Annotated in this window: 48 protein-coding genes and 1 riboswitch (2 of these 49 cut by a window edge); of the genes, 13 read left to right on the forward strand and 35 right to left on the reverse strand. The window is 71.3% G+C overall.

Annotated features, from left to right (window positions below; all coding sequences use genetic code 11):
* Window positions 1–927: the 5' portion of a ferrochelatase gene (locus tag AB0L33_RS23705; RefSeq protein WP_365684484.1), read on the reverse strand. Its footprint begins 201 nt before the window's first position; only the first 927 of its 1128 coding nucleotides appear in the window; it begins with the start codon at window positions 925–927; its stop codon lies beyond the left edge, outside the window.
* A 208-nt stretch (window positions 928–1135) separates the two neighbouring features.
* Here AB0L33_RS23705 and AB0L33_RS23710 point away from each other — a divergent pair, with 208 nt between their 5' ends.
* The gene (locus tag AB0L33_RS23710; RefSeq protein ID WP_365684486.1) at window positions 1136–2458 is read left to right on the forward strand and encodes a D-arabinono-1,4-lactone oxidase; all 1323 of its coding nucleotides are present in this window, start codon (window positions 1136–1138) and stop codon (window positions 2456–2458) included.
* A gap of 7 nt (window positions 2459–2465) precedes the next feature.
* Here AB0L33_RS23710 and AB0L33_RS23715 read toward each other — a convergent pair whose 3' ends face one another.
* Window positions 2466–3503 carry a hypothetical protein gene (locus AB0L33_RS23715; protein WP_365684488.1) on the reverse strand — a complete coding sequence of 346 codons (1038 nt, stop codon included), beginning with the start codon at window positions 3501–3503 and terminating at the stop codon, window positions 2466–2468.
* A 495-nt stretch (window positions 3504–3998) separates the two neighbouring features.
* Between AB0L33_RS23715 and sepH the strand changes: the two genes are divergently transcribed.
* Window positions 3999–5057: a septation protein SepH gene (gene sepH, locus AB0L33_RS23720; protein WP_018105380.1), complete on the forward strand. Its 1059-nt coding sequence runs from the start codon at window positions 3999–4001 to the stop codon at window positions 5055–5057.
* A 71-nt stretch (window positions 5058–5128) separates the two neighbouring features.
* Here sepH and AB0L33_RS23725 read toward each other — a convergent pair whose 3' ends face one another.
* Window positions 5129–5959 carry a sulfurtransferase gene (locus AB0L33_RS23725; protein ID WP_365684490.1) on the reverse strand — a complete coding sequence of 277 codons (831 nt, stop codon included), beginning with the start codon at window positions 5957–5959 and terminating at the stop codon, window positions 5129–5131.
* A gap of 230 nt (window positions 5960–6189) precedes the next feature.
* On the opposite strand from AB0L33_RS23725, the gene AB0L33_RS23730 reads away from it, so the two are divergent.
* The gene (locus tag AB0L33_RS23730; RefSeq protein ID WP_365684492.1) at window positions 6190–6966 is read left to right on the forward strand and encodes a VOC family protein; all 777 of its coding nucleotides are present in this window, start codon (window positions 6190–6192) and stop codon (window positions 6964–6966) included.
* Here AB0L33_RS23730 and AB0L33_RS23735 read toward each other — a convergent pair.
* Window positions 6938–7384 carry a hypothetical protein gene (locus AB0L33_RS23735; RefSeq protein ID WP_365684494.1) on the reverse strand — a complete coding sequence of 149 codons (447 nt, stop codon included), beginning with the start codon at window positions 7382–7384 and terminating at the stop codon, window positions 6938–6940. The two genes, AB0L33_RS23730 and AB0L33_RS23735, sit on opposite strands and share 29 nt — an antisense overlap.
* A 98-nt stretch (window positions 7385–7482) precedes the next feature.
* On the opposite strand from AB0L33_RS23735, the gene AB0L33_RS23740 reads away from it, so the two are divergent.
* Window positions 7483–7839, forward strand: a complete 357-nt coding sequence (locus AB0L33_RS23740) for a MerR family transcriptional regulator (RefSeq protein ID WP_365684496.1) — start codon at window positions 7483–7485, stop codon at window positions 7837–7839.
* Window positions 7840–7852: 13 nt separating this feature from the next.
* Here the strand turns inward: AB0L33_RS23740 and AB0L33_RS23745 are convergent, their stop codons facing one another.
* The 4 genes from AB0L33_RS23745 to AB0L33_RS23760 all read right to left on the reverse strand — a co-directional run bounded on the left by AB0L33_RS23745 (window position 7853) and on the right by AB0L33_RS23760 (window position 13416).
* The gene (locus AB0L33_RS23745) at window positions 7853–8503 is read right to left on the reverse strand and encodes a thymidine kinase (RefSeq protein WP_365684498.1); all 651 of its coding nucleotides are present in this window, start codon (window positions 8501–8503) and stop codon (window positions 7853–7855) included.
* A 47-nt stretch (window positions 8504–8550) separates the two neighbouring features.
* Entirely contained in the window at window positions 8551–9741 is a 1191-nt protein-coding gene (locus AB0L33_RS23750; RefSeq protein WP_365684500.1) for a nucleotide pyrophosphatase/phosphodiesterase family protein, read from the reverse strand.
* The gene (locus tag AB0L33_RS23755) at window positions 9741–10337 is read right to left on the reverse strand and encodes a DUF5998 family protein (RefSeq protein WP_018105373.1); all 597 of its coding nucleotides are present in this window, start codon (window positions 10335–10337) and stop codon (window positions 9741–9743) included. Before AB0L33_RS23755 ends, AB0L33_RS23750 begins: the two co-directional genes overlap by 1 nt.
* An 88-nt stretch (window positions 10338–10425) precedes the next feature.
* A complete protein-coding gene (locus AB0L33_RS23760; protein ID WP_365684502.1) occupies window positions 10426–13416 on the reverse strand; it encodes a GNAT family N-acetyltransferase in 2991 nt (996 codons plus the stop codon).
* Between the two features lie 173 nt (window positions 13417–13589).
* Here AB0L33_RS23760 and AB0L33_RS23765 point away from each other — a divergent pair, with 173 nt between their 5' ends.
* Window positions 13590–13871, forward strand: a complete 282-nt coding sequence (locus AB0L33_RS23765; RefSeq protein WP_018105371.1) for an HPr family phosphocarrier protein — start codon at window positions 13590–13592, stop codon at window positions 13869–13871.
* A gap of 170 nt (window positions 13872–14041) precedes the next feature.
* Here AB0L33_RS23765 and AB0L33_RS23770 read toward each other — a convergent pair whose 3' ends face one another.
* From AB0L33_RS23770 to AB0L33_RS23785, 4 genes are all read right to left on the reverse strand, one after another.
* Window positions 14042–14746 (reverse strand): GntR family transcriptional regulator, encoded by a 705-nt coding sequence (locus tag AB0L33_RS23770; protein ID WP_365684504.1) that lies wholly within the window; start codon window positions 14744–14746, stop codon window positions 14042–14044.
* Between the two features lie 220 nt (window positions 14747–14966).
* On the reverse strand, window positions 14967–15806 hold the full coding sequence (locus AB0L33_RS23775; RefSeq protein WP_365684506.1) for a M23 family metallopeptidase: 840 nt from the start codon (window positions 15804–15806) through the stop codon (window positions 14967–14969).
* Between the two features lie 12 nt (window positions 15807–15818).
* A riboswitch (cyclic di-AMP (ydaO/yuaA leader) is annotated at window positions 15819–15986 on the reverse strand.
* Window positions 15987–16241: 255 nt separating this feature from the next.
* Complete coding sequence (locus AB0L33_RS23780; protein ID WP_365684657.1) at window positions 16242–17624, reverse strand: pitrilysin family protein; 1383 nt, start codon at window positions 17622–17624, stop codon at window positions 16242–16244.
* A 26-nt stretch (window positions 17625–17650) separates the two neighbouring features.
* A complete protein-coding gene (locus AB0L33_RS23785) occupies window positions 17651–19015 on the reverse strand; it encodes a pitrilysin family protein (protein WP_365684508.1) in 1365 nt (454 codons plus the stop codon).
* A 311-nt stretch (window positions 19016–19326) separates the two neighbouring features.
* Here AB0L33_RS23785 and AB0L33_RS23790 point away from each other — a divergent pair, with 311 nt between their 5' ends.
* The gene (locus AB0L33_RS23790) at window positions 19327–21777 is read left to right on the forward strand and encodes a DNA topoisomerase IV subunit A (protein WP_365684510.1); all 2451 of its coding nucleotides are present in this window, start codon (window positions 19327–19329) and stop codon (window positions 21775–21777) included.
* A 29-nt stretch (window positions 21778–21806) separates the two neighbouring features.
* On the opposite strand, the gene AB0L33_RS23795 is transcribed toward AB0L33_RS23790, so the two are convergent.
* Together AB0L33_RS23795 and AB0L33_RS23800 are read right to left on the reverse strand one after the other, a co-directional pair.
* On the reverse strand, window positions 21807–22907 hold the full coding sequence (locus AB0L33_RS23795) for a GTP-binding protein (protein ID WP_365684512.1): 1101 nt from the start codon (window positions 22905–22907) through the stop codon (window positions 21807–21809).
* Window positions 22908–22926: 19 nt separating this feature from the next.
* Entirely contained in the window at window positions 22927–24087 is a 1161-nt protein-coding gene (locus AB0L33_RS23800; RefSeq protein WP_365684514.1) for a citrate synthase/methylcitrate synthase, read from the reverse strand.
* A 135-nt stretch (window positions 24088–24222) separates the two neighbouring features.
* On the opposite strand from AB0L33_RS23800, the gene AB0L33_RS23805 reads away from it, so the two are divergent.
* Window positions 24223–25494 carry a citrate synthase gene (locus AB0L33_RS23805; protein WP_365684516.1) on the forward strand — a complete coding sequence of 424 codons (1272 nt, stop codon included), beginning with the start codon at window positions 24223–24225 and terminating at the stop codon, window positions 25492–25494.
* Between the two features lie 40 nt (window positions 25495–25534).
* On the opposite strand, the gene AB0L33_RS23810 is transcribed toward AB0L33_RS23805, so the two are convergent.
* Window positions 25535–26554: a LacI family DNA-binding transcriptional regulator gene (locus AB0L33_RS23810; protein ID WP_365684518.1), complete on the reverse strand. Its 1020-nt coding sequence runs from the start codon at window positions 26552–26554 to the stop codon at window positions 25535–25537.
* Between the two features lie 178 nt (window positions 26555–26732).
* On the opposite strand from AB0L33_RS23810, the gene AB0L33_RS23815 reads away from it, so the two are divergent.
* Window positions 26733–27227 (forward strand): hypothetical protein, encoded by a 495-nt coding sequence (locus AB0L33_RS23815; protein ID WP_365684520.1) that lies wholly within the window; start codon window positions 26733–26735, stop codon window positions 27225–27227.
* A 50-nt stretch (window positions 27228–27277) separates the two neighbouring features.
* On the opposite strand, the gene AB0L33_RS23820 is transcribed toward AB0L33_RS23815, so the two are convergent.
* From AB0L33_RS23820 to AB0L33_RS23845, 6 genes are all read right to left on the reverse strand, one after another.
* Entirely contained in the window at window positions 27278–28870 is a 1593-nt protein-coding gene (locus tag AB0L33_RS23820; protein ID WP_365684522.1) for a cation acetate symporter, read from the reverse strand.
* A complete protein-coding gene (locus tag AB0L33_RS23825) occupies window positions 28867–29310 on the reverse strand; it encodes a DUF485 domain-containing protein (RefSeq protein WP_365684658.1) in 444 nt (147 codons plus the stop codon). Before AB0L33_RS23825 ends, AB0L33_RS23820 begins: the two co-directional genes overlap by 4 nt.
* A 131-nt stretch (window positions 29311–29441) precedes the next feature.
* A complete protein-coding gene (locus AB0L33_RS23830) occupies window positions 29442–30119 on the reverse strand; it encodes a response regulator transcription factor (RefSeq protein WP_365684524.1) in 678 nt (225 codons plus the stop codon).
* Window positions 30116–31279 carry a histidine kinase gene (locus AB0L33_RS23835; protein WP_365684526.1) on the reverse strand — a complete coding sequence of 388 codons (1164 nt, stop codon included), beginning with the start codon at window positions 31277–31279 and terminating at the stop codon, window positions 30116–30118. Before AB0L33_RS23835 ends, AB0L33_RS23830 begins: the two co-directional genes overlap by 4 nt.
* Window positions 31276–31794, reverse strand: a complete 519-nt coding sequence (locus tag AB0L33_RS23840; RefSeq protein WP_365684528.1) for a DUF1453 domain-containing protein — start codon at window positions 31792–31794, stop codon at window positions 31276–31278. Before AB0L33_RS23840 ends, AB0L33_RS23835 begins: the two co-directional genes overlap by 4 nt.
* A gap of 163 nt (window positions 31795–31957) precedes the next feature.
* On the reverse strand, window positions 31958–34078 hold the full coding sequence (locus AB0L33_RS23845) for a DNA topoisomerase IV subunit B (RefSeq protein WP_365684530.1): 2121 nt from the start codon (window positions 34076–34078) through the stop codon (window positions 31958–31960).
* A gap of 435 nt (window positions 34079–34513) precedes the next feature.
* Between AB0L33_RS23845 and AB0L33_RS23850 the strand changes: the two genes are divergently transcribed.
* On the forward strand, window positions 34514–34744 hold the full coding sequence (locus AB0L33_RS23850; RefSeq protein WP_018105354.1) for a hypothetical protein: 231 nt from the start codon (window positions 34514–34516) through the stop codon (window positions 34742–34744).
* A gap of 103 nt (window positions 34745–34847) precedes the next feature.
* Here AB0L33_RS23850 and AB0L33_RS23855 read toward each other — a convergent pair whose 3' ends face one another.
* From AB0L33_RS23855 to AB0L33_RS23880, 6 genes are all read right to left on the reverse strand, one after another.
* Window positions 34848–35678, reverse strand: coding sequence for a serine protease (locus tag AB0L33_RS23855; protein WP_365684532.1), 831 nt, complete (start codon window positions 35676–35678; stop codon window positions 34848–34850).
* 162 nt (window positions 35679–35840) lie between these two features.
* Window positions 35841–37388: an RNA polymerase sigma factor gene (locus AB0L33_RS23860; RefSeq protein WP_026171823.1), complete on the reverse strand. Its 1548-nt coding sequence runs from the start codon at window positions 37386–37388 to the stop codon at window positions 35841–35843.
* A gap of 321 nt (window positions 37389–37709) precedes the next feature.
* On the reverse strand, window positions 37710–38621 hold the full coding sequence (locus AB0L33_RS23865) for a FadR/GntR family transcriptional regulator (protein WP_365684660.1): 912 nt from the start codon (window positions 38619–38621) through the stop codon (window positions 37710–37712).
* 137 nt (window positions 38622–38758) lie between these two features.
* Window positions 38759–40531 carry an ATP-binding cassette domain-containing protein gene (locus tag AB0L33_RS23870; protein ID WP_365684534.1) on the reverse strand — a complete coding sequence of 591 codons (1773 nt, stop codon included), beginning with the start codon at window positions 40529–40531 and terminating at the stop codon, window positions 38759–38761.
* A gap of 198 nt (window positions 40532–40729) precedes the next feature.
* Window positions 40730–41494, reverse strand: coding sequence for an NUDIX domain-containing protein (locus AB0L33_RS23875; RefSeq protein ID WP_018105349.1), 765 nt, complete (start codon window positions 41492–41494; stop codon window positions 40730–40732).
* Window positions 41495–41669: 175 nt separating this feature from the next.
* Entirely contained in the window at window positions 41670–42977 is a 1308-nt protein-coding gene (locus tag AB0L33_RS23880; RefSeq protein ID WP_365684537.1) for a DUF4192 domain-containing protein, read from the reverse strand.
* Between the two features lie 111 nt (window positions 42978–43088).
* Here AB0L33_RS23880 and AB0L33_RS23885 point away from each other — a divergent pair, with 111 nt between their 5' ends.
* Both AB0L33_RS23885 and AB0L33_RS23890 read left to right on the forward strand, forming a co-directional pair.
* A complete protein-coding gene (locus AB0L33_RS23885; protein WP_365684539.1) occupies window positions 43089–45260 on the forward strand; it encodes a RecQ family ATP-dependent DNA helicase in 2172 nt (723 codons plus the stop codon).
* A 218-nt stretch (window positions 45261–45478) separates the two neighbouring features.
* Window positions 45479–46108: a hypothetical protein gene (locus AB0L33_RS23890; protein ID WP_365684541.1), complete on the forward strand. Its 630-nt coding sequence runs from the start codon at window positions 45479–45481 to the stop codon at window positions 46106–46108.
* Between the two features lie 105 nt (window positions 46109–46213).
* Here AB0L33_RS23890 and AB0L33_RS23895 read toward each other — a convergent pair whose 3' ends face one another.
* The 6 genes from AB0L33_RS23895 to AB0L33_RS23920 all read right to left on the reverse strand — a co-directional run bounded on the left by AB0L33_RS23895 (window position 46214) and on the right by AB0L33_RS23920 (window position 52144).
* Complete coding sequence (locus tag AB0L33_RS23895; RefSeq protein ID WP_365684543.1) at window positions 46214–46831, reverse strand: hypothetical protein; 618 nt, start codon at window positions 46829–46831, stop codon at window positions 46214–46216.
* A 60-nt stretch (window positions 46832–46891) separates the two neighbouring features.
* Window positions 46892–47602, reverse strand: a complete 711-nt coding sequence (locus AB0L33_RS23900; protein WP_365684545.1) for a ribonuclease HII — start codon at window positions 47600–47602, stop codon at window positions 46892–46894.
* Window positions 47603–47788: 186 nt separating this feature from the next.
* Window positions 47789–49306 (reverse strand): DUF4173 domain-containing protein, encoded by a 1518-nt coding sequence (locus AB0L33_RS23905; protein ID WP_365684661.1) that lies wholly within the window; start codon window positions 49304–49306, stop codon window positions 47789–47791.
* Between the two features lie 576 nt (window positions 49307–49882).
* Window positions 49883–50779: an ADP-ribosylglycohydrolase family protein gene (locus tag AB0L33_RS23910; protein ID WP_365684547.1), complete on the reverse strand. Its 897-nt coding sequence runs from the start codon at window positions 50777–50779 to the stop codon at window positions 49883–49885.
* A gap of 10 nt (window positions 50780–50789) precedes the next feature.
* Entirely contained in the window at window positions 50790–51449 is a 660-nt protein-coding gene (locus AB0L33_RS23915; protein ID WP_365684549.1) for a histidine phosphatase family protein, read from the reverse strand.
* A gap of 89 nt (window positions 51450–51538) precedes the next feature.
* Window positions 51539–52144, reverse strand: coding sequence for a DUF4937 domain-containing protein (locus AB0L33_RS23920; RefSeq protein ID WP_365684551.1), 606 nt, complete (start codon window positions 52142–52144; stop codon window positions 51539–51541).
* 191 nt (window positions 52145–52335) lie between these two features.
* Here AB0L33_RS23920 and AB0L33_RS23925 point away from each other — a divergent pair, with 191 nt between their 5' ends.
* Complete coding sequence (locus AB0L33_RS23925; RefSeq protein ID WP_365684553.1) at window positions 52336–52872, forward strand: TerD family protein; 537 nt, start codon at window positions 52336–52338, stop codon at window positions 52870–52872.
* A gap of 66 nt (window positions 52873–52938) precedes the next feature.
* On the opposite strand, the gene AB0L33_RS23930 is transcribed toward AB0L33_RS23925, so the two are convergent.
* A complete protein-coding gene (locus tag AB0L33_RS23930; RefSeq protein WP_365684555.1) occupies window positions 52939–55842 on the reverse strand; it encodes a vitamin B12-dependent ribonucleotide reductase in 2904 nt (967 codons plus the stop codon).
* Window positions 55843–56005: 163 nt separating this feature from the next.
* Window positions 56006–56518: a transcriptional regulator NrdR gene (nrdR, locus tag AB0L33_RS23935; protein ID WP_328902755.1), complete on the reverse strand. Its 513-nt coding sequence runs from the start codon at window positions 56516–56518 to the stop codon at window positions 56006–56008.
* Window positions 56519–57036: 518 nt separating this feature from the next.
* On the opposite strand from nrdR, the gene lexA reads away from it, so the two are divergent.
* Window positions 57037–57440, forward strand: partial view of a transcriptional repressor LexA gene (gene lexA, locus AB0L33_RS23940; protein ID WP_365684557.1) — the 5' portion only. The gene runs 391 nt beyond the window's last position; 404 of the gene's 795 nt are visible here — the first part of the coding sequence; its start codon is at window positions 57037–57039; its stop codon lies beyond the right edge, outside the window.

A 57440-nucleotide genomic window follows, 5' to 3' on the forward strand; every position in this document is an offset into this window, starting at 1 on the left:
GGAGCGGCGTACCGGCAGACCCAGCTCGGCGGCCTTGGCGGTGGCCTCGGTGTCGAGGTCGTACAGGACCTCCATGTGGTCCGAGACGAAGCCGATGGGCGCCATCACGACGGCGGGGACCCCTTCGCCGTGGAGCGCTTCGAGGTGGTCGCAGATGTCGGGCTCCAGCCACGGGATGTGCGGCGCGCCGCTGCGCGACTGGTAGACGAGCCGCCAGGGGTGGGCCGTGCCGGTCCGCTCGCGCACCGCGTCCACGATCAGCCGGGCCACGTCGACGTGCTCGGCGACATAGGCGCCGCCGTCCCCGTGCGCCTCCGCGGGACCCGAGCTGTTGGCCGCCGAAGTCGGGATGGAGTGCGTGGTGAAGGCCAGGTGCGCGCCGGCGCGCACCTCCTCGGGCAGGTCCGCCAGCGAGGCCAGGACGCCCTCGACCATGGGCTCCACGAAGCCGGGGTGATTGAAGTAGTGCCGGAGTTTGTCCACGCGCGGCACGGGAAGGCCCTCGGCCTCCAGGGCGGCCAGCGACTCGGCGAGGTTCTCGCGGTACTGCCGGCAGCCGGAGTACGAGGCGTAGGCGCTGGTCGCCAGGACCGCGATGCGACGGTGGCCGTCCTCGACCATCTCGCGCAGCGTGTCGGTGAGGTACGGGGCCCAGTTGCGGTTGCCCCAGTACACGGGCAGCTCCAGCCCGTGCGCGGAGAAGTCCTCGCGCAGCGCGTCGAGCAGGGCCCTGTTCTGGGCGTTGATCGGACTCACGCCCCCGAACAGGAAGTAGTGCTTGCCGACCTCCTTGAGCCGTTCCTCGGGGATGCCCCGGCCGCGGGTCACGTTCGCGAGGAACGGAACCACGTCGTCCGGGCCTTCGGGGCCACCGAAGGAGAGCAGCAGCAGGGCGTCGTAGGGGGCTGGATCGCGCAGATCGGACATGCCGTCGATCCTGCCACCCGCGCCCGGGCGGGGTGGCACCGACGTCCGGAGCGGGCGCTTCCGGGCCCCGCGCGGGGCGGCGGGAGGGGTGGATGAATGTGCGGGAACCGTGAGTATGATCCCCCTCCAACCGGCCGGTAACCCGTGGTTTCCGGCCGTCGGAAGCGCCGGCTGGGTGGGCCGGTTCCTAGGGAAGGGTGCGGGGAAGATGACCGAGACCTACGCACGGACGGCGGCGGGCCCGTGGCGCAACTGGGCGGGGACCGTCACCGCACGGCCGGCCCGGACCGTGTCCCCCGCGTCGGTGGACGAACTCGCCGAGGCGCTGCGCAGGGCCGCCGAGGACGGGCTGCGGGTGAAGCCGGTCGGCACCGGGCACTCGTTCACCTCGACCGCGGCCACCGACGGGCTGCTGATCCGGCCCGATCTACTGACCGGCATCCGCGAGATCGACCGCAAGGCGATGACGGTGACCGTCGAGGCGGGCACCCCGCTGAAGCGCCTGAACACTGCGCTGGCCCGCGAGGGCCTCTCGCTCACCAACATGGGCGACATCATGGAGCAGACGGTCGCCGGAGCCACCTCCACGGGCACGCACGGCACCGGCCGCGACTCGGCGTCCATATCCGCGCAGATACGCGCCCTGGAGCTGGTGACCGCGGACGGCACGGTGCTGACCTGTTCGGAGACCGAGAACGCCGACGTGTTCGCGGTGGCGCGGATCGGGCTCGGCGCTCTGGGCGTCATCACCGCGATCACCTTCGCCGTGGAGCCGGTCTTCCTGCTGACCGCCCGCGAGGAGCCGATGGGCTTCGACCAGGTGACGACCGACTTCGATCAGCTCGTGGCCGAGAACGAGCACTTCGAGTTCTATTGGTTCCCGCACACCGGGAACTGCAACACCAAGCGCAACAACCGCAGCGCCGGTCCCGCCGCCCCGCCCGGCAAGGTCAGCGGCTGGGTCGAGGACGAACTGCTGTCCAACGGCGTCTTCCAGGTCGCCTGCGCGCTCGGCCGGGCCGTCCCCGCCACGATCCCCTCGATCGCCAGGATCTCCAGCCGGGCCCTGTCGGCGCGCACGTACACCGACATCCCGTACAAGGTGTTCACCAGCCCGCGACGGGTGCGGTTCGTGGAGATGGAGTACGCGCTGCCGCGCGAGGCCGCCGTCGAGGCGCTGCGCGAGGTCCGGGCGATGGTGGACCGCTCGCCGCTGCGGATCAGCTTCCCGGTGGAGGTGCGCACCGCACCGGCCGACGACATCGCGCTCTCCACGGCGTCGGGCCGGGAGAGCGCGTACATCGCCGTCCACATGTACCGGGGCACGCCCTACCAGGCGTACTTCACGGCGGTGGAGCGGATCATGACCGCGCACGACGGCCGCCCGCACTGGGGCAAGATCAACACCAGGGACGCCGCGTACCTCTCCGGGGTGTATCCGCGTTTCGGCGAGTTCACGGCCGTCCGGGACCGGCTGGACCCGGACCGGCTGTTCGGCAACGACTATCTGCGCCGGGTGCTGGGCGACTGACCCGGGCTCACTCCCCCGCTTCGGTGGCCTCGGGCGCCGGGGCGCCGTCCGTGGCCGCCGGTTCTGGCGTCGCGCTCCCGCCGCCGTCGGTGGCGCTCGGGGTCGGCGTGGCCGAGGGCTCGACGCCGCCGCCCGCCGGGTCCGAGGGGGTCGGCGAGGGCGTCGCCCCTTCGGTGGGAGCGCCGCTCCGGTCCGGCTGCGGGGCGGTCCCCTCCCCGTCCTGGCCGCCGGTGCCGGGCGTCGCCGTGCCGTTCCCGTCCTGTCGGCCGGGGTTCGTCCCGCCCTGGCCGGGACCGCCGGTTTCGGTGGGCTCGGGCGTGGCGGGCCCGCCGCCGTGCCCACCGCGCACGACGGACCCCACGGTCGTGCCGTGCCCGCCGCTCAGGTCGTCCCCGGAGATCAGTTCGTACGTGGTGATGCCGGCCATCGAGACCGCGAACACCACGGCCGCGCCGATGGCCGAACGCTTCCAGCCCCGCAGCCGGGTGCCGTGCGTGGTGGCCTCGGAGAACTCCTCGTCCGGCCCGGCGCCGACGGCGGGGCCGGGCAGAACGGTCGTGGCGTCGGGCTCCACACGACGCAGGAGCGTCGTCTCGTCCGGGGCCGCACTGCGCAGGAGCACGGTCTCGTCCGGGGCCGCACTGCGCAGGAGCATCGTCTCGTCCGGCTGCGGGTCCGTCCGGCGCAGCACCGTCGTGGCGTCGTCCACCGCTCCCAGCAGGGCGGTCTCCCGCGGCGAGGGCTCCGACCGCCGCACACCGGTCTCGCGGGTGCGGACGGTCACCTCGCGGTCCGGGTGCTTCACCTGGACCGTGACCTCGCGGATCTGCTCACCCGTACGACGGAAGAAGTGCTGGAAGACCGAGCCACCACAGGTCGCCACGACGCTCATGACCCCGGCGCCCGCGATGGTTCCGTACACACCGAGCTGGGAAGCCGCCACGGCCGCCGCCACCGCGGCCACCGCGCTGCCCGCCACCTGGGGCAGGCTCAGATCGATCCGCCTCTCCTTGGGTTCTATGTCGCTTTCCGGCTTCTGCACCATTTCCAGCCCTTGATTGACATCTCTCCCACCATGCACCAACTAGGGACACACGAGCGAAGCCGAAAGTTCCGGTTGCGTGGATTGTGTGAAGCACGACACGGATCATGAGCGGGAGGCGTCCGGAGGGGTAGGTCAACCCCCGCACCTCAGGAGAAGTTCGGCGGCGCGGCGGTCCACCCACATGGCCCGAATGGAGTACTGTGGCGAGCCCTGGGGCCGGACACCCGCGCGGGCGTCCGGAACCTTCGGGAGGGGGCCGAAGGAGGCACTCGATCCGGCGGCGCACGGCATCGCACGGCGGCCAGTGACACGGAGTGACCATCGGTCACTTTGCGTTGCGCGTAGGCTACCGTGGCATACCGGCGATCAAGGGCTCACGCCCGACACGCCGGGCAACACGGCAATGTTGTGGCAGGCTGCACCCGGGCAGGCCACACTCGACTAGCGGAAGCAGCGACGCACGTGACGTCGGCAGGCACCACCCGGGAGGTCCCCATGCCCGAACTGCGTGTCGTGGCCGTCTCCAACGACGGCACACGACTGGTGCTCAAAGCTGCGGACAGTACGGAGTACACGCTTCCGATCGACGAGCGGCTGCGAGCCGCCGTGCGCAACGACCGCGCCCGGCTCGGCCAGATCGAGATCGAGGTGGAGAGCCACCTCCGCCCCCGCGACATCCAGGCACGGATACGAGCCGGCGCCTCCGCCGAGGAGGTCGCCCAGTTCGCCGGGATTCCCGTCGACCGTGTCCGCCGCTTCGAGGGCCCCGTGCTCGCGGAGCGCGCCTTCATGGCCGAGCGGGCCCGGAAGACTCCCGTGCGCCGTCCCGGCGAGAACACCGGACCCCAGCTCGGCGAGGCGGTGCAGGAGCGGCTGCTGCTGCGCGGCGCCGACAAGGAAACCGTCCAGTGGGACTCCTGGCGCCGCGACGACGGCACCTGGGAGGTCCTTCTCGTCTACCGGGTCGCCGGTGAGCCGCACTCGGCGAGCTGGACGTACGACCCGCCGCGCAGGCTGGTCCAGGCCGTGGACGACGAGGCCCGTTCGCTGATCGGCGAGACGGACGAGGTCGCCGCGCCCGAGCCCAGCTTCCCGTTCGTGCCCCGGATCGCCCGGCTGCCGCGCGACCGGCCACTGGACCGCGCGCTCGACCGGCAGATCGAGCGTCCGGCCCCGCCGCCGCCCCCGGAGCCGGAGGAGCGGATCGCCGGGGTGACAGCGAGCGAGCGGGATTCCCTCACCAGCCTGCTGGAGGCGGTGCCCAGCTTCCGCGGTGACATGGTCGTACCGGAACGCCCCGCGCCGCCCGAGCCCCCCGCGATCGAGCCGCCGGAGCGGGAGCCGGAGGCCGAGGAGCCGCCGGCCGCCTCGGCCGGAGCGGGCTCCGCCTACGCGGACGTCCTGATGCCGCGTGCGGTCGCCGGTCACCGCGACCGGCTGACGGGCACGACGGACCGGCAGGCCGAGGCGGACGGGGTCCGGCCCGGGCGCAGAGCCGCGGTGCCCAGCTGGGACGAGATCGTCTTCGGCACCCGCCGCAAGAAGCAGGACTAGACGGCATGCCAAGGGCCCGTACGCGAGCGCGTACGGGCCCTTGTGCGTCGTCCTCGCGCGACGGCGTTCCGTTACCCGGGCTGGGGCCCCGTGGCGACCGGGCGCGACTCGTCGGCGGACCACTGCGACCAGGAGCCCGCGTAGAGCGCGGCCCGGTGCCCGGCGAGCTCCAGCGCCAGCACCTGCTGGGCCCCGGAGACGCCCGAGCCGCAGTAGACACCGACCTCCGCCGCCTCCCCTTCGACGCCCAGCCCGGCGAACCGGGCGGCCAGGCGCTCGGGGCTCAGGAAGCGCCCGTCGGCGGCCACGTTCTCGCCGGTCGGTGCGGAGAGCGCGCCGGGGATATGGCCGCCGACCCGGTCGATGGGTTCCACGTCGCCCCGATAGCGCTCGGCCGCCCGCGCGTCGAGCAGGACACCCGAGCGGGCCAGCGCCGCGGCGCCGTCCGCGTCGAGCAGCGGCAGCGCTCCCGGGACGGGCACGAAATCGCCCTCGGCCGGGTCCGGGGTCTCCTTCGACAGCTCCCCCGCCCAGGCCGCGAGGCCGCCGTCCAGCACGCGTACGTCGGAATGCCCCGCCCAGCGCAGCAGCCACCAGGCTCGGGCAGCCGCCCAGCCCTGACCACCGTCGTAGACGACGACCGGGCCGTCCTGGCGGACCCCGGCCCGGCGCATCGCGGCGCCGAACTCAGCCGGGTCGGGCAGCGGGTGGCGGCCGCCGGTGCCCGCGGGACCGGCGAGCTCCGCGTCGAGGTCCACGAAGACCGCGCCGGGGATGTGCCCGGCCTCGTAGTCGGGCCGGCCGTGCGGGCCGCCCAGCTGCCAACGTACGTCCAGGAGCACCGGCGGACGCGGGCCCGCCAGTTCGCTCGCGCATTCGGATGCGGAGATGATGGGCTTCATGCGTGCCATCCTCGCGCACCCGCCCGCCTGCCCGTAACAACGGCCAAGCGGGTATACCGGGGCAAAACGGTCCGGCTGGGACGAGATCCCGGACATGACGGCGCGGCCGGAGCGCATCCCGCGCCCGGTGGTGCAAGCATCTGCACGGGGCGTACACGACTCGCACCGCACCACGGCGCGCCGGCCCCGTTTTCCCGTACGGCCACCACGATGGTCCGAGGAGAGTGACGATGACCGAGGCTGCCGCTCGGCGTACACCCGGAACACCTTGCTGGGTGAGCCTGATCGTGCACGGCCTGCGCACGACCCAGAACTTCTACGCCGAGCTGTTCGGCTGGGAGTTCGGCCCCGGCCCCGAGCAGCTCGGCCCGTACGTACGGGCGCTGATCGACGGGAAGGAGGTCGCGGGCATCGGCCAGTTGCCGCCGGACCGGCATCTCCCGATCGCCTGGACGACCTACCTGGCCACCGACGACGCGGATCAGACGGCGGAGGCCATCCGGGCCTGCGGCGGCACGGTCGGCGTCGGGCCGCTCGACGCGGGCGAGGCGGGCCGGATGGCCATCGCCTCCGACCCGGGCGGCGCCGTCTTCGGCATCTGGCAGGCCGCCGCGCACGTCGGCACCACGCTGGCCGGGGCGCCCGGCACCCCGGTCTGGAACGAGCTGGTGACCAGGGAGACGTCGACGGTCGCCAAGTTCTACCAGGCGGTCTTCGGCTACGAGACCAAGGCCGTCGTCTCGGCGGACTTCGACTACCAGACGCTGCACCTCCACGGCCGCCCGGTCGCCTCGCTGCACGGCGTCGGCCACGCCCTGCTGCGCGACCGGGGACCGCACTGGATGACGTACTTCGAGGTGGCCGACACGGACGAGGCCGCGCAGCAGGTGGCGGAGCTCGGCGGGCAGGTCCTGAGCCCGCCGAGGGAGGGCCCGAGCGGCAGGGTGGCGACGGTCGCGGACCCGGAGGGCGCGGTCTTCACGATCCAGCGCTCGGCGGCGCGCTGACCGCACCGCGCACCAGCCGCCAGGGCGCGAGCTGAACGACGCCGAACGCCACCTCGGCCACCAGGAACAGCCAGAGCCAGTACGGTGCGCCGTGGGCGAGCGCGTACGCCTGCCACAGGGCGAACAGCGTGCGCGCGAGGCCGTCGTACAGACCGTGCGCCGGCAGCGGGCGGACGAGGCGCAGGAGCGCCCAGACGACCACCACCGACCCCATGAGGTTGGCGTAGAGGGTTTCGATCGGGTCGAGGGCGGGCAGGGCGCCCGCCCCGATCGCCTCCCCGAGCCGGGACAGCACGTCGTGCGCCGACCGGTATGTCCACGGGGTGGCGAACCCCGCGGTGACGACGAGGTCGTACCACGCGCTCGCGCGTACGAAACGCGGATAGGCGGGGTGGGAGGGCGTGACGGTACGGAACAAGGCGTGGCTCCTGACGGCTTCCTTCACGGACGCCCCCGACCGTAAACACTGGAGTACTGTCCAGGGTCAAGTCCGCGAACCCGGAAGGCGGGAGAGCCGTGCGCATCGGTGAGCTGGCCGCGCAGACGGGGCTGAGCAGGGACACCATCCGCTTCTACGAGAGAACCGGGCTGATCGCCGGGCAGCGGCTGCCCAACGGCTACCGCGACTTTCCGCCGGAGACGGTCCCCTGGCTCGCCTACGTCCGCACCGCCCAGGCGCTGGGCTTCTCGCTGGCCGAGATCGCGCGCACGGGCGAGGAACTGCGCGATGCGCCGGACAGCGCCCAGGCGCTGTCCGCTCTGTTCGAGGAGAAGATCGCGGCGATCGACGCACGCATGGCCCAGCTCACCGCGCTGCGAGCCGACCTCACCGCACGCGCCGGCACGGGCTGCCCGCTGCGGGCGGCGGGCTAGGTGTATTGCCCTGTCAGGCGGAGCTCACCGGCAGGACGTCCGGGGAGAGCGCGGCCGCCTGTGCCGAGGCCGCCGTCGCGCGGCGTCGGTGGTGGCGGCGGCACAGGACCTCGTAACCGACCTCGCCCGCCGGGCGGTTCACATCGCCGACGACGACCTGTGCGCCCTCCACGACCATTTCGCCGTCCACGGTCCGGGCGTTGTGCGTGGCGCGGGCGCCGCACCAGCAGAGGGCTTCGACCTGGAGCTGTTCCATGCGGTCGGCGAGCTCGACCAGCCGTTGCGAGCCGGGGAAGAGCCGGGTGCGGAAGTCCGTCGTGATGCCGAAGGCGAAGACGTCCATCTCCAGGTCGTCCACGACCCGGGCCAGCTGGTCGATCTGAGCCGGGGCCAGGAACTGCGCCTCGTCCACGATCACGTAGTCGGCCCTGCCGCCCTGGGACAGCTGGGCGACGAGATACGCGTAGAGGTCCATGTTCTCGTCGGCCTCGACGGCCTCCGTGACCAGGCCGAGGCGGGACGAGAGCTTTCCCTCCCCCGCCCGGTCGTCCCGGGTGAAGATCACGCCCTGCAAGCCCCTCGCCGATCGGTTGTGGCCGATCTGGAGGGCCAGGGTGCTCTTTCCGCAGTCCATCGTTCCGGAGAAGAACACAAGCTCGGGCATGAGGGGTTGAGCACCTTTCGGAAGGGGAAGAGCGAGCGGCGAAGCGGCTAGGAGCGTACTTCGAGGAGCGGGACGAACTGCTCGACGGGGGTCATGGAGCCGTGCATGCCGACCATGGCCGACTCGTGCGGCTCGTTGCGCGAGGCGGTGATGACCACGTCGTCGTGGGCGGCGGCGACCACGTCGCCGATCCTGCCGTGGACGCGCTCGTCGACGCGGGGGCCGAACCAGCCCGCGGCGACGGCCTCGTCCCGGCTCGCGACCCAGAACTGCTCGCCCAGCACCTCGCGCCAGACGGCCAGCACGTCGGACGCGGCGCCCGGGACGGCGTACACGTGCCGCGCCCGGCCCTCGCCGCCGAGCAGCGCGACGCCGGCGCTCAGCTCCCAGTCCTCGTCGAAGTCGATCCGGGACTGCTCGTCGAAGGGAATGTCGATCATGCCGTGGTCGGCGGTGATGTAGAGCGCCGAGCGCGGCGGAAGCTGCTCCGCCAGGCGACGGGCCAGCCCGTCGACGTACATCAGCTGTCCGCGCCAGGCGTCGGAGTCGGTGCCGAAGCGGTGCCCCTTGCCGTCGACCTCGCTGTAGTACGTGTAGACGAGCGAGCGGTCTCCGGCGGCCAGCCGTTCGGCGGCGGTGTCCATCCGCTCCTCGCCGCTGAGCCGGCCGAGGAAGGAGCCGCCGCTCAGTGCGACCTTGGTCAGCGGGGTCTGCTCGAAGGCGGGGGCGGAGACCTGGGCGGTGCGCACTCCGGCGGCGTCGGCGAGCTGGAAAAGGGTGGGGTGGGGCTGCCACGCCTTCGGCGGGGTCCACGGCTTCCAGCGGAGCTGGTTCATCAGCTCGCCGGTTTCGGGGTTACGAACGGTGTAGCCGGGAAGACCGTGCTCGCCCGGGGGCAGGCCGGTGCCCACGGAGGCCAGTGACGTCGCCGTGGTGGCCGGGAAGCCGGCCGTGATCGGGCGGCCGGAGCCGCCGCGCGAGGTCGGCAGCAGGGAGTGCAGGAACGGGGCCTCGTCGGGGTGGGCCTTTATCTGTTCCCAGCCGAGGCCGTCGATCAGGAAGACGCAGTTCCGGTCGGCGGGAGCGAGTTCGCCGATGGCCGCGTCGAAGCCGGGCACTTCCTGGCCCGCGAGCAGCGTGGGCAGCAGATCGGCGAGCGAGCCACTGCCGTACTCCGGCACGGGCGCGGTGTCGACGGGCAGCGGGACGAAGTCGTCCGGCCAGGCCGGCTGGACCATCAGCGGCCGGCCGCGGGGGTCGCGACCGTGGCCTCGGAGAGCGCCTGGGCGAAGGCGAGGGTCTGGCGCACGGTGTCCGGGCCGTCGCCGGCCTCGCTGACCCGCAGGCTGAGGTCGTCGGCGGTGGTGCTGCCGGTGTAGCCGTGGTCCGCCTCGCAGTTCGGGTCGCCGCAGGCGGCCGGCTCCAGGTCGATCCGGGAGACCGCGCCCCAGCCGATGGTCAGGACGACCTCGCGGGGCAGGGTGCCCGGAACGTACTTCTCCGGGTTGGCGACGACACGGCTGACCACGACCGAGGAGATCCGGTCCAGCTTGACCGACTCCGTCGAGGTGGTGGCGTACGGCGACGGGGAGCTGGTGTCCGCGTTCTGCTCGTCGGTGTGGCTGACGATGAAGCGGGTGTCCGTGAGCACCAGCACCGTGACGTGCCGGCGCACCTCGTTGGAGTCGAAGGTCGTCTCCTGGTGCACCAGGTACGAAGCGACCGGCTCACCGCCCACGGCGGCCTCCACCGCCTCGGCCACGAGGGCCGGGTAGTAGCCGCTGCGCTCGATCGCCGCGCGCAGCCCCTGGGTCGTCGTACCGGTCTTAGCCATGGGAACCATCCTACGGGGGCCGGATGGCTGCCGGGGACGCCGCCGGAGCCCTGCCCCGGCCGGTCCAGGGGGACGCGAGCGGGGCCCGTCAGTAGTTGGACAGGCGGCGCGGGCCGAGGTCGTTCCGGGCCGGGGGCGGCGACAGGCGCACGCTCGCCCCGAGGACCGAGAGGCCCTGCGGGGCGACCACGACCGGTTCCAGGGCGATGGAGACCACCTCGGGATGGTCGTCCACCAGCCGGGAGACCCGCAGCAACAGCTCCTCCAGTGCGGCGGTGTCCACCGGCGCCGCGCCGCGCCAGCCGAACAGGACGGGGGCCGCGCGGATGGACCGGATCAGCTCGGCGGCGTCGCGGTCGGTGGCGGGGACCAAGCGGTGGGCGGTGTCGCCGAGCAGTTCCGAGGGCGCCCCGGCGAGACCGAAGGAGAGCACGGCGCCCGCGGCCGGGTCGATGGCCGCCCGTACGACGGTGTCGACGCCGCGCGGGGCCATGGCCTGGACGACGGGCCGCAGCTCCGCTGGCTTGCCGAGCAGGTCGGTGAGGTCGCCGTACGCCCGGCGCAGGGCCGCCTCGCTGTCGAGGTCCAGGCGTACGCCGCCGAGGTCGGCCCGGTGGCGCAGATGGGGCGCGGTCGTCTTGAGCGCTACCGGATAACCGAGCCGGGCGGCCGCGGCCACCGCCTCCTCCGGGCCGGGGGCGGGCAGCGTGGGGCGGACGGCGATGCCGTAGCAGGCGAGCAGTTCGCGGGCCTCGTCGTGGCCGAGCGGCCGGCCGCGCGGGTCGGGGTCCTCGCCGAGGAGCGCGTCGATGCGGGCGGCGGCGCCCTGGGTGTCGATGGTCTCGTCGAGGAAGTCGGGCACCTTGCCGGGCGTCGCGGCCTGGCGCCGCCACTGCGCGTACCGCACCGCCTCGGCGAGCGCCCGCACGGCGCGCTCGGCGGCGGGGTAGGCCGGGATACGGCCGATGCGGGGGGCGTCCTGGTCGACGCCGTGGGACTCGGGGGCTTGGGGGGCTTGGGGGGTGCCGTCCGCGGCGGCGGGCTGCGCGGCGTTCGGCGCCGCGCCTGCCGCTGCGGCGGATGGTGCGGTGGCCGCCGGGGTGCCGGCCCTGCCGCTCGGCGACGCGGTGGGGGCCCCCGGCGCGACGGCTCCCGGCGCCTCTCGGGCCGCCGCGAACGGCTGGGTGGCCGGGCGCGGCTGGGCCACCGTGCTGGTGGCGGCCGCCAGCGCCTCCGCCAGGCCGCCGATCTCTACGTGCACCACGGCGACCGGCTTGGCCGGTCCGGCGGCGGCCGCCGCGTGCAGGGCGGTGGCCAGGACCTCGCCGTCGCCCGACTCCGCCTCGCCGTTCTCGCCGACCCACGGGATCGCCGTCACGATCACGGCGTCGCACGCCCCGTCGGCCAGCGCCGCCGAGAGCGCGTCCCGGAAGTCCTGCGGAGTGGCGGAGGTGGTGAGGTCGATCGGCGGGCGCGGCCGAAGCCCCTCGGCCAGGCACACGTCGTACGTGAGCAGCCCCAGGGACTCCGAGTTGCCGAGGATCGCGACGCGTCCGCCCGCCGGGAGCGGCTGGTCGGCGAGGAGCAGTCCGGCGTCGACCATCTCCGTGACCGTGTCGACGCGGATGACGCCCGCCTGCCGCATCAGCGCGGAGACCGTGGAGTCGGGGATGCGGCTGACGGGGACGGCGTGGCCGGGCGGGGTGGAGCCGCTGTGCCGGGCGCCCTTGACCACGACGACCGGCTTCACGGCGGCGGTACGGCGGGCGAGGCGGGTGAACTTGCGCGGGTTGCCCAGCGATTCCAGGTAGAGCAGGGCGACATCGGTGTCCGGGTCCTCGTACCAGTACTGGAGGAAGTCGTTGCCGGAGATGTCGGCCCGGTTGCCGGCCGAGATGAAGGTGGAGAGCCCCGCGCCGCGCCGGTAGAGCCCGGAGAGCAGGGCGATGCCGATGGCACCGGACTGGGTGAACAGGCCGATGCGCCCGGAGGCGGGCCGGTCCGGGGCGAGCGAGGCGTTGAGCCGGACCGCCTCGGAGTTGTTGATGATGCCGAACGCGTTGGGCCCGATGATCCGCATGCCGTACGAACGGGCCTGGCGCACCAGTTCCCGCTGGCGCTCGCGGCCCTCGGCGCCCCACTCGGCGTAACCGGCGGAGAGGACCACCAGCCCCTGGACGCCGCGCTCGCCGCAGTCCGCGACGGCTTCCGGGACCCGGTCGGCGGGCACGGCGACCACCGCGAGGTCGACCGGCCGGCCGATCTCCCCCAGGGAGCGGTGCGCGGGGACCCCGTCGATGGTGTCCTGGTCCGCGGGGAACGCGCTGTTCACCGCGTGGACGCGGCCGGTGAAGCCCGCGCCGAGCAGGTTGCGCAGGACCGTGCGGCCGACGCCGCCGGGGGTGCGGCCGACGCCGATGACGGCGACGGAGCCGGGGGCGAGCAGCCGCTGTACGGACTTGGCTTCGGCGCGCTGTTCGCGGGCGCGCTGGACGGCGAGGGATTCCGCGGTCGGTTCGAGGTCCAGGGTGAGGTGGACGGAGCCGTCCTCGAAGCTGCGCTGCTGGGTGTAGCCGGCGTCCCGGAACACCTTGATCATCTTGGTGTTGGCGGGCAGCACTTCGGCAGCGAAGCGCCGGATGCCCCGCTCGCGGGCGACGGCCGCGATGTGTTCGAGCAGGGTCGAGGCCACGCCCCGGCCCTGGTGGGCGTCCTGGACGAGGAAGGCGACCTCGGCCTCGTCGGCGGGGGCGGAGGCGGGGCGGCCGGTCGCGTCGATCCGGTCGTAGCGGACGGTGGCGATGAACTCGCCGCCCACCGTGACGGCCAGCCCCACCCTGTCGACGTAGTCGTGATGGGTGAAGCGGTGGACGTCCTTGGCGGAGAGCCGGGGGTAGGGCGCGAAGAAGCGGTAGTACTTCGACTCGTCGGAAACCTGCTCGTAGAAGCTGACCAGCCGCTCGGCGTCGTCCGTGGTGATCGGCCTGATGCGCGCGGTGCCGCCGTCGCGGAGCACCACGTCCGCCTCCCAGTGATCGGGGTAGGCGTGATGCGGACTCTGCTCCGGAGAGGGCTGCATGAGGAAAGCCTACGGCTGTCGCACCGGTCGCGGGGGTGCCGGGGCCGGGGCAGTCTGAGGTCTCCGGAAGACCGTGGGCGCGGCGCCCGGGAGGGCCCGCGGGTCTGCCCGGAGCATCGCGCACCACATGAGACACTGGTCTAGACAACCGTTGATTCGTGAAGGGCAGAACCATGGCTGAGCGCCGCGTAAACGTCGGTTGGGCCGAGGGCCTGCACGCCCGCCCCGCTTCCATCTTCGTCCGTGCCGCTACGGCCTCCGGCGTTCCCGTCACCATCGCCAAGGCGGACGGCAACCCGGTCAACGCGGCCTCCATGCTCGCGGTGCTCGGCCTCGGCGCCCAGGGCGGCGAGGAGATCGTGCTCGCGTCCGACGCGGACAACGCCGAGGCCGCCCTGGACCGTCTGGCGAAGCTGGTCGCCGAGGGCCTCGAGGAGCTTCCGGAGACCGTCTGAGCCCGAGTGGCCGGCACCGCCGGCATTCCTACGGGAAAGCCGCGGCCCCCTGCATGGGGCGCCGCGGCTTTTGCGTGCACGGACCCGGACCATGACGACCGGACCGAATAGGCAGGCGACGCCTTTTCCTGTTTTTGCACGCGCCTTTCTCTATTTGTACGCGGCCTTTGTTAATTCCGGCCGCTCGCGGTGTTTACGGGACGTTGCGAAGCCCTCACACGGCCGGCCCGGGGCACGGTGGCGGGGCGGGCGGCGCGGCGGAGCCGGTGCGCGGCGCCGTGGCGTTCGGCGAGCTGCGCGGCCAGGGCCCTGGCCCGCTCCGCGTCCCCGCGCGCCACGGCGTCCACGAGGGCGCCGTGCTCGGCCCAGGCGTCGGCCGGGCGGGCCGGCTGCTCGACCGCGTACATCCAGGCGATCTTGTGGCGGAGCTGGGTGAGCAGGGCGATGAGGCCGGGGCTGCCCGATGCCTGGGCCAGCGTCTCGTGGAACCAGCCGGCCAAGGAGCGCAGGTCCTCGCCCTCGCCCCGGCGGGCCCGCTCCTGCCCGAGCCTGACCAGGCCGCGCAACACCTTGAGGTGGGCCTCCGTCCGGCGCTGGGCCGCGCGGGCCGCGCTCAGCGGCTCCAGCAGCATGCGGACCTCCAGGAGGTCGGCGGCCTCCTGCTCCGAGGGCTCGGCGACGCAGGCTCCGGCGTGTCTCCGGGTGACGACGAAGCCCTCCGACTCCAGGGTGCGCAGCGCTTCCCGTACCGGGACGCGGGAGACCCCGTAGCGCCGTGCGAGTACCTCCTCGGTGAGCCGGCTGCCGCGTTCGAAGACACCGGAGACGATGTCGTCACGGATTGCCGTGCATACCGAATGCGCCGGAACACGCATGTCCGAACCTCCGCCTCAATCCCCGCGAACAGCGGCCGATCGACACCTCTGGCGTGACTCTATTGCAATGCGCTCGCATTTCCGATGCCGAGCGTTAATTCATGAATATCTTTTGGTCACGACCGAGCGGCGGAAGGCGCACGAGAGGCACGTGCACGGGTGCGGGAACGGCGAAGACCCCGGCGGGGTGCCGGGGTCTTCGGTGGGGGGCTGCGAACGGTCAGACGCTGACGCCGTGGGCGCGCAGATACGCGACCGGGTCCATGTCCGAGCCGTAGGAGGGCGTGGTGCGGGCCTCGAAGTGGAGGTGCGGTCCGGTGGAGTTGCCGGTCGAGCCGGAGAGTCCGATCTGCTGGCCGGCCGCGACGCTCTGGCCGACGGATACGCCGATCGAGGAGAGGTGGCCGTACTGGGTGTACGTGCCGTCCGTCATCCGGAGCACGATGTTGTTGCCGTACGCTCCGCCCCAGCCGGCCTCCACGACCGTGCCGGCGCCGACAGCGACGACGGAGCTGCCGGACGCGGCGTGGAAGTCGATGCCGGAGTGACTGCCGGACGACCAGAGCGAGCCGCTGGACTTGTAGCCCGTGGTCACGTACGAGCCGGCGACGGGCAGCTGGTAGGAGGAGCCCAGCGCGGTGCGGGTGGTGGAGCGGCCGGCACGGGCGGAAGCCTCGCGGGCGGCCCTGGCCTTCGCCTTGGCCGCTTCCTTGGCCTTGGCGGCCTTCTCGGCGGCCCTCTTCTTCGCGGCCTCGGCCTTCTTCTTGGCCACCGCCTTCGCCTTGGCCTCAGCCTTCTTCTCGGCGGCCTCGGCCTGGTGCTGCTGCGCGGCGGCCTGGGCGTCGATCCGGTCGGCGAGGGTGTTCTCGATGGCGAGGAGCTGGGAGAGGCCGGTCTCGGTGGCGGCGGGGGCCGTCCCGGAGTCGGCGGCGAGGGCCGGGGAGGCCAGGGAGCCGATGACACCGCCTGCGGCGAGCGTCGCGACGCCGACGGCCTTGGCGCCGGCGCGGGTCAGGCGGCTCGGGGCACGGTGCTTCCCGGTGGCACGGGTGAACGCCATGGGGTGGCGGGTCCTTTCCTTCCTTCTCGCCTACCGGGTTAGCTGACGGGTTCGGAGCAGGAAGGTCTCCTACGGACGCCTCACTCCGGACGGAGTGCGGGCATCCGATTCACCCCAGGGACTGCGTGGGTCCCCGGCTCCCCAGGCTCGCGCCTGACGGGGACTCGGCGATGGCTGCCCGGTACGTCACGGATGCGCGTACGAGTGGCGGACAGCGGACCCGACGCTAAGCGGACGGACTTCACGCCACCAAACGGACATGGGGTTTTGTAGCGCATCCCACAGGGCGAGCCGACCACTTAGCGGACAAAAGGGACAGAAGAGGAGAAGGGGAGAAGGGGAGAAGGGGAGAAGGGGACCAGGTGGTGAGGAGGGTCCGGCGCGACCGCGGCGCGGGACCCTCCCCCTTACCCGTGGGGCGGGTTGAGCGGCGGATCAGCCGGTGACGACCGACACCTCACCGATGCCGAGCGCCCTGACCGGCTCCTCGATGCGCGAGGCGTCCCCGACCAGGACCGTGACCAGCCGGTCCACCGGGAAGGCGCTGACCACGGCCGCGGTCGCCTCCACGGTGCCGGTCTCGGCGAGGCGGGCGTACAGCGTCGCCTGGTAGTCGTCCGGGAGGTGCTGTTCCACCTGGTCGGCGAGCGTGCTCGCCACGGAGGCCGCCGTCTCGAACTTCAGCGGTGCGACGCCCACGAGGTTCTGCACGGCCGTCTCGCGCTCGGCGTCGGTCAGGCCCTCGGCGGCCAGCGTCCGCAGGACCTTCCACAGGTCGTCCAGCGCCGGCCCGGTGGACTCGGTGTCCACGGAACCGCTGATGGCGAGCATCGCGGCGCCCGTCGCACCCGAGACGGAGTCGGCGGCACCGGAGCGGAGCACCTGGGCGAAGGCCCGTACGCCGTAGGTGTAGCCCTTCTCCTCGCGCAGCACCCGGTCGAGCCGGGAGGTCAGCGTGCCGCCGAGGCAGTAGGTGCCGAGGACCTGGGCGGGCCACACGCTGTCGTGGCGGTCGGCGCCGATGCGGCCGATCAGCAGCTGCGTCTGCACCGCGCCGGGGCGGTCCACAATGATCACCCGGCCGGTGTCGTCGGCCGTGATCGGCGGCACGGGACGGGGCTCGGCGGCGTTCCCGGACCAGTCGCCGAGGGTGTCGGCGAGCAGCGCGTCCAGGTCGATGCCGGTGAGGTCGCCGACGACCACGGCGGTCGCCGTGGACGGCCGGATGTGCGCGTCGTAGAAGGCGCGCACGGCCGCGGCGTCGATCCGCCCGATGGTCTCCTCGGTGCCCAGGCGCGGGCGGGACATGCGGGCCGTGGCCGGGAACAGCTCCTTGGAGAGCTGCTTGGCCGCACGGCGGGCCGGGTTGGCCTGCTCGTGCGGAATCTCGTCCAGCCGGTTCCGCACCAGGCGCTCGATCTCGCTTTCGGCGAAGGCCGGCGCCCGCAGCGCCTCGGCGACCAGGCCGAGCGCCTTGGCCAGACGCGAGGCCGGGACCTCCAGCGAGACCCGGACGCCGGGGTGGTCGGCGTGGGCGTCGAGGGTGGCACCGCACCGCTCCAGCTCGGCGGCGAACTCCTCGGCGCTCTGCTTGTCGGTGCCCTCGGACAGGGCGCGCGACATGATCGTGGCCACGCCGTCCAGACCCTCGGGCTCGGCGTCCAGGGGGGCGGCGAGGAAGATCTCGACGGCGACGACCTGCTGGCCGGGGCGGTGGCAGCGCAGGACGGTGAGGCCGTTGGGCAGGGAGCCCCGCTCGGGCGCGGGGAAGGCCCACGGCCGGGCCACGCCGGGAGCGGGCTGGGGGTGGAACTGCATCGGAACTTCAGTCGCGGCAGCGTCGGTCACTGGTCCGCCCCTTCGTGCGCGTCGGTGTCGGTGTCGGCCTCTTCGGCGGCCTCGGCGGGCTCGACCGGTTCGTAGACGAGAACCGCCCGGTTGTCGGGCCGCAGCTGCGCCTGGGCGGCCGCCTTGACCTCCTCGGCCGTGACGTCGAGGACCCGGTGCACGGCGGACAGCGCCAGCTGGGGGTCGCCGAACAGCACGGCGTACCGGCACAGTTCGTCGGCGCGGCCCGCGACCGTACCGAGGCGGTCCAGCCATTCGCGCTCCAACTGGGCTTGGGCGCGCTCCATCTCCTCGGCCGTGGGGCCTTCCTCGGCGAACCGGGCAAGCTCCTCGTCGACGGCGGCCTCGATCTCCGCCACCTCCACGCCGCCGGACGTCTTGACGTCCAGCCAGCCCAGGGAGGGCGCGCCGGCGAGCCGGAGCAGGCCGAACCCGGCGGCCACGGCCGTACGGTCGCGCCGGACCAGGCGGTTGTGCAGCCGGGACGACTCGCCGCCGCCGAGCACGGTCAGGGCGAGGTCCGCGGCGTCGCACTCGCGGGTGCCGTCGTGGGGCAGCCGGTACGCGGCCATCAGGGCGCGCGCCGGCACCTCCTCGCGTACCTCCTCACGCAGCTGGCCGCCCATGATCGTGGGCAGCGAGCCGTCGCGCGGCGGCTGCTTGCCGTCGTGGGAGGGGATGGAGCCGAAGTACTTCTCGATCCAGGCGAGGGTCTGCTCGGGATCGATGTCGCCGACGACCGACAGCACCGCGTTGTTCGGCGCGTAGTACGTACGGAAGAAGGCGCGGGCGTCCTCCAGGGTCGCCGCGTCGAGGTCGGCCATGGAGCCGATCGGGGTGTGGTGGTACGGATGGCCCTCGGGGTAGGCCAGGGCGGTCAGCCGCTCGAACGCGGTGCCGTACGGGACGTTGTCGTAGCGCTGGCGGCGCTCGTTCTTGACGACGTCGCGCTGGTTCTCCATGGACTCCTCGTCGAGCGCGGAGAGCAGCGAGCCCATCCGGTCGGCCTCGAGCCACAGGGCCAGCTCCAGCTGGTGCGTGGGCATGGTCTCGAAGTAGTTGGTCCGCTCGAAACTGGTGGTGCCGTTCAGCGAGCCGCCGGCGCCCTGCACCAGCTCGAAGTGTCCGTTCCCCTTGACCTGGCCCGAGCCCTGGAACATCAGGTGCTCGAAGAGGTGGGCCAGGCCCGTACGGCCCTTGACTTCGTGGCGTGAGCCGACGTCGTACCAGAGGCACACCGCCGCGACCGGGGTCAGATGGTCCTCGGAGAGCACCACGCGCAGGCCGTTGGCCAGACGGTGCTCGGTCGCTGTCAAGCCGCCGGAACCGGCCTGGGCTGTGGCCGTGTGACCCATGGGCATGTACGTCCCTTCGATCGCGCTACTGGATGTCCATATGAAGAAGCCGCTGCGGGAGGCTGCTTCGAAAGGTTGCTTCAAGACACCCGCCACTGTATGCAAGCGAACCGGCACCTGCCGAAGTTCCCGTGCGGCGAAGCTGCGAGCGAAATTCCCCGGAAGGTGGTCCTCCGCCGCCTCGGGACGGCCGGCGCGGGCCCTTTGGGACGGGTCGAGGTCGGGGTTGTCAGTGCGGCGGTCCACAATGGACCGCGTCAGAACCTGAGGGAACCTGAGGTTGCCCGCTCGAAATCCGTGAAGGAGTCGCAGCAGCGATGGCCCGCCGCAGCACGAAGACCCCGCCGCCGGTCGACTTCGAGGAGAAGATCCTCGACATCGACGTCGTCGACGAAATGCAGGGCTCCTTCCTCGAGTACGCGTACTCGGTGATCTACTCACGCGCCCTCCCGGACGCCCGTGACGGCATGAAGCCGGTGCATCGCCGCATCGTGTACCAGATGAACGAGATGGGCCTGCGCCCGGACCGCGGCTTCGTGAAGTGCGCCCGGGTCGTCGGCGAGGTCATGGGCAAGCTGCACCCGCACGGCGACGCGTCGATCTACGACGCGCTGGTGCGCATGGCCCAGCCGTTCTCCATGCGCCTCCCCCTCGTCGACGGGCACGGGAACTTCGGCTCCCTGGGCAACGACGACCCGCCGGCCGCCATGCGGTACACCGAGTGCCGGATGGCCGACGCGACCTCGCTGATGACGGAGTCGATCGACGAGGAGACGGTCGCCTTCCAGTCGAACTACGACGGCCAGGAGCAGGAGCCGGTCGTCCTCCCGGCGGCCTACCCCAACCTCCTGGTCAACGGCACGACCGGGATCGCGGTCGGCATGGCGACCAACATGCCGCCGCACAACCTGGGCGAGGTCATCGCCGCGGCCCGGCATCTGATCAAGCATCCGGGCGCGGACCTGGAGACCCTGATGCGGTACGTCCCCGGTCCCGACCTGCCGACGGGCGGGCGGATCGTGGGCCTCGGCGGCATCAAGGACGCCTACGCCAACGGCCGCGGCACGTTCAAGATCCGTGCCACGGCCGCCGTGGAGAACGTCACGCCGCGCCGCAAGGGCCTCGTCGTCACCGAACTGCCCTTCACCGTCGGCCCCGAGAAGGTCATCTCCAAGATCAAGGACTTGGTCTCGGCGAAGAAGCTGCAGGGCATCGCGGACGTCAAGGATCTCACGGACCGCTCGCACGGCCTGCGTCTGGTCATCGAGATCAAGAACGGCTTCGTGCCGGAGGCGGTGCTGGAGCAGCTCTACAAGCTGACGCCGATGGAGGAGTCCTTCGGCATCAACAACGTGGCGCTGGTCGACGGCCAGCCGCTCACGCTGGGCCTGAAGGAGCTGCTGGAGGTCTATCTCGACCACCGCTTCGACGTGGTGCGCCGGCGCAGCGAGTTCCGCCGGACGAAGCGCCGCAACCGCCTGCATCTGGTCGAGGGCCTGCTCGTCGCGCTGGTCGACATCGACGAGGTCATCCGGCTCATCCGGTCCAGCGACAACTCGGCGCAGGCGAAGGAGCGGCTCATGGAGCGCTTCTCGCTGAGCGAGATCCAGACGCAGTACATCCTCGACACGCCGCTGCGCCGGCTCACCCGCTTCGACCGGATCGAGCTGGAGAGCGAGCGGGACCGGCTGGACGCCGAGATCGCCGAGCTGACGACGATCCTGGAATCGGACGCCGAGCTGCGCAAGCTGGTCTCCGCGGAACTGGCCGCCGTCGCGAAGAAGTTCGGCACGGCCCGGCGTACGGTGCTGCTGGAGTCGGCCGGTTCGCAGGTCGCGTCGGTGCCGCTGGAGGTGGCGGACGACCCGTGCCGGGTGCTGCTGTCCTCGACGGGCCTGCTGGCGCGTACGGCCAACGACGAACCGGTCGTCGTCGCCGAGGGCGCCAAGCGGTCGAAACACGATGTGATCGTCTCGTCGGTGGCGGCGACGGCTCGCGGGGACGTGGGCGTGGTGACGTCCAGCGGGCGGCTGCTCCGGCTCCCGGTGATCGATCTCCCCCAGCTGCCGGACACGCACGCGGCGCCCAATCTGTCGGGCGGGGCGACGGTCGGCGAATTCCTCACGCTGGAGGCGGACGAGGACGTCGTCTGCCTCACCACGCTCGACGAGGCATCACCCGGTCTCGCCATCGGCACGCTGCAGGGCGTCGTCAAGCGCGTGGTGCCGGACTATCCGGCCAACAAGGACGAGCTGGAGGTCATCACCCTCAAGGACGGCGACCGGATCGTCGGCGCGGTGGAGCTGCGGACGGGCGAGGAGGACCTGGTCTTCATCACCTCGGACGCGCAGCTCCTGCGCTACCCCGCGGCACAGGTGCGCCCCCAGGGGCGGCCGGCCGGCGGCATGGCGGGCGTCAAGCTGGCGGCGGGGGCAAGGGTGCTGTCGTTCGCGGCGGTGGACCCGGCGGCGGACGCCGCTGTGTTCACGGTCGCCGGTTCGCACGGCACGCTCGACGACTCGGTCCTGACCTGCAAGCTGACGCCGTTCGACCAGTATCCGCGCAAGGGCCGGGCGACCGGTGGGGTGCGCTGCCAGCGGTTCCTCAAGGGCGAGGACGTGCTGGTGTTCGCCTGGGCGGGGGCGCTGCCGGCCAGGGCGGCGCAGAAGAACGGCGCCCCGGCGTCGCTGCCCGAGCCCGACCCGCGGCGCGACGGTTCCGGGACTCCGCTGGAGAGCCCGGTCGCGGTGATCGCCGGCCCGGCGTAGGCCGTCCGGCCCGGCGGCGGAGCGCGCCCCTACGCGTCGTCGTCGCCGGGCTGTTGTACGTAACGCAGGACGCCCCACATGGCTCGCTCGTGTGCGGCGTCCTGCGGCGTCTCCCCGGCCGGGTGCTCCGTGATCGAGCAGTGCTCCAGTTCCTCGCGCAGGGCCGGTACGTCGATGCCGGAGCCGATCAGAACGAGCTGGGTCCGCCTCGGTTCGCCGCGCGTCCAGGGCCTGGGAGTGAACCGCAGGAACCTGCCCACGGCGTGCACCCCGTACGCGTTGCCGGGGTCGCCCGCACCGAAATCGACGTACCCCTTGATGCGGTACAGCCCCTCGGGCCGTGAGTCGAGGAACCGCATCAGCCTGCGGGGGTCCATCGGCACGTCGGAGTCGAAGTCGACGCTCTCGTACGCGGTGTGCAGATGGCCGCCGTGCCCGTCGCCGTCCTCCGCCGCGCGCTCCTCCAGGTAGAGGTCCTCGAAGGTGAGCTGGCGGGCCTTCTCCTCGCCTTCGGGCCGCAGCGCCGGGTCGAAGAGCAGTTCGGGGTCGATGCGCCCGTAGGTGGCCGGGATGACCGCCGCCTTGCTTCCGGTCTCCGCGACGGCCTTCCGGACGCGGGCGCACTCCTCGTCCCCGGCCCGGTCCGTCTTGTTGAGCACGACGAGATCGGCCACCGCGAGATGGCGGCCGATCTCCGGATGGCGCTCCCGGGTCGCCTCGAACTCGGCGGCGTCGACCACCTCGACCAGTCCCCCGTACACGATGTGCGGGTTGTCGCTGGCGAGGATCATGCGGACGAGTTCCTGCGGTTCGGCGAGACCGCTCGCCTCGATGACGATGACGTCGAGCCGGGCGGCAGGCCGGGTGAGGGTCTCCAGATAGGTGTCGAGTTCGCTCGCGTCGACCGCGCAGCACAGGCAACCGCCGCCCAGCGACACGGTGGACCCGACTTGCCCGGACACCGTCATGGCATCGATCTCGATGGCCCCGAAGTCGTTGACGATCACGCCGATCCGGTTGCCCGCGCGGTGGAGCAGGAGATGGTTGAGCAGCGTCGTCTTGCCGGATCCCAGGAAACCCGCGAGGACGACGACGGGGATACGGGGGCGGTGGGGCGACGACGAGCTCAACGGGTGCCTTCCTGCGGGGTCAGACGGCCGGGACCGGGTGCGGCGGGGGCGGGCCGACGTAGCGGGCCGCCGGGCGGATGATCTTGGAGTCCTCCGCCTGTTCCAGGATATTGGCGCTCCAGCCCACGACCCGCGCCGCGCAGAAGGTCGGCGTGAACATCTCGCGCGGCAGCCCGCACAGCTCCATGACCACTCCGGCGTAGAACTCCACGTTGGTGTGGAGCTCGCGGCCCGGTTTGAGCTCGGCGAGGATCGCCTCGACCTGGCGCTCCACCTCGACGGCGAAGTCCACCAGCGGACCTCCGAAGCCCTGGGCGATGGACCGGAGCATGCGCGAGCGGGGGTCCTCGGTGCGGTAGACCGGGTGTCCGAAGCCCATGATGCGGTCGCCGGCGAGAACGCGCTCACGGATCCAGCCGTCGATGCGGTCGGGAGTGCCGATCGCGTCGAGCGTGTCCAGGGCACGGCTGGGCGCGCCGCCGTGCAGGGGTCCGGAGAGCGCTCCGACGGCCGCCACCAGGCAGGCGGCGACGTCCGCTCCGGTCGAGGCGACGACCCGTCCGGTGAAGGTCGAGGCGTTGAAACCGTGGTCCACGGTGGAGATCAGATACTGCTCGACCGCCCTGGCCCGCTCCTGGTCCGGCACGGAACCGGTGAGCATGTACAGGTAGTTGGCCGCGTGCGGCAGGTCGGCGCGCGGCTCGACGGGTTCGAGGCCCCGGCCGAGGCGGTGGAGGGCGGTCAGCACGGTGGGGACGGCGGCGCAGACGGCCAGGGCGTCGGCCCGGCGCCGGTCCGCGTCGATGTCGTACACCGGCCGGAATCCGGCCGACGCGCCGAGCAGGGAGAGCGCTGTGCGCAGCCCGGACAGCGGGCCCGAGACCGCGCTCGCACGCGCTATGGCGGGCAGCGCCTCGCGTACGGCGTCGGGCAGGACGCGCAGTTCGGCCGTGCGGGCCGCGAATGCGGCGCGGGCCTCAGGGGTGGGCAGCTCGCCCTCGGTCATGAGGTACCAGACGTCCTCGAAGCCACGGGTCTGCGCCAGCTCGACCGCCGAGTACTGGCGGTAGTGGTAGAAGCCCTCACGCCCCCGGACGTCCCCCAGCGCCGTATCGGTCACGACGACACCCGCGAGACCTCGGGGGACGTCGAGCGGTGTTCCGCCGGTCATGGTCGTCATTGCTTCCTCCGTGGACAGTCGGATGACTCCTTGATATTGATTCGACTGTCCATGCATGACGGAACTCCTGTCAATGTTGATTGGATCAATGTGAGTGCATGGATGCCGAGGCCGGCATATGGATACGGTGGCGACATGACGGAGCGATCAGAGGCGGACGGGCAGCGGCTCACCACGCGGGAGACGGCGGAGCGCCTGGGGGTGAAGCCAGAGACGGTGTACGCGTACGTCAGCCGGGGGCAGCTGAGCAGCAGCCGCGTGCCGGGCGGTCGCGGCAGTACGTTCGACGCGGCGGAGGTCGACGCACTGGCCCGGCGCACGGGGCGCCGGGAGGCGGCCTCGGCCCCGGGCGAACCGGCCGTCCGCACCGGCATCACCCTCATCGGCGAGGACCGCTACTACTTCCGCGGCGTGGACGCGACGAAGCTGGCCACGCGCCATAGGTACGAGGAGGTCGCCGAGTGGCTGTGGACCGGCGAGCTGCGGGCGGGTGTCCGCTTCACGGCTCCGGAGCAGGCGGTGGCCGCGGCCCGGCGAGCCGTCGGTGCGCTGCCGCTTCACTGCGGGTCCACGGACCGGCTCCGGGTGGCGGTGGTGGCCGCCGCTGCCGCCGATCCGCTGCGCTTCGACCTGTCGCGCGAAACGGTGCTCGGCGGCGCGCGCAGCCTGATCCCGGCGCTGGTCGCGGCGCTGCCGACGGTGGGTGGTGGCGAGCGCCCCGCCGCGGGGCCGGGCGAACCCGGCGCGCCCGCCGGCCTGGCTGCCCAACTGTGGCCGAAACTCACCGCCCGTCGACCCGACGAACCGTCACTCGCCGCGCTGGACGCCGCGCTTGCGCTGCTCATCGACCACGACCTGGCCGCTTCGACGCTGGCGGCCAGGGTCGCCGCATCGGCCCGGGCCCATCCGTACGCGGTGGTGTCCGCGGGGCTCGGAGTGCTGGAAGGCCCCTTGCACGGGGCGGCGAGCGGGCTGGCCCACCGCATGCTGGCCGAGGTCCTGGAGCGTGGTGGCGCCGCGCCGGTGGTGGCCGACCATCTGCGGGCCGGGCGCCGGGTGCCGGGGCTCGGGCACCGGCTGTACACGGGCGAGGACCCTCGCGCCCGCACGCTGTTCGGCCTGCTCGAACGCGTCCCGCAGGCCGGACCGGCCCTGGCCGCCGCCCGCGACGTGGTGGCCACTACCGCGCGGGACGTACCTCTGCACGCCAACATCGACCTGGCCCTCGCCGTGCTCTCGGTCGCTTCGGACATGCCCGCGGAGGCGGGAGAGACGGTGTTCGCGATCTCCCGTACGGCGGGCTGGATCGCGCATGCGCTGGAGGAGTACGAGGAACGCCCGCTGCGGATGCGCCCCAGCGGGCACTACACCGGCCCCCGGCCGCCCCAGCCCCTCCCGACCTCGTAGGTACGCAATTGGCGGCTTCGGCGGCGCAAAATCCCGACGATCAGCGGGAAGCCGTACGCGGGGGCTGGGCCGTGGATCCCCGGACGACCAGTTCCGGTTCGAAGAGGAGCTCGTCCGACGGCACGGCGCGACCGCCGATCTGCACGGAGAGCAGTTCCACCGCGGCCCGCCCCATCGCCTCGATCGGCTGACGGACCGTGGTGAGCGGGGGCTCGGTGCAGTTCATGAAGGCCGAGTCGTCGTACCCCACGACGGAAACGTCGTCGGGCACCGACAGGCCCCGCCGCCTCGCCGCGCGCACGGCCCCGAGGGCCAGCGGGTCGCTGGCGCAGATGAAGCCGGTGACGCCCTCGTCCAGCAGCCGTGAGGCGGCGGCCTGCCCGCCCTCCAGCGAGAACATCGCCCGGGTCACCCACTCGTCCGGGATGGTCGTGCCGGACTCCTCCGCCAGCGCGCGGGCGGCGGCCAGCTTGCGCTGCGAGGGCATGTGGTCCGAGGGGCCGAGCACCAGACCGATGCGCTCGTGGCCCAGCGACACCAGATGGCGCCACGCCTGCTCGACGGCCACGGAGTCGTCGCAGGAGACGCAGGGGAAGCCGAGATGGGCGATGGCCGCGTTGATCAGGACGACGGGGATCTTGCGGTCGGCCAGCACCTTGTAGTGGTCGTGGGGAGCGTCGGCCTGGGCATACAGACCACCGGCGAAGACCACGCCCGAGACCTGCTGCTGCAGAAGCAGCTCGACGTAGTCCGCCTCGGAGACGCCCCCCTTGGTCTGGGTGCAGAGGACCGGGGTGAGGCCCTGCTGGGCGAGCGCGCCGCCGACGACCTCGGCGAAGGCGGGGAAGATCGGGTTCTGCAGTTCGGGCAGGACGAGGCCGACCAGGCGGGCCCGTTCACCGCGCAGCTGGGTCGGGCGCTCGTAACCGAGGACGTCCAGCGCGGAGAGAACGGCCTGCCGCGTGGCGTCGGAAACGCCCGGCTTGCCGTTGAGCACCCGGCTGACCGTGGCCTCACTGACTCCAACCTTCTGTGCCACCTGAGCAAGTCGTCGCGTCATACACGCAAGATTAGCGCAAGAAACGCAAGCAGATTGCATGGGGGGCGGAATCAGAGACGAATTTCAGCAAGCCCCGGCGGACGGTCCCGCCGCTCCCTCACCGGCGCCACCGTACCCGTCGCCGCCCGGCCCGGGCACCCCTTGGGACATGAGTCGAACCGCCCATACTCTCGGACGCATGAACGAGTTCGAGGGAGCCGACGGCCGGCACCTGTCCCTGACCAACGGCGGTACGGCGGTGTTCGTGGACGTGCTCACGTTCGCGGTCTCGGAGCTGGCCAGGGAACCCTGGGACTTCCGCTTCGCCGCCCTGCTGACGCTGCAGAACCAGAACGTGATGGGGCGCGGTGTGGTGGGCTTCGGCCTGGAAGAGCTCGACTGGGGCGACTCGCCGGAGGAAGCCGCGGCTGCCAAGGACTTCCTGCTGCGCGTCCTCGATCTGGCCCTGACCCACCACCGATGGGACGAGCTGACGTACGAACCGCCCCGGGTCGAGGGCTACTTGCGCACCTACCGGGCGATAGTCGAGGACTTCGACCCCGCAACCGCGAGGGCCGGTGAGAACGTCCTGCCCGGACCGCAGGAGGCCGCCATGGCCTCCTGCGCCCGTCACCGCGTCCTGAACGGGCTGCCGTTCTGGGAGGAGTGCGTGTTCTGCACGGACGGAGTCTGACTGCGTGCGCGTTCTGCACGGAGGAGCCTGACTGCCGGGACGGCCGACGCTCAGACCGCCCCTGCCCCGGTCATCGCACGCACCTCGATCTCCGCGTGCTTGGCGGCATCCGGCGGCTCGTTCGCGGTGACGGTCCCGATCCAGCCCGCGAGGAAGCCCAGCGGGATGGAGACCAGGCCGGGGTTCTCCAGGGGGAAGACCTGGAAGTCGACGGCGGGGAAGAGCGAGCTGGGGCTGCCGGAAACGACCGGGGAGAGCACCACGAGCAGCACGGCGGGGATCAGCCCGCCGTAGACGGACCAGACCGCCCCGCGCGTCGTGAAGTTCCGCCAGAACAGCGAGTAGAGCAGGACCGGGAGATTCGCCGACGCGGCGACGGCGAAGGCGAGCCCCACCAGGAACGCCACGTTGAGATCCTGGGCGAGCAGACCCAGCCCGATGGCGGCGACCCCGATGCCTGCCGCCGCCACCCGGGCGACCGCCACCTCGCTGCGCTGCTTGGTACCGGGACGCTTCAGCGAGGCGTAGAGATCGTGGGCCACGGATGCTGACGAGGCGAGGGTGATCCCGGCGACGACGGCCAGGATGGTCGCGAAGGCGACGGCGGCGACCACGGCGAACAGGATCGTCCCCCCGGTTGAGCCCTCGCCCCCGCCCAGCACCATGGCCAGCAACGGCACGGCCGTGTTGCCCGCGGCATTCGACTCCCGCACGTCGGCCGAGCCGACCAGCGCGGCGGCCCCGAACCCGAGCACGATGGTCATCAGATAGAAACTGCCGATGAGGCCGATGGACCAGACGACGGACCGGCGGGCGGCACGGGCGGTGGGGACGGTGTAGAAGCGGGACAGGATGTGCGGCAGCCCCGCCGTGCCCAGCACCAGGGCGAGGCCGAGGCTGATGAAGTCGATGCGCGCCGTCCAGCTCCCGCCGTACCGGAGACCGGGCGACAGGAAGTCCTTGCCGTAGCCGCTGCGGTCGGCCGCGGAGTTGAGCAACGCGTTGAAGTTCCCGTGGAAATGGACCAGCACGAGCACGGTGAGCACCACGGTGCCGGCCATCAGCAGGACGGCCTTGACGATCTGGATCCAAGTGGTGGCGCGCATCCCGCCGAGCGAGACGTACACGACCATGAGCGCCCCGACGCCGACGACGGTCCAGGAGCGGGCGGCACCGCTCGTACCGCCGAGCAGCAGCGCGACCAGACTCCCGGCACCGACCATCTGCGCCACCAGATAGAGCACGGACACGGTGACGGAGGCCGTCCCGGCGGCGATGCGTACCGGGCGCTCCGCCATCCGGGCCGCGACCACGTCGGCGAGGGTGAACCGGCCGCAGTTGCGCACGAGTTCGGCGACGAGCAGCAGGACTACGAGCCAGGCGACCAGGAAGCCGACCGAGTACAGCATGCCGTCGTAGCCGAAGAGAGCGATGAGCCCGGAGATGCCCAGGAAGGAGGCGGCGGACATGTAGTCGCCCGCGATGGCGAAACCGTTCTCCATGGGCGAGAACAGTCGGCCGCCCGCGTAGAACTCCTCCGCCGAACCGTGCCTGTTGCGGCTCACCCACGTGGTGATGCCCAGGGTGACCGCGATGAAGACGCTGAACAGCAGCAGCGCCAGGGTCTGGTGGTCGCCGCTCAACGCCCGGCCCCCCGCGTCATCTCCTGCGTCTCCCACCGCAGATCGAGCGCGGCCCGGTCCCTGCGCAGGCGCGCGTGGCGTGCGTACGCCCCGGTGAGCAGGAACGTCGTCAGGAACTGACCGAGCCCCACGACCATCGCCACATTGACCGCCCCGGCCACCGGCCGCGCCATCAGCCCGGGCGCGGTCACCGCCGTGACGACATAGGCCAGGTACCAGACGAAGAAGGCCGTGGTGGCGGGCACGACGAAACGCCGGTAGCGGCGACGCACCTCCTGGAACGCCTCGCTGCGCTGCACTTCCAGATAGATGTCGGCCGCACTGTGGCCATCGCGCGGTGCGGCCGGCCCGGGCACCACGGCGGGCGTGGAGCCGACCGCGCCGTCCGGCTCGCCCCACCCGGGGGCCAGCGCGTCGTCCCACGGGTCGTCGAGCCGCATCGCTGCGGACTCGCGCCCTGCTTCCTTCTCCACCGAACAACTCCCCTTGTCCACGGACCACTTCGGCCGCATATCCAAGAATGGGCAGATCGGGAAGATCCAGGGCACTTCATTCGCGAGACTTCACCTCTTCAGGTGAAGGATCTCCCTGGCGGACGCACCATCCCTCGCATGTACGCGTAGCGCACCGCCTGAGCCCGGTCGCGCAGGCCCGCCTTGGCGAAGAGGTTGTTGATGTGGCTCTTCACCGTGGCCCGCGAGATGTGGAGCGCGCGGGCGATGTCCGAGTTGGACATGCCCTCGGCGATCAGGACCAGCACCTCGGCCTCCCGGGGAGTCATCCCGTCCGGTGGCTCCGGCTCATCACCGCCACCGGTCTCGAGCGGCCCCTCGGTCACCCGCTCCAGGAGCCGGCGCTGCACCGTCGGCGAGAGACCTGCCTCGCCCGAGAGGACGGCGTGGACGGCCCTCACGATCTCGTCGCCCCCTGCGTCCTTGGTGAGGTAGCCCCGCGCCCCCGCCCTCAGCGCGGGGAACAAGGAGTCGTCGTCCGCGAAGGTCGTGAGCACCACGACCTGCGTGCCGGGGAACTCCTCACGGATGCGCCGGGTCGCCTCCACCCCGTCGCAGCGGGGCATCCGCAGGTCCATCAGCACCACGTCCGGCGCGTGCTCGGCCACCTGAGCGACCGCTTCCTCCCCGTCCTTCGCCGATCCGACGACCTCGATACCGGGCAGCAGGCCGAGCAGCATGACGATGCCTTCCCGCACCACCGCCTGGTCGTCGGCCACCACCACCCGCGCCGTCACGCCGGCACCCGCAGACTCACCACGAACCCCTCCTTGCCCGGGCCTGCCTCCAGCGTGCCGCCCAGCAACTCGGCGCGCTCCCGCATCCCGAGCAGACCGTATCCGGAACCGCTGACAGCCAGGTCCCCTTCCGGACTCCGCCCTCCCGAGTCCCTGACCTCCAGCACGACGCAGTCGGGCTGGTACTCCAGCCGGAGCTGCACCCTGGCCCCGGGCGCGTGTTTGCGCACATTGGTCAGGGCCTCCTGAGCCACCCGCCGAACCGCCTGGGACGCCTGGGCGGTCAGTGTGCGCCGCTCCCCCTCGACCCTGACCTCGGCCGGCCCAGCCGTCACCAGCTGCCTCAGGAAGTCCTCCACCGGTGACACCTCGCCCCGTAGCGCGGAGAGCGCCTGACGCGTCTCGGAGAGGCCCTCGCGGGCCATCGCCCGGGCCGCGACGACCCGTTGCAGGACCTGGTCCCGGAACTCTCCGGAGGGCTCTCTCTCGATCAGCAGGCGCGCGGCCTCCAGGTGCACCAACTGCGCGGAGAGGCTGTGGGCGAGCACGTCGTGGATCTCCCGGGCGATCCTGGAACGCTCGTCCAGCGCGGCCCTCTCCGCCTCCGCGGCGCGGGCCGCCCGTTCCTGGGCGAGCAGCCGTTGCGCGCTGCCGCGGGCCTCGGCGTCCAGCCGGAGCACATACCCGGCGAGGCAGAGCCCGGCCGTCGTCGCCGCGGTGGTCAACCAGTTGTCGGTGTCGACCACCGCGTAGGCGCCGAGGGCCACCGCTGTGGCCGGAACCCCCGCCCCCAAGGGCAGCCGTTCCAGAGCGGCGACGGCGCACCAGCACCAGAGCACCGTCTCCGGCACCGTCGCCCCCGCCTGCCCCGCCCAGAATCCGGCCAGCATGAGCATCCCGAGCAGACCGAGCGACGGCCACAGGCGGTTGTCGAGACTTGTCCGGAGGAAGGCGATGGCGAGCAACATGCATACGAGGACCGCGATCAGCCCGACGACGATCTCCCAGGGCCCGAACAGCCCACTGGTGAAGGTCCCCCACAGCATCAGAGTGAGCAGGCCGGTCCGCACGGACCAGGCGAACACGCTGCGCGGGCGACTGCGGGTCTCCCGGACGAGCGCCTCCCGCGACGGCCAGCTCGTCCAGTCACCCGGTGTCACACGCGGTCCTTCCACTCCTGCCGCACCGCGGCGCCGACGACGGGCCCATTCCGCGGCCCGGATATCGCCGCGGCCCGGCGTGCCAGCAGCCCCTCACGTATCAGGAGAGTCGCCGCGAGAGCCGCCAACAGGGCCGGGCTGCCCTGATGTACGCCCAGCATCACCGCGACGCCGTACAGAGCCGCCCGCAGGGCCAGTCCGCCGGCCCAGACCAGAGCCGTGGCCCTGGAGCCCTTGCTCCACAGCGAGCCGTCCTCAGCACGCCAGACACGGGATGTCCACGCCCATCCGGCACCCGTGGCGAGACCGACGGCGAGTTCGGCGCCCAGGACGACGGCCGAGGCCGTCCGGTGGTGCGGGTCCACGAGTCCGGGCTCACGCAGCGCCACGAAGAACAGGACACCGGGCAGCACCCACCAGCGCCGGCGGTCGGAGATCCGTTGCGCCGAGCACTGACGGACCACGACGAGGACGATGACCGCGATGATCACCAGGGCGTTGACGAGCCCGGACATGGGCGCCTCCGAGAAGCGAGAAGTTCTGCGTCTCCGAAGCTACGGACGAGCCCGGCCCAGCGGATCGGCCCCCGGGTGGATCACGGGTGGAGATGTCGTCTCCACCCACGGGTGGAGACGACTCCGGGCCCGCACCGGACGCGGCCCGGGCCCGGAGTGGGGGTCAGACGTCGATGCGCGAGCGGTCCAGGGTCGCCGCCGAGCTGGTGATGAACTCCTTGCGCGGTGCCACTTCGTTACCCATCAGCAGGTCGAAGACCTTCTCGCTGGACTCCAGGTCACCGATGTTGATCCGCCGCAGCGTGCGGTGCCGGGGGTCCATCGTCGTCTCCGCCAGCTGGTCCGCGTCCATCTCGCCCAGGCCCTTGTAGCGCTGGATCGAGTCCTTGTAGCGGATGTTCTTGCGCTGGAGCTCCAGCAGCCGCTGGCGCAGCTCGTTGTCCGAGTAGGTGTAGATGTACTTGTCCTGGCCCTTCTTGGGCTGGACCAGTTCGATGCGGTGAAGGGGCGGCACCGCGGCGAAGACCCGGCCGGCCTCGACCATCGGCCGCATGTACCGCTGGAAGAGCGTCAGCAGCAGGATCCGGATGTGGGCGCCGTCGACATCGGCGTCGACCAGCAGGACGATCTTGCCGTACCGGGCAGCGTCGATGTCGAAGGTGCGCCCGGAACCGGCTCCTATGACCTGGATGATCGCACCGCACTCGGCGTTCTTCAGCATGTCGGAAACCGACGCCTTCTGAACGTTGAGGATCTTGCCGCGGATCGGCAGGAGCGCCTGGAATTCGCTGTTCCGGGCGAGCTTCGCCGTACCGAGCGCGGAGTCGCCCTCCACGATGAACAGCTCGCTGCGCTCCACGTCGTCACTGCGGCAGTCGGCGAGCTTCGCCGGCAGGGAAGAGGACTCCAGCGCCGTCTTGCGGCGCTGCGCCTCCTTGTGCTGGCGGGCGGCGATCCGGGTGCGAGCGGCCGCCACCGCCTTGTCGAGGACGGCCCTGGCCTGGGCCTTCGCGTCCCGCTTGGTGGAGGTCAGGAACGCCTTGAGCTCCTTGGCCACGACGTTGGCGACGATCCGGTTGGCCGCCGAGGTGCCGAGGACTTCCTTCGTCTGACCCTCGAACTGCGGCTCCGCCAGGCGTACGGTCACGACCGCGGTGAGGCCCTCGAGTGCATCGTCCTTGACGATGTCGTCCTCCGCCACGCGCAGCAGCTTCGCGGAGCGCAGCACCTCGTTGACCGTCTTGGTGACGGAGCGCTCGAACCCGGTCACGTGGGTGCCGCCCTTGGGGGTGGCGATGATGTTGACGAAGGACTTCACGTTGGTGTCGTACCCGGTACCCCAGCGCAGCGCGATGTCCACGCCCAGTTCGCGGGTGACCTCGGTGGGCGTCATGTGTCCGCGATCGTCCAGTACCGGGACGGTTTCCTTGAACGTGCCCTGCCCGGTCAGGCGCAGGACGTCACAGACGGCCTTGTCCTGGGCCAGGTAGTCGCAGAACTCGCTGATGCCTCCGTCGAAGCGGAAGGTCTCCTCCGTCTTGCCCGCTCCGTCCAGGCCACGCTCGTCGCGCACGACGATGGTCAGGCCGGGGACGAGGAAGGCCGTCTGGCGGGCCCGCTGGTGAAGCGTCTCCAGATTGAGCTTGGCGTCCTTGAGGAAGATCTGCCGGTCGGCCCAGTACCGCACCCGCGTACCGGTGCGCGTCTTCGGGACACGCTTGCCCTTGCGCAGTCCGTTGGCCGGATCGAACGGGCTGTCCGGGCCCTGCTCGGTGAAGATCCCCGGAACACCGCGCCGGAAGCTGATCGAGTGGGTCGCGCTGTTGCGGTCGACCTCGACGTCGAGCCGGGCGGAGAGGGCGTTGACCACGGAGGCGCCCACACCGTGCAGACCGCCGGACGCGGCATAGGAGCCGCCGCCGAACTTGCCTCCGGCGTGCAGCTTGGTCATGACGACCTCGACGCCGGAAAGACCCGTCTTGGGCTCGACATCGATCGGGATGCCCCGGCCGTTGTCCCGGACCTCGACGGAGTTGTCGTCGTGGAGTACGACCTCGATGTGATCGCAGTAGCCGCCGAGGGCTTCGTCGACGGAGTTGTCGATGATCTCCCAGAGGCAGTGCATGAGACCGCGGCTGTCGGTGGACCCGATGTACATACCCGGGCGCTTGCGAACCGCTTCGAGCCCCTCGAGTACGAGCAGGTGCCGCGCGGTGTAGTTGGAACCGTCTCGGTCTGCTCCGGTCAGCAGCGCAGTGGACGGCACGGACGTATCGGCGGTCACGCGGTTCGCTCCTCGCTGAATTTCATTTGGGGCCCTGTGGGTCACGGGCTCGGCTTCGGTGCCGCTGTGAGGGTACCGATGCCTGGTAGAGCGGGTGAAACGCCACCCTAGAAGAACCTCACCTTAAACCAGGCTCGCATGTATGTTCGATCCCCTCGCAGGGGTGACGTGCACATCACGTTCCCTTCCAGGCATGAACCATTTAGGCTCCGGGCACGTCCTCATGAACAACCGGCAAGCCAGCCGGCCCGGACTGACCCAAGCCAAGCAACGCGAAACCCGTAGCGCCACGCAATACGGCACATTCGCCGCGAACCGGCAACAGACAGCCATCCCGAGAAGAAGTTTCGAAGAAAAGCCACGAGCGGGAACGTTTTCGGCCTGGTTGGATGTTGACCCTGGTACGACAGCTCGTCGAGCTAGAGAAGAGGCGACGTGACTACTGTTCTGACCCCCGCGAGCCCGCTGACCGCAGCAGACCGCTGTGACCGTTGCGGCGCCCAGGCCTACCTGCGCGTCGTGCTCATCAGTGGCGGTGAACTGCTCTTCTGCGCCCACCACGGTCGCAAGTTCGAGCCGGAACTCAAGAAGATCGCCGCGGAAATACAGGATGAGACCGACCGACTGACGGCCGTGCAGGCCCAAGCCGCCGAAGAGGAACACTGACACCTCTGCATCCACGACGAGCCAGGGGCCGGTCCCGGACCGGCCGACGGGCGGCCTCCCATGAGGGAAGCCGCCCGTTCTCGTACCTGCGGAGCCCGCGCCGTCAGCCGGCGTTCGCCATCCAGTCGATGGCGGCGGAGATCCGCGTGTAGACACCGGGGCTCCCGGCGCGTCCGCAGCCGTTCCCCCAGGACACCAGTCCCACGAGGCGCCCCTGCGCCACCAGAGGGCCTCCGCTGTCCCCCTGGCAGGCGTCGTACCCGCCCTCGGGTACGCCCGCACAGAGCATCGACGAGGCGTCGTACGTACCGGTGCTGCCGCCCGGGTAGGCCTGTTCGCACGAGCTGTCGGGCAGGATGTCCACCTGGGCGGACCTGAGGGACGACGCGTAGTCGCCGTAGCCCGTCGTGTCACCCCACCCGTAGACGACGGCGGGAGTCCCTGCCCGGTAGGCCGAGTCACCGGCCTCGGCCAGGGGGATCGCGTCCCCCTGGGGCAGCGCTTCGGAAAGGGTGAGCACCGCAACGTCCCCGCTGTTGGTGGCGGCGTCGAATCCGGGGTTCACCCACGTCTCGCTCACCGGGATCTCCTTGCCCCCGGTGCCGTTCAGCTCGTCCCGGCCGGAGATGATCCGCAGATCGCTCACCCGTTCCACGTCGGTGCCCAGCGCCTCCTTGCTCAGGCAGTGGGCGGCGGTGAGCACCTTCTTCGGCTCCACCACGACACCGCCGCAGAACTGACCGGCCCGGGTACCCCCGAACCGGTCACGGCTGGACAGCGCCACCACCCAGGGGCTGTCCGCCACGTGGGCGGGCTGTCCTCCGATGATGATGCTGTCGGCGGCGGCCGGGGCGGGGGAAGCGAGCGGTATCACGGCCGTGGTGGCGGCAAGGGCGAGCGCCCCGGTCAAGGCGCGGACGACAGTGCGGGACATGCGTACTCCTGACTCTGTGATGGACCATGCCTACCCAGAGTCATTCCAGCGACACCGATGCGCACCTCCGCCCCGTGCCCCTGCCGAAGATCGGGATGCGACACGACGAGGGCCCGAATCCCCTGGGATTCGGGCCCTCGTGTGTTCTGTCGCCGTTGCGGCCTAGTCGAGGTAGTCGCGCAGAACCTGCGAGCGCGACGGGTGGCGCAGCTTCGACATGGTCTTGGACTCGATCTGACGGATGCGCTCGCGCGTCACTCCGTAGACCTTGCCGATCTCGTCCAGTGTCTTCGGCTGTCCGTCCGTGAGTCCGAAGCGCATGGAGACCACGCCCGCCTCACGCTCGGAGAGGGTGTCCAGCACCGAGTGGAGCTGCTCCTGGAGGAGCGTGAAGCTCACCGCGTCGGCCGGGACGACCGCCTCGGAGTCCTCGATCAGGTCGCCGAACTCGCTGTCCCCGTCCTCACCCAGCGGGGTGTGGAGGGAGATCGGCTCACGGCCGTACTTCTGGACCTCGATGACCTTCTCGGGGGTCATGTCGAGCTCCTTGGCCAGCTCCTCCGGGGTGGGCTCGCGGCCCAGGTCCTGGAGCATCTGGCGCTGGACACGCGCGAGCTTGTTGATGACCTCGACCATGTGCACCGGAATGCGGATGGTGCGTGCCTGGTCGGCCATGGCACGGGTGATCGCCTGACGAATCCACCAGGTGGCATACGTGGAGAACTTGTAGCCCTTGGTGTAGTCGAACTTCTCCACCGCGCGGATCAAACCGAGGTTGCCCTCCTGGATCAGGTCCAGGAAGAGCATGCCGCGACCGGTGTAGCGCTTGGCCAGCGACACCACGAGACGGAGGTTGGCCTCCAGCAGGTGGTTCTTGGCGCGACGGCCGTCCTCGGCGATGATCTCCAGCTCGCGCTTGAGCTTGGGGGCGAGCTTGTCGGAGTTCGCCAGCTTGTCCTCGGCGAACAGACCCGCCTCGATGCGCTTGGCGAGCTCGACCTCCTGCTCGGCGTTGAGGAGCGGGACCTTACCGATCTGCTTGAGGTAGTCCTTGACCGGGTCGGCGGTGGCACCGGCGACGGCGACCTGCTGCGCGGGCGCGTCGTCCTCGTCGTCGTCGGAGAGGACGAAGCCCTTGTTCTCGCCCTCGCCCTCCTCTTCCTCGCCCTTGCCGGCCTTGACCTCCTCGACGACGTCGTCGCCGTCGAGAATTTCCTCGTCCTGCTTGCCGGCCTTCTTGGAGGCCGTCTTCTTGGCCGCCGTCTTCTTCACGGCGGTCTTCTTGGCTGCCGTCTTCTTGGCTGCGGCCTTCTTCGCGGGCGCGGCCGCGGGAGCCTCCTCGGCAGCCGGGTCCGCGGGCTCGGCGGACGGCGCGGCGGGCGCCGCCACGGTCCGCGTCACCGTCGTCTTGGCCGCGACGGTCTTGGTGGCGGTGCGCTTGGCCGGGCTCTTCGCTGCAACGCTCTTGCGGGCGCGCTTCGACGGCTCCGCGGCACTGACCATCAGCGTCACACCCTCTTCCTCGAGGATCTGGTTGAGGCTGCGCAGAACGTTCTTCCACTGGGTTGGCGGAATCTGGTCAGCCTCGAAGGCCCGACGCACGTCATCGCCGGCGATCTGCCCATCAGCCTTTCCCCGCTCAATGAGCGCCATCACAGATTCGGACTCGGCGATCTCCGGCGGGAGCGTACGGGATGTGCTGGCCGACACGAACAACCTCTCGGAACGATGGAAACGGCTTCCGGTCCGGCCCGGAGAGGGCTGGAACCGACGACCGACGGGCGGGGAATGCACCGACGGCGCGGGCTAGGCCTCAGAAGTGCACAGCGCCCTGGGCGGCTGCTGTATTCCTTCTGCGACGGTCACCTCTTAAGTCATCGCGCTGTTTCAAGGAGTGTTACGGCCGTTCCACGTGGCCCGAGTCACACCCCATTTGCGATGAACACGACCAAGGCGACATCTCTTCACCCTGTGCCGCCGGACCTCCGAGGTCCGACGGCACGTGGCGCGTCCACCCGGCCCGCGCCCCGGTCAGTGCTCGCGCGGCGCGGGCACCACGCGTTCCGCCTCATGGTGCCCGGCCAGCAGCTGACGCATGGCCGCCTCGGCACCCGCCGAGTCACCGGAAGCGAGGGCGTCCACGATGCGCGCGTGCAGGGCGAGCGACGCATCACTGGGCCGGTCACACGCGGTGGCCGGGCCGCCGGACACCTGCAGCGCCGCGGAAACGATCCCGGAAAGGTGCTCCAGCATGCGGTTGCCCGCCGCCTGGATGAGCAGGGAGTGGAACTCGGCATCGGCGCGGGCGCACGTGATCAGATCGCCCTGTCCGAGCGCGTGCCCCATGATCTCGACCATGTCGACAAGACGCTGCTGCAGGTCCTCACGCCCATGCCCTGCGGCAAGTCGGGCGGCCAGTGGCTCGATCGTCCACCTGAGATCACCCAACTCGCGACGCTGGTCATCACGCTGCGGGCCGAAGGCACGCCACTCGATGATGTCGGGATCGAGCAGGTTCCAGTCACTGACCGGCCGTACCCGGGTACCGACATTGGGGCGGGCGCTGACCAGACCCTTCGCCTCCAGCACGCGCAGGGATTCCCGCACGACGGTCCTGGAAACCTCGAAACGCTGGCCGATCTCCTCAGGCACCAGCGGGCGGTCGGCACCGAGGTCGCCGGAGACGATCATCTGCCCGAGCTGCTGAACAAGTTGGCCATGGAGCCCGCGGCCACGGCTGGCCGAGCCGCGTCGGCCCACCCGGCCGAGTTCGGCTTCGGCACCGTCCCAGGAGCGCGCGGCGGCGCGCTCGCCGGCCGGCGCCTCCGCGTACGAGTAACGGTCGAGTTCACCCGGGCCGGCGAGGCCGGAATCGGCGGAGCGGGCGGTGGTCATCGTGGTGTGCGCAAGGGTACTCACGCATCCTTTGTCGGCGGGTCCCATCCGCCCCTTGAGGTCTTTGCTGAAAAGCACACGAAAGGGTGATCGGCACCCGCCCCTCAATTGACGCCTTACTGGTATAAACCGGATGTTTCGCAGTCAGCGGTGCGAAGACGCCGCCTCCTGCCCTGCCCGGGCGCTCACCAACGCACCCTCCCCCGAAGGCTGGCGAGAAGAAACGCGCAGGTCAGCGCGGACAGGGACAGCGCCAGGGCCACCCCCACGGGATGCGCCACGATCCGTGCGCCGGCCAACATCCACCGGTCCGCCGCCCCCGGCCACTGAAGCCAGGCCAGGTCCCGCAGCCGTCCCGGAAGCCCGGCCATCGAACGTGCGCTCGCCGCCTTCGGCATTCGCTCGACGAGCGGCACCAGCACTACGGGTACGGCGAGCACGGCGGCGATGCCCGCGGTCGTCACCCGGAAGACCCCGGCGGCCAGCACCCCCGCCCAGGCACAACCCACGGTCAGGGCGGACCAGCTCACCGTCAGCGACACCACGTTCGAGGGGACGTCGAGCATGCTCCCGCCGTACACCACACGCAGGGCAGCGGCGGAGCCCAGCACGACGAGCAGCGCCAGGAGAAGGGCGACTCCCCCGGACACCACCAGCTTGGCCAGGAGCAGGCCGAGTCTGCGCGGCACGCTCCCCCGTCCCGCGGCGAGCGCCGGATAGCGGAACTCGTCACCGAAGGAGAGCGCCCCGAGGAGCCCGGCCCCCAGTGCGGCGGGCGGAAGCGGCAGCAGCGAGGGCCAAGCGGCGATCACATGGACGAGCGGGGCACTGCCGTCGCGGGCCAGCAGGACGGAGAGACCTACGGAAACGGCCAGTACGGCAGCCAGGATCGCGGCCGTCGTCCGCACACCGAACAGGCGGCGCAGTTCGTACCGCACCGGCCTCACCGGCCCCCGGGCCGGGCGCCGCCTGATCGGCGGCCGGTCCTCGGCCCGCACGGCGGGCCGCACGGGGCGGGAGGAGGCGCCGGAGCGGTCATGGACGGCGCGGCGGTCGGCAGGGGCATCGGGCGCGCCCGCGGAACGCGTGTCGCCCACTTCGTCGGCGAGCTGGTGCACGGGAAGGCCGTGCCGGAACGCGGCGTCACCCACTTCCGCGCAGCTGCTGCCGTACACGGAGAGCCGGTTGCCGGCCCCCTCGGCGACAACCTCTACAGACCGCCGGGCAGCACGCGCTTCCCGGCTGACGATCGCGGCGAGGCGGGCGGCCTGCGGGGAGCGCACCGCCACACGGGGCCGGAGGCGGGTACGGGAAAAGGCAGCCCCGTGCTGATCGGCGACCACGCGCCCAGCGTCGAGGGTGACCACATGGCCCGCCGAGCGTGCGGCCTCCTTGGGATCCCTGGTCGCGAAGAGCACCGTTCCACCGCGCTCGGCGTGGGAGCGCAGCATCCCGTGCATCCAGTCGGCCTCCTTCGGCGCCAGGCCCTCCGCCGGATCGTCGAGAAGGAGCGTGTGCGGGTCCCCGAGCAACGCGCAGGCGAGCGCCAGTCGACGATCCATGCCCAGGGAGAGCGTGGCGATGCGCTGATCCCTCAGACCGGCCAGGCCCACCGCGTCGAGCAGTTCGTCGGCCCTGGATACGGGAACGCCCGCCGCGGCGCAAAGCATGCGGAGTTGCCCCCGAACGGTGCGTGCGGGGTGGCCCGGCACGTCACCCAGCACCACACCCACCTCGCCGGCCGGGTTCGGAACGCGGTGCAGCGGCCGGCCCCGGAAGTAGGCCACCCCGCGCCCCGGCTCCAGTTCGAGCATCAGCCGCAGGGCCGCGGTCTTTCCGGAACCCGGCGCCCCCAGCAGTGCGGTGACACATCCTGGCTCCGCGTCGAAGGTGAGGTCGTTCACGGCGGGGGCTTGTCCACGGGAAGGGGTGCTGGTGAGTCCGATGGCCTGGAGCATCGCTTCTCTCGCAGGAACGGGGACGGCGAAGGCGAAGCCGCCCGGCGGCGAGTGAGTACCGCAGCACGATAACCTGACATATTGGACTTTTTACGCAAGACTGCGCGCGCCGCGTCACGGGCCTCCGCCCGGGCGGGAGGTCCAGGACCTTTCGCGCCCGGATCAGCCCGCGAGCCCGGCACGATCCACGCGCGAGTCCTAGACCTCGGGCCTCAGCATCGGCGGATTGAGCACGGTCGCCGTGCCCGACCGGAACAGCTGGGCCGGGCGGCCCCCCTGCCGGGTGGTCGTCCCTCCGGTCGGCACCAGGAAGCCCGGCGTACCCGTCACCTTGCGGTGGAAGTTCCTCGGATCCAGCACGACGCCCCACACCGCCTCGTACACCCGGCGCAGCTCACCGACCGTGAAGGCGGGCGGGCAGAAGGCAGTGGCCAGCGAGGAGTACTCGATCTTGGACCGGGCCCGCTCGACCCCGTCGGCAAGGATCCTCGCATGGTCGAAGGCCAACGGCGCCTGGTGCTCGCCATCGGGTGCGTAGCCGCCCTCGGGTCCGAGCAGGTCCTCGACGGGCGCCCATCGCGCGCTGTTCGCGTCGCCGCCCGCCCTGGGAGCGGGCAGATCGGGGGCCAGCGCGAGATGGGCGACGCTGACGACCCTCATCCTCGGGTCCCGGGCGGGGTCCCCGTACGTGGCGAGCTGTTCCAGATGAGCGCCGTTGCCCACGGCCGGGGCGGCCGGGTCCTGCGCGCACAGGCCCGTTTCCTCGACGAGCTCACGGGCCGCCGCGGCACCGAGATCCTCATCGGCCCTGACGAAACCGCCCGGCAGGGCCCACCTGCCCTGGAACGGGGTCTCACCCCGACGTACCACCAGCGCGCAGAGGGCGTGCCGACGCACCGTGAGCACCACCAGGTCGACGGTGACGGCGAACGGCGGGAAGGTCGACGGGTCGTAGGGCGGCATGCCGTGATCATAGTCGTCTTCCTGACGATAAACACTCCCTTCCCGCTGACTCTTCACCGGCCTCCGAAGCCTCGCTCACTGGTTCCGGAAGATCGCGCGCCGGTCGTCCCGTGTCGACACGAGGTACACGACGAGGCCCGGCGTGCGGCGCCGGAGGCCCGGCGCCGCCGTGGTCTCACCTTCGTCCGGTCCTGGTCCCGCGACGCCCCTGCGCCCCCGGCCGGGCAGACCGCCGCTTGTCCGCCGCGCCGGGGCCGGGCCGAGTGGAACCATGACGCGACCTGACTCGCCCGGCCGGCCGCACCCGTGCCGGACGGGCCCCCGCGACCCGTTCCGCACGTCGGCCATTCCGGGCTGCCCGCGCGCTGCGCTCACCGCGCAGACAGCGCCGCAGCGTTTCCGGGTCGAGACCCTGGTTGCACGCCTCGTGCAGCAGTTGCGCGAAGGTGTAATGCGGATCGAGGCGCAGGGCGAGCCCCAGCGCGACGCGCGCCGCCGGCTCGTCGCCGGTCGACCAGGAGACCCAGCCCGCCAGGGTGAGCGGAGCTGCGGCGTGTTCTTCGTACGGAGCGACGCAGCGACGGGCAAGCGCTCGCCACAGCCTCAGGGCCGCGTGCGCCTTCGGCCCTTCCATCCACTCCGCCGCCCTGTCGCGGGTCCCCCTGTCCTGGAGACCGAGAATCATCGACGCGGCCTCCTCATCGCTGACCAGCCTGTCGTCGTTGATGTCCGCGAGTGACGGCACCGTTACGGGCGCTTTCCCGAGGCGGTCGATCAGGCGGCCGGCGAGCTTCAGCGTGTCAGCGCCGAGCTCCTGGCGACGTTCCTGGTCGAGCAGCAACGGCACCATCGCGCTGCCCGCCGCGTCCAGGGCACGCACCTGGGCGCCGGCCGACGTGCGGGTGAGGGGGGTGAGCCTCGCCTCCATCTCGCGCAGCGATCCCCGTACCTGAATGCCGGCGTAGGTGGCCGCCGCCGCCATCACCGAGGTGCCGGGCATAGCCAGCGGGTTGCCTTCCGGTGGGCAGCAGCGGGCGTCGGGGCAGACATAGGACCAGAAGCGGTTCCCCGAGATGCACAGCACTTCGAGGACGGGCACGTCCAGCGCTCCGCACGCCGTACGCAACCGCTGAGCGAGCGGGCGCAGGCGCTCCATGGTCTGGTTGCCCGTCTCGCCGTCCACCGGATCCTGGCAGAGGAAGACGACGATGGCGTCCGGCCGGGCCTCACGCCGCTCGCTCCCCTTGATCAGGCACTCCGCGAGCTGGTCGGCGACCGTCGGCCATTCCAGCGTGGACTGCGGGATGTCGAGCCTGAGCCTGGATCCGAACCGGCCTCGGCCACCGTGCAGGGCGACCATGACCACGCTGTCGCTCGGGTGGAAGCCCATGAGATAGGGGAGGGCGTCGGCCAGCTCGGCCGGGCCTCGCAGGGTGATCTGCTGTTCCTCGGAGGGACCGGTTGATTCGGGGTGCTTGTTCATGGCCAGACCGTCTCGCGAACCAAGCATTTCCGCTACTCCCTGTGGATAACTTATCCACAGGGAGTAGTCAGCCGTTCGCGGTTGTCGGATGCATCGGGTTGCATGGGAGGCATGACCGTCGCAGACCGCACAGACCTCAGGGCTTCGGCCGATTCCATACTGTCCCGACTCGTCGGCGACGCCTCGGGCACCGCTCGGCTGCGTGAGGACCAGTGGCGGGCCATCGAGGCACTCGTCGCGGACAAGCGCCGAGCGCTGGTCGTCCAGCGGACCGGCTGGGGGAAGTCCGCGGTGTACTTCGTCGCCACCTCACTTCTGCGCGCCCAAGGCGCCGGGCCCACCGTCATCGTCTCGCCGCTGCTGGCGTTGATGCGCAACCAGGTCGCGGCGGCGGCCCGCGCCGGCATCAGCGCGCGCACGATCAATTCGTCCAACACGGAGGAGTGGGACACCGTGCAGGCCGAGGTCGCCGCGGGTGAGGTCGACGTCCTGCTGGTCAGCCCCGAGCGCCTCAACAATCCTGACTTCCGCGACCAGGTGCTGCCAAGGCTCGCCGCGGAAACCGGTCTGCTCGTCGTGGACGAGGCGCACTGCATCTCCGACTGGGGCCACGACTTCCGGCCCGACTACCGCCGACTGCGGACGATGCTCGCCGACCTCCCTCCCGGTGTTCCGGTGCTCGCCACCACCGCCACGGCGAACGCCCGGGTCACCGCCGACGTGGCGGAGCAGCTCGGTACCGGTGCCGGCGCGGACGCGCTCGTGCTGAGGGGCTCGCTGGACCGCGAGAGCCTGAGCCTCAGCGTGCTGCGACTGCCGAACGCGGCCCACCGTCTGGCATGGCTCGGGGACCACCTCAAGGAGCTTCCGGGCTCGGGCATCATCTACACACTGACGGTCGCGGCCGCCGAGGAGGTCACCGCGTATCTCCGCCAGTGCGGGCACACCGTCGCCTCCTACACCGGCCGCACCGAGAACGCGGAGCGGCAGCAGGCGGAGGACGATCTGCTGGCCAACCGGCTCAAGGCGCTGGTGGCGACCTCCGCTCTCGGCATGGGCTTCGACAAGCCCGACCTCGGCTTCGTCGTGCACCTCGGGTCGCCGTCCTCCCCCATCGCCTACTACCAGCAGGTGGGCCGCGCCGGACGCGGTGTCGAACATGCCGAGGTGCTGCTCCTGCCGGGCAAGGAGGACGAAGCGATCTGGCAGTACTTCGCGTCGGTCGGCTTTCCGCCGGAGGAACAGGTCCGGCGCACCCTCGACGCGCTGGACCAGGCCGGACGGCCGCTCTCACTGCCCGCCCTGGAACCGCTGGTCGACCTGCGTCGCGCACGGCTGGAGAGCATGCTCAAGGTCCTCGACGTGGACGGGGCGGTCAGGCGGGTGAAGGGTGGCTGGACCGCGACGGGAGAACCCTGGGTCTACGACGCCGAACGCTATGCGTGGGTGGCCCGTCAGCGTGCTGCCGAGCAGCAGGCCATGCGCGACTACGCCACGACGGACGGCTGCCGGATGGAGTTCCTGCGCCATCAGCTCGACGACGAGGCGGCGACCGCGTGCGGGCGTTGCGACAACTGTGCCGGCGCCCGTTTCGGGGCGGGAGTCTCCGACGCCGCTCTGGAGACGGCGAGGGGCGAGCTCCGCAGGGCCGGTGTGGAGGTGGAGCCCCGCAAGATGTGGCCGACCGGGCTCCCGTCAGTGGGTGTTGATCTCAAGGGCAGGATTCCCGCGACGGAGCTCGCGGGCACCGGACGGGCGCTGGGCCGGCTCACCGACATCGGGTGGGGCAACAGACTGCGCCCGATACTGGCGGCTCAGGCACCCGACGCTCCGGTTCCGGGCGACGTGGCCGATGCGGTGGTGACCGTGCTGGCCGACTGGGCCAGGGGTCCTGGCGGCTGGGCTCCGGGGGCCGTCAACGCCGTGCCCCGGCCGGTCGGTGTCGTCACCATGGCCTCGATCCGCAGACCTCAGCTCGTCGAATCGCTCGGCAGGCACATCGCCGGAGTGGGACGGATGCCGCTGCTGGGAGGCCTGACCCTGGCTCCGGACGCCGACGAGGTCCGGGTGTCGCAGACCAACAGCGCGCAGCGGGTACGAGCCCTGCACGACAGGCTGGTCGTCGCACCCGACCTCGCGGAGGCCCTGGCGGCCACGGACGGGCCGATACTGCTCGTCGACGATCTCTCGGACACCGGCTGGACGCTCGCCGTGGCAGCCCGCCTGTTGCGTCGAGCCGGGGCGGAGGCGGTGTTTCCGCTGGTCCTCGCCGTTCAGGCGTGACAGGAGGCGTCAGGCGGGACCGGACTGGGCAGGGATATCCGTGTCATTCCGGCTGAATACCGTCAGCCTCACCAATTGCTCGTTGCCGCCTGCCGATACGCCAGGAAGAATTGGTCTCGCTCCCCGCACGGTCCTCTCGCGGGCCCGAAAGGGCTGTGCCGCGGCGCGCCCTCACCCGACCCTGCCCGCATCGTGGGCGCGTATGCGAAGGGAGGACCGTGACCTTCGGATTCGCTCCGTCCGCAGCCACTTCGATGTCGACAGCCGCCGACTCGGCCAACCGCCTTGCCAGAATGCTCGAACCGGCCGAATGGGCAGCGGCCGGAATACCTCTGCTGCGCAGCCCGCGTGAGGTGGTCAGCGGACTGCACGCCAGGCACCGGCCGACGCCGACCACCGCTGTGGTCGCCGTCCTGGACCACGAGGAGCGCTTGACGGCAAGCGCCTCTTTCGCCCGCCGCTCGGTGACGGCCGACGGCTGGGAGTTCCGGAACTCACTGCTCGCGCACCTGCGCCGCGTCATCCCGCATGATCTGCGCCGCCGTACCCCCGTCCGTACCGCGGTACTGCTCTACTGCCGCGAAGGGGACGAGCGTTGGACGGAGGAGGACGGAGCGTGGATGTGGGGGCTGCGGGACGCCTGCACACTGCACGGGCTGCGGTGCGGCGCGTACATCACGCTGACCAGGGGTGGCTGGCAGGTGCTGGGCGAGGGCAGGGGCGGCCGCCGTCCGAACTCCATGTCGCAGCCTTCGGCCCTCGCCGACACCGCCCTGTCCACCGAGCAGGTGCCGTCGCGGAGCGGCGGCGGAGCAGCGCAGGCACTGCACCGCTCCGCCGCACGCTGATCGAGCACGCTTCGGTGGTCCGGCAGCCCTCGCGGACGGCCGGACCGCCGAAGCCGCCGGGGGGCGCGGGGCCGGAAGCGGCCGCGGTCCCGCCGGCGTCGGTGCTCAGACGCCGGCGCCGAGCGCGGCGTTGATCCGCTGCGGGTCGCCGCAGGCGATCAGCAGCACACCGGCGGCCTCGCGTGCGTTGGCAAGTGCCCGCGCGGCCGCGTCGTCGGCCGGGCCGTTGACCGCGACGATCACCACCGGCCGGGGCTTGACCCGGTCCGCCGCCGCGGCCGCGGCGAAGAAGACGTCGTCGCCCGCTTCGTGCTGAGCCCAGTAGGCGGTCTCACCGAAGGAGAGCTCGTGGGTCGCCCACGGGTGCTGTCCGCCCGTGGTCAGCACCAGGATGTCGCCGGGTGCGCGACCCGAGTCGAGCAGCAGATCCACCGCCTCGTCGGCGGCGTCGAGCGCCCCGTCGGCCGATGCGGGGATGATTTGGAGCTGCGGTGCGGAACGATTCTCCGACGGCGCCGCCTGGGGCCTGCCGGAGGTGGACTGCCGGCGCTGCGCGGGGGGCGCAGGCCGCGGGCCGGGCACCGGACGACCGGGGCGCGGCATGGCCGCTGTACGCGGACCGGGTACGGGACGAGGGGTCGACGCGGCGCGGCCGGTGGCCGGGGTGGCGCGGGGACCCTGGGCGCTCTCGTGAATCTGAGGCTCCTCGGGGATGAGAGGCATGGGTGGTTGTCTATCAAACGCCGATACCGCGGGCATCGGCGGGTGGGCACATGTGCGCGATCAGAAGTCGAAGCCGAGCTGGCCCCCGCTTTCCAGTGCGGCCGCCTCGGCGGAGAAACGGATCTTCTTCAGGTGCTGCCACCGGGGCAGCGCGTCAAGGTAGGACCACGACAGGCGGTGGTGGGCGGTGGGCCCACGCTCCTCGAGTGCGGCCCTGTGCGCGGGCGACGGATAGCCGGCGTTGGCCTCGAAGCCGAAGTCCGCGTACTCCCCGTTCTGCGCGCCGAGTTCGGCCATCATGGCGTCCCGGCGGACCTTCGCGATCACCGAGGCCGCGGCCACCGCGACGCAGGACTGGTCCCCCTTGATGACGGTACGCACCTGCCAAGGGCTGCCCAGGTAGTCGTGCTTGCCGTCCAGGATCACCGCGTCGGGGCGGACCGGCAGGGCCTCCAGGGCACGTACGGCCGCCAGCCGGAGGGCGGCGGTCATGCCGAGCGCGTCGATCTCCTGGGGGGAGGCGTCACCGAGGGCGTATGCGGTGACCCAGCTCTCCAGCAGCGGAGCGAGTTCCGCACGGCGCTTGGGAGTGATCAGCTTGGAGTCGGTGAGTCCGGCGGGGGGCCTGCGGAGACCGGTGACCGCGGCGCACACCGTGACAGGTCCCGCCCACGCTCCGCGTCCGACCTCGTCGACACCGGCGACGATCTTGGCACCGGTGGTGGCGCGCAGTGAGCGCTCGACGGTATGCGTGGGTGGTTCGTACGGCATGGCGTCTGTCAGCGTACGCCGAAGGGGGCGCCAGGAACACCCCGGGGCACCCCCTCCCGGGATCACACCGACGGTCGCGCGCCGGACGGCGCGCGACACACGGCTTCCGGCACGGTCTTCACAAGGCCCGCGCGATCGGCATTGGGGGCTTCGGACGGCAACCCGGCGCAATCACTCGCGGGTTGGTCAGTACGGGTCGTACGGGTCGTAGACGTCGCCCGTCCCGCCGCCGCGCTCGTCGCCGTTGTCGCCCGTGCTCAGCCCCCGGCAGTCCAGGGTGCGGTAGCCCGGATCCCAGTCGCCGAGGATGTCCCGGGCTCGGGCTTCGCCCCAACTCGTGGCGTACCAGGGTTCGTCGGAGTCGCGGAGGGAGCGCTGGATCTCTTGCAGCGCACAGGACCGCAGAGGTTCGGGCAAGGTGTCGAGAGCGGGTACGGCGTCGGCCGACAGGCCCTTGAGGTATTCGATGTCGATCGAGTGGTCGCTGCGGTAGCGCTGCACGTTCTGCTCGGCGATGAGCCCGTCGGGCGAGATGAGGCCGAAGGCCAGGACGCCGACGGCCGCGCTCGCCGCGACCGCGCGCGGCAGCATGCGGGGGCCGAACACGCCGGCCGCCATGATCAGCACGAGGACCACACCGAGCCAGAGTTCCACGGCGGCCACGGAGATCCGGAGCCTGGTCAGGCCGTACGCGTCGACGTAGAGGTCCATACGGCGCAGGGCCGAGGCGACCACGACCAGCGTGAGGAAGCACAGGGTGCCGAGCACGGAGCGGACGAGGGTGCGGTCATGGGTGCCGCCGCGCGGGGCCCAGCGAAGGGCGAGCGCGATGACGCCGAGCGTGAGCACCGTGGCCCAGAGCAGTTGCCAGAAACCTTGGCGCGCGTACTCGGAGTAGCTGAGATCCGTCTCGGCCATCACCTTGTCGTACCCGCCGAGCAGCACCGTGAGCTGGATGGTGAGGAACGCCGCGAAGAGGAGGTTCAGGACGATCAGCGGGAGGGCCCATTCCAGCCGCCCGCGCGCCTTGCCCGGGCGTACGGTCACCCCGTCCCAGCGGACCGGGGCGGCAGCGGTGTAGGCGGCGGCGAGGGCACCGACCAGGCCGAGGAGGCCCAGGAAGACCCGCCAAGGTCCGTCACCGACCGACACGTCCGGCGTCAGGTTGCCCAGCAGGTCCGCGAAGGCGGCGTCGGCACTCGCGAAGAGCGCGCCGAACACGATGACCAGCACGACGGCCACGGCCACGGACCGGAACACCACGCCGAACCGGCCCCGGGACCCCGACATGCGCTCGCGCACACCCCGGACACCCCAGCCCAGCGATTCGAACACGGAAGTGAACACGCCCAGGGAACCGAGGAACACGCCGAGCCAGCTCCGGCTGCCGTGCAGCGCCAGCGAGCCGAGCGCGAGAGCGGACACCATCGCGAGGAAGGTGGGCCAGCCGGCATCCCGGAGGGCCGGGACGGCCAGGAGCGCCAGGCCGCCGATGGCCCACACGGCGGTCCAGGGGCGGAGCGTGCGGCCCGCCGCCCTGGCGGAGATGTACGCGCCGGCCGAGGCGGGCAGCGCCACGATGAGCAGGTTCAGCCCGATGCCGTCGCCCAGCAGGGACATGCTGAGCAGGGCCGTCGCGAGGGTGGCCCAGAGGGTGCCGGTGTGGACGCGGCCCGGTTTCTTGGCCCGGAGCCGCGTCGTCACGGAAGGCGGTGGCTTGCCCCAGGGGCTCGGCTGCCCCTGTCCACCGGGGCGCTGCGCCGCGTAGGCGGGGATCTTGGGTGGTTCGGGCATCGACGCCGTACCGCCTCCCGCGACGCCCCTGCCCGCGGCTCCGGGGGCGGCGGCCGGCCGCTCGCCCCGCGCCCCCACCGCCGCGGTTCCGGGTACGGCCCGAGCGGTGCCGGCCTGCTCAGGAGTGCCTTGGCCGGGAACGCCCTGCCTGGGCTCGTCCCGCGCGGAGCCGGCCTGCCCGGGCAGACCTTCGTCCGGTGCGGGCCGGGATGATGAGGCGGGCTCGTCCGGCGCGGGCTCGGGCCGGGATGATGCTGGCGGTGTTTCGGACACGGGACCCCTCCCCACCGGGTCCGCTCACGCGAGCTCTGGGCTGCGCGCGACCCCCCGGCGTCTCATTCGGTGCGCACCCCTTGTCATGATCACCCAGGGCGGCGTGGCCGAAAGAGTAACCCCCTGTCACGGCCCCCGGACGGGAGAAGGGGTGCTGTGGCAGGACCGTGACACTTGAAGCGTGGCCCGGTCCGCGGCTGCCTGCGGCGCTCTCTAGCGGGGTGTCCAGTCCGGCAGGGGTTCCGTTTGGGCCGTCCAGTGGGCCGGAGGGGCGCCTGCGGTGCTCGCCGCGATCACGCCGCCGACGATCGCGCAGGTCGTGTCGACGTCACCGCCGGCCTGGGCCGTCACCCAGAACGCCTCCTCGAAGTCGCCGAGGCTCCGCGCCGCCGACCACAGGGCGAAGGGGACGGTGTCGTGCGCGCTGGTCCGGCGTCCGTTGCCGAGGACCGCCGCGACGGTGCCCGCGTCCTTGTAGTCGAGCATGTCCCGGGCCCGCCGCAGCCCGGCGCCGACCGCGCTGCGCGGAACGAGCGCGACCACCCCGTCCAGCAGCGCCTCCGGAGCGGGCGGCCCGGCCGGTGAGGCGACGAGCGCCGCGGCCGCCGCGACGGCCATCGCGCCGACGACGGCCTCCCGGTGCTGGTGCGTGGTGTACGAGGAGATCTCCGCCTGGTGCGTGGCCTGCTCGGGGTCGTCCGCGTACCAGGCGCCGAGCGGTGCGATGCGCATCGAGGAGCCGTTGCCCCAGGAGCCCTGTCCGTTGAACAGGGAGGAGGCGAGCTCCCGCCAGTCGCCGCCCTCGCGGACCAGCCGCAGCATGCGGTTCACGGCCGGGCCGTATCCCCGGTCGAAGTCGTGGTGGTGCGCGAAGGACAGGGCCAGGGCGTCCTGGTCGACGCGGCCGTGCTCCTGGAGTACGGCCACGACGGAGCAGGCCATCTCCGTGTCGTCGGTCCACTGCCAGGGCCCGTCCGGCAGGGCGCGGTCCTTCAGGAGCGGGTAGTTGGCGGGCACGAAGAACTGGGAGCCCAGGGCGTCTCCCACGGACAGGCCGCGCAGGCTGGCCAGGGCGCGTTCGAGACGCTGGTCGGAAGCGGATTCGGTCATCGATTCCACTCTATCCGGAGATGCCGTAGGGCTCAGGAGTACGCCAGCGCACGAAGGGCCGGTCGAGCGTGTACCGCCCGTCCTCACCGAGCACCAGCGTCCGCGATTCCCCGTTCCCGGGGTTGGAAAGCGATTCGAATTCGGCCACGGTCCAGTGGAACCAGCGCATACAGAAGAGCCGCATGGTCAGACCGTGGGTGACCAGCAGGACGTTCGGCGGGTGGTCGGGGTCCTCGAAGCTCCGGTGCAGGCTCTCCAGGAAGGCGCCGACCCGGTCGTACACGTCCGCCCCCGACTCGCCCTGCGCGAAGCGGTAGAAGAAGTGCCCGTAGGCGTCCCGGTACGCCTTCTGCAGCCTGACGTCGTCGCGGTCCTGCCAGTTCCCCCAGTCCTGCTCGCGCAACCGGGGCTCCTCGCGGACCCGCACCCGTCCGGCGTCCAGGCCGAGTGCGGCGAACGTCTCGTGGGTGCGCCGGTAGGGAGAGACGTACACGCTGACCCGCTCCTCCCCGAACAGCCCGCGCAACCGCTCCCCCGCCTCGCGGGCCTGGCGCAACCCGGCGGGGGTGAGCCTCAGCGCGTGGTCGGGTTCGCGCTCGTACACGGTGTCGTCGGCGTTGCCCTCGGACTCACCGTGCCGGACAAGAACGATTCGTTGCGGTCGTGCCATACAACGACACTAGATCGAGTCATCGCCGTTCGAGCACCTGTCCGGAAATCGCCGGTGCATGTCGCGGCCGTACCCGTCGCCCGGGGGCGTCACACCGTCCAGGACGGTTCGAGTTGCACCACGTCGCCGTCGAGCGCCGCCACGTCGTCTTCCGTGCCCGCGCGCTGCGAGAGCCGGTCCACGCTGCCCGGACGGTACTTCCCGCGTTCCGCGCTGGACTGCCACATCGACAGGACCAGGAACTCGTGCCCGGGCGCCTCGCCGAACACCCCCCGCAGCATCCCCGGCGAACCCGCCATCGCCGGGTTCCACACCCGCTGCTGCATCAGCGCGAAGTGTTCGACGCGGTCCTCGTGGACCCGGCTGTGGGCCACCCTGAGCACGTCCGCGTCCGTGAAGCGGGGTTCGAATCCGGTCTTCACGTCGGAGCGGTACTCGAAGAGCTTGACCCGGAGGTCCTGGTACGTGCCGGACTGGGCCGCGGCCAGGGCGTCGTGGGCGCGCGCCATGAAGGAGTCGTAGAAGACCCGGTTCTCCCAGAAGGCGAAGACGTGCGCCACCTCCGGCCGGACGCGGCTCCAGCCGCCGCCCTGCCCCCTGAAGCCCGGCTCACCCAGCAGCCCCGCCCACTTCCGCTGCCCCTGTTCGAATCCCCGACGGTCCGACACACTGCAGCGAATCCACTTGACCAGCACTGCGCCATCGTACGGCTGTCGGACGTGGCGTGGGTCACGCTCCCGCGGAGTCCACCGGAACCGGCCGTCTCCCGCCCCATCATGGCCCGTTTCAGCCGCTCGACCGCAAGCCGGTTGGTTCCGGGGCGAGTTGCGGACATGATCGGGGGACGGAACCGGAGCGTCGTCCCCACGTACAGGAGGGAAGTCCGATGAGCACTCCGAACAAGGATCTCGACAAGGTCGAGGTGCGGGTCAAGTGGGATCCCAGCGACCGGGGCGAGGCCCCCAACGACCTCGACATCATCGCGGCGACCTACCCGGCGGACGAGCCGTACGGCAGTCCGGCGTACCTCGTGCACTTCGACAGCCGGGCGCCCGACGGCACGATCACGCTCGACCGGGACAGCAGGACGGGTCAGGGCCTCGGCTACGACGAGGTGATGACGCTGGAGCTGGACCGGCTGTCCGACGCCTACGCCCGGGTCGTCGTCGGCGTCGCCATCCAGCAGCGTGACGGCCGCAAGACGTTCGGCGCCATAGAGAACACCGCGGTCCAGGTCCGCGAGGGCTACACGACACTGGCGGAGGACGACTTCTCCGCGGTGGGCGGCGCCACCGCGGCCGTCGTGGCCGAATTCGTACGGGACGAATCGGGCGGCTGGCACTTCCACGGCGCCGTCCGGGGCTTCGACGGCGACCCCGAGGAGTTCGCCGCGGCGATGGGCGGCCGTGCCTTCGGCGCGTAGGCGCCGCGTGACAGCAGTGCGGGCAAGCCCTCCGGGGAGGACCTGCCCGCACTCACCGTTCAACGATCAGCTGCAGCCGCTGGTGGAGCCGCAGCCCTCGCAGATGTAGCAGGATCCGGCGCGCTGCATCTTCGTCCCGCAGGAGAAGCAGAGCGGGGCGTCCGCGCTGATGCCGAGCTGCATCTCGACCAGTTCGGCCGAGGTGTGCGCCGTCCTCGGCGCGGCCTTCTCGGTCTCCTGGACCGGGGCGACGGCCTTGAGCGTCTCCGTCCGCACCGGCGCGGTCTGGGCCAGGGTCTCGGCCTCCAGCTGCTCCTCCTCGAACGTCGGCTCGTAGGAGCCGGTGTCGAGGTGGCGCTGACGCTCCTCGGCGGAGTGGATGCCGAGGGCCGAGCGGGTCTCGAAGGGCAGGAAGTCGAGCGCCAGGCGGCGGAAGATGTAGTCCACGATCGACTGCGCCATCCGCACGTCCGGGTCGTCCGTCATGCCGGCCGGCTCGAAGCGCATGTTGGTGAACTTCGAGACGTACGTCTCCAGCGGGACGCCGTACTGCAGGCCGACCGAGACCGCGATGGAGAAGGCGTCCATCATGCCCGCGAGGGTCGAGCCCTGCTTGGACATCTTCAGGAAGACCTCGCCCAGGCCGTCGTCCGGGTAGGAGTTGGCCGTCATGTAGCCCTCGGCCCCGCCCACCGTGAACGAGGTGGTGATGCCGGGCCGGCCCTTGGGCAGACGCTTGCGGACCGGGCGGTACTCGACGACCTTCTCGACCGCGGTACGGATGGTGTCCTCGGCCTTGGCCGCGACGGCCTCCTTCTCCTTCTCCTTGGTCTTGGCGGAGAGGGGCTGGCCGACCTTGCAGTTGTCGCGGTAGATCGCGAGCGCCTTGACGCCCATCTTCCACGCCTCGAAGTAGACCTCCTCGACGTCCTCGACGGTGGCCGTCTCCGGCAGGTTCACCGTCTTGGAGAGCGCGCCGGAGATCCACGGCTGGATGGCCGCCATCATGCGCACGTGACCCATCGCGGAGATGGACCGCTCGCCCATCGCGCAGTCGAAGACCTCGTAGTGCTCGGCCTTCAGGCCCGGGGCGTCGATCACATTGCCGTGCTCGGCGATGTGGGCGACGATCGCCTCGATCTGCTCCTCCTGGTAGCCCAGGCGGCGCAGGGCCTGCGGGACGGTGCCGTTGACGATCTGCATCGAGCCGCCGCCGACCAGCTTCTTGAACTTGACCAGGGCGAGGTCGGGCTCCAGGCCGGTGGTGTCGCAGGACATCGCGAGACCGATGGTGCCGGTGGGCGCGATGACCGACGCCTGCGCGTTACGGAAACCGTTCTTCGCGCCGAGCCGGATCACGTCCTGCCACGCCTCGGTCGCGGCGGCCCAGATCGGGTTGTCCAGGTCGTCGGCGTGCACGGCCGCGGCGTTGGCGTCGGCGTGCTGCTTCATGACCCGCTGGTGCGGCTCGGCGTTGCGGGCGTAGCCGTCGTACGGGCCGACGACGGCGGCCAGCTCGGCGGAGCGCTTGTACGAGGTGCCGGTCATCAGCGAGGTGATGGCGCCGGCGAGCGCGCGGCCGCCGTCGCTGTCGTACGCGTGGCCGGTCGCCATCAGCAGGGCGCCGAGGTTGGCGTAACCGATGCCGAGCTGGCGGAAGGCGCGGGTGTTCTCGCCGATCTTCTCGGTCGGGAAGTCGGCGAAGCAGATGGAGATGTCCATCGCCGTGATGACCAGCTCGACCACCTTGGCGAAGCGCTCGGACTCGAAGGACTGGTTGCCCTTGCCGTCGTCCTTGAGGAACTTCATCAGGTTCAGCGAGGCGAGGTTGCACGAGGTGTTGTCCAGGTGCATGTACTCGCTGCACGGGTTCGAGCCGTTGATCCGGCCGGACTCGGGGCAGGTGTGCCAGTGGTTGATCGTGTCGTCGTACTGGATGCCCGGGTCGGCGCAGGCCCAGGCGGCCTCGGCCATCTTGCGGAAGAGGGACTTGGCCTCGACCTCTTCGATGACGTCGCCGGTCATCCGGGCGCGCAGCCCGAACTTGCCGCCGGACTCGACGGCCTTCATGAACTCGTCGTTCACGCGGACCGAGTTGTTGGCGTTCTGGTACTGGACGGACGTGATGTCGTCGCCGCCCAGGTCCATGTCGAAGCCCGCGTCGCGCAGGGCGCGGATCTTCTCCTCCTCCTTCACCTTGGTCTCGATGAAGTTCTCGATGTCGGGGTGGTCGACGTCGAGGATGACCATCTTCGCCGCACGGCGGGTGGCGCCACCGGACTTGATCGTTCCGGCGGAGGCGTCGGCGCCCCGCATGAAGGAGACGGGACCGGAGGCGTTGCCGCCGGAGGAGAGGAGTTCCTTGGAGGAACGGATGCGGGAGAGGTTCAGGCCGGCACCGGAGCCGCCCTTGAAGATCATGCCCTCTTCCTTGTACCAGTCGAGGATCGACTCCATGGAGTCGTCGACGGCCAGGATGAAGCAGGCGGAGACCTGCTGCGGCTGGGGCGTGCCGACGTTGAACCACACCGGGGAGTTGAAGCTGAAGATCTGGTGCAGGAGGGCGTACGCCAGCTCGTGCTCGAAGATCTCCGCGTCGGCGGGGGAGGCGAAGTACTGGTAGTCCTCGCCGGCCTTCCGGTACGTCTTGACGATCCGGTCGATCAGCTGCCGCAGACCGGTCTCGCGCTGCGGGGTGCCCACGGCGCCCCGGAAGTACTTGCTGGTGACGATGTTGACCGCGTTCACCGACCAGAAGTCGGGGAACTCGACGCCACGCTGCTCGAAGTTGATCGAGCCGTCGCGCCAGTTGGTCATGACGACGTCACGGCGCTCCCAGGACACCTCGTCGTACGGATGCACGCCGGGGGTGGTGTGGATGCGCTCGATACGCAGGCCCTGCTTGGACGCAGTCGACTTGGTCCCCTTGTTGCGGGAACCCCGTGCCGGGCCGCTCGCCGTCTCTGTCATGCCGCCTCCCATATGTGGGCAAAAACGCCCTGAAGTGCCGAGAACTTCCCCGGCACAGTGTGTGTCTGATGCTTCGGCCGCCGCATTCGTCATACGTCGCCCGGAGCAAGGTCCAGGTGCCGGCCCGCCCGATCCCCGGATCGGCGCGGCCGGCGGCTGCCGCTCAGTCGGCGGCGACGGCGGGGGCGGGGACCTCGAGGGTCTCGCCGCTCCCGCATGATTCCGCGCGGGGCCGCCGCTCACGGAGTTCCGTGATGGCGGCCTCGAAGTCTTCGAGGCTGTCGAACGCCCGGTAGACGGACGCGAAGCGCAGGTAGGCGACGAGGTCGAGTTCCTGCAGGGGGCCGAGGATGGCCAGGCCCACGTCGTGCGTGGTCAGCTCGGCGCTGCCGGTCGCGCGCACCGCCTCCTCGACCCGCTGGCCCAGCTTGGCGAGGGCGTCCTCGGTGACGGGCCGCCCCTGGCACGCCTTGCGCACACCCGAGATGACCTTGGTGCGGCTGAAGGGCTCGGTGACCCCGCTGCGCTTGACCACCATGAGTGAACACGTCTCCACCGTGGTGAAGCGGCGGGAGCAGTCGGGACACTGGCGGCGCCGGCGGATCGAGGTCCCGTCGTCGGTGGTGCGACTGTCGACGACCCGGCTGTCGGGGTGCCTGCAGAAGGGGCAGTGCATGGCTCCCAACCCTCCTTCACAGCACGACTGAATAGCCTCTTCAGGCCCGGTCGGGGGCCCTCGAAGCGGTCTCAAGCATAGGCGATGACCGCACCCCCGATCGACGGGGGACCACTACATTCGGGGCGGTCGGAACTATCCAACCACTAGATCTTGGGTCCGGCCGCGCATTCGGCCCTACGCGCGTGTCGCGCCGGAGGGCGGCCGGAAGGCAGCGTAAGGCCGACCAAGAGGGTACGGGAAGCGCCCGGACGGCGGACGACCGGGCGGCCCCTTCGCACGGTGCCCGCACGGGCCCCGCGGTACGGTCCAGGAGTCGGCCGCGACCGCCCGCCGAACCGACCGGCGATGCCCCCGGAAGCGCACCCCCGTCGCGCACCGTAGGCAGCCTCATACACCTGCCGGTGGAACCCCGACAGTCTTTTATTCGTTTTTCACTCGAACGTGTGTTTGGCGCAACCTTTCGAAAGCTACTACCGTTGTGCAGCCAGGGAGACCATTCGAGAGGGGCCGCCGACGTGACCACCACCGCAGACAGTGCCATCATCACTGCCCAGGACCGCTCCCAGAGCCGACTCGAGCCGGTGCATGCCATGAATGACTCAGTCACGAACACGGAGGGCCCGGAGTCCGGGCGCCCAGCGCGCTCGCTCCCCGGACGACCTCCCGGAATCCGGGCGGACAGCTCGGGGCTCACGGACCGGCAGCGGCGGGTGATCGAGGTCATCCGGGATTCCGTGCAGCGGCGTGGCTATCCGCCGTCGATGCGGGAGATCGGTCAGGCGGTGGGCCTCTCCAGCACCTCCTCCGTCGCCCATCAGCTGATGGCCCTGGAGCGCAAGGGCTTCCTGCGCCGCGACCCCCACCGCCCCCGGGCCTACGAGGTGCGCGGCTCGGACCAGCCGAGCACCCAGCCGACGGA

It is taken from the genome of Streptomyces sp. NPDC052299 (genome assembly GCF_040679335.1).
In the GTDB taxonomy this organism is placed as follows: Bacteria; Actinomycetota; Actinomycetes; order Streptomycetales; family Streptomycetaceae; genus Streptomyces.

Coding starts and splice junctions, on each gene's coding strand:
- AB0L33_RS23710 (WP_365684486.1), top strand. CDS start 1,136: ATGACCGAGACCTACGCACGGACGGCGGCGGGCCCGTGGCGCAACTGG.
- AB0L33_RS23715 (WP_365684488.1), bottom strand. CDS start 3,503: ATGGTGCAGAAGCCGGAAAGCGACATAGAACCCAAGGAGAGGCGGATC.
- sepH (WP_018105380.1), top strand. CDS start 3,999: ATGCCCGAACTGCGTGTCGTGGCCGTCTCCAACGACGGCACACGACTG.
- AB0L33_RS23725 (WP_365684490.1), bottom strand. CDS start 5,959: ATGAAGCCCATCATCTCCGCATCCGAATGCGCGAGCGAACTGGCGGGC.
- AB0L33_RS23730 (WP_365684492.1), top strand. CDS start 6,190: ATGACCGAGGCTGCCGCTCGGCGTACACCCGGAACACCTTGCTGGGTG.
- AB0L33_RS23745 (WP_365684498.1), bottom strand. CDS start 8,503: ATGCCCGAGCTTGTGTTCTTCTCCGGAACGATGGACTGCGGAAAGAGC.
- AB0L33_RS23750 (WP_365684500.1), bottom strand. CDS start 9,741: ATGGTCCAGCCGGCCTGGCCGGACGACTTCGTCCCGCTGCCCGTCGAC.
- AB0L33_RS23755 (WP_018105373.1), bottom strand. CDS start 10,337: ATGGCTAAGACCGGTACGACGACCCAGGGGCTGCGCGCGGCGATCGAG.
- AB0L33_RS23760 (WP_365684502.1), bottom strand. CDS start 13,416: ATGCAGCCCTCTCCGGAGCAGAGTCCGCATCACGCCTACCCCGATCAC.
- AB0L33_RS23765 (WP_018105371.1), top strand. CDS start 13,590: ATGGCTGAGCGCCGCGTAAACGTCGGTTGGGCCGAGGGCCTGCACGCC.
- AB0L33_RS23770 (WP_365684504.1), bottom strand. CDS start 14,746: ATGCGTGTTCCGGCGCATTCGGTATGCACGGCAATCCGTGACGACATC.
- AB0L33_RS23775 (WP_365684506.1), bottom strand. CDS start 15,806: ATGGCGTTCACCCGTGCCACCGGGAAGCACCGTGCCCCGAGCCGCCTG.
- AB0L33_RS23780 (WP_365684657.1), bottom strand. CDS start 17,624: ATGCAGTTCCACCCCCAGCCCGCTCCCGGCGTGGCCCGGCCGTGGGCC.
- AB0L33_RS23785 (WP_365684508.1), bottom strand. CDS start 19,015: ATGCCCATGGGTCACACGGCCACAGCCCAGGCCGGTTCCGGCGGCTTG.
- AB0L33_RS23790 (WP_365684510.1), top strand. CDS start 19,327: ATGGCCCGCCGCAGCACGAAGACCCCGCCGCCGGTCGACTTCGAGGAG.
- AB0L33_RS23800 (WP_365684514.1), bottom strand. CDS start 24,087: ATGACGACCATGACCGGCGGAACACCGCTCGACGTCCCCCGAGGTCTC.
- AB0L33_RS23805 (WP_365684516.1), top strand. CDS start 24,223: ATGACGGAGCGATCAGAGGCGGACGGGCAGCGGCTCACCACGCGGGAG.
- AB0L33_RS23810 (WP_365684518.1), bottom strand. CDS start 26,554: ATGACGCGACGACTTGCTCAGGTGGCACAGAAGGTTGGAGTCAGTGAG.
- AB0L33_RS23815 (WP_365684520.1), top strand. CDS start 26,733: ATGAACGAGTTCGAGGGAGCCGACGGCCGGCACCTGTCCCTGACCAAC.
- AB0L33_RS23825 (WP_365684658.1), bottom strand. CDS start 29,310: ATGCGGCTCGACGACCCGTGGGACGACGCGCTGGCCCCCGGGTGGGGC.
- AB0L33_RS23840 (WP_365684528.1), bottom strand. CDS start 31,794: ATGTCCGGGCTCGTCAACGCCCTGGTGATCATCGCGGTCATCGTCCTC.
- AB0L33_RS23855 (WP_365684532.1), bottom strand. CDS start 35,678: ATGTCCCGCACTGTCGTCCGCGCCTTGACCGGGGCGCTCGCCCTTGCC.
- AB0L33_RS23865 (WP_365684660.1), bottom strand. CDS start 38,621: ATGGGACCCGCCGACAAAGGATGCGTGAGTACCCTTGCGCACACCACG.
- AB0L33_RS23870 (WP_365684534.1), bottom strand. CDS start 40,531: ATGCTCCAGGCCATCGGACTCACCAGCACCCCTTCCCGTGGACAAGCC.
- AB0L33_RS23875 (WP_018105349.1), bottom strand. CDS start 41,494: ATGCCGCCCTACGACCCGTCGACCTTCCCGCCGTTCGCCGTCACCGTC.
- AB0L33_RS23880 (WP_365684537.1), bottom strand. CDS start 42,977: ATGAACAAGCACCCCGAATCAACCGGTCCCTCCGAGGAACAGCAGATC.
- AB0L33_RS23885 (WP_365684539.1), top strand. CDS start 43,089: ATGACCGTCGCAGACCGCACAGACCTCAGGGCTTCGGCCGATTCCATA.
- AB0L33_RS23895 (WP_365684543.1), bottom strand. CDS start 46,831: ATGCCTCTCATCCCCGAGGAGCCTCAGATTCACGAGAGCGCCCAGGGT.
- AB0L33_RS23900 (WP_365684545.1), bottom strand. CDS start 47,602: ATGCCGTACGAACCACCCACGCATACCGTCGAGCGCTCACTGCGCGCC.
- AB0L33_RS23910 (WP_365684547.1), bottom strand. CDS start 50,779: ATGACCGAATCCGCTTCCGACCAGCGTCTCGAACGCGCCCTGGCCAGC.
- AB0L33_RS23915 (WP_365684549.1), bottom strand. CDS start 51,449: ATGGCACGACCGCAACGAATCGTTCTTGTCCGGCACGGTGAGTCCGAG.
- AB0L33_RS23925 (WP_365684553.1), top strand. CDS start 52,336: ATGAGCACTCCGAACAAGGATCTCGACAAGGTCGAGGTGCGGGTCAAG.
- AB0L33_RS23930 (WP_365684555.1), bottom strand. CDS start 55,842: ATGACAGAGACGGCGAGCGGCCCGGCACGGGGTTCCCGCAACAAGGGG.
- nrdR (WP_328902755.1), bottom strand. CDS start 56,518: ATGCACTGCCCCTTCTGCAGGCACCCCGACAGCCGGGTCGTCGACAGT.